The sequence below is a fragment of the Alteromonas macleodii ATCC 27126 genome, assembly GCF_000172635.2.
GTDB classification, from domain to species: domain Bacteria; phylum Pseudomonadota; class Gammaproteobacteria; order Enterobacterales; family Alteromonadaceae; genus Alteromonas; species Alteromonas macleodii.
This window is the reverse complement of the sequence record NC_018632.1, coordinates 57,672-115,342: the sequence shown is the minus strand read 5'-3', so window position 1 is coordinate 115,342 and position 57,671 is coordinate 57,672. Positions and strand designations below refer to the sequence as shown.

Annotated in this window: 55 protein-coding genes, 1 tRNA gene and 1 riboswitch (2 of these 57 cut by a window edge); of the genes, 22 read left to right on the top strand and 34 right to left on the bottom strand. The window is 45.6% G+C overall.

Annotation, left to right across the window (positions count from 1 at the left end):
• The 3 genes from spoT to gmk all read right to left on the bottom strand — a co-directional run.
• Positions 1-76, bottom strand: the start of a protein-coding gene (spoT, locus tag MASE_RS00525; RefSeq protein WP_014947806.1) for a bifunctional GTP diphosphokinase/guanosine-3',5'-bis pyrophosphate 3'-pyrophosphohydrolase. Its footprint begins 2,036 nt before the window's first position; the window shows 76 of its 2,112 coding nt (coding positions 1-76); its start codon is at positions 74-76; its stop codon lies beyond the left edge, outside the window.
• 142 nt (positions 77-218) lie between these two features.
• Complete coding sequence (gene rpoZ, locus MASE_RS00520; RefSeq protein ID WP_014947805.1) at positions 219-491, bottom strand: DNA-directed RNA polymerase subunit omega; 273 nt, start codon at positions 489-491, stop codon at positions 219-221.
• A 169-nt stretch (positions 492-660) separates the two neighbouring features.
• Complete coding sequence (gene gmk, locus MASE_RS00515; RefSeq protein WP_014947804.1) at positions 661-1,302, bottom strand: guanylate kinase; 642 nt, start codon at positions 1,300-1,302, stop codon at positions 661-663.
• Between the two features lie 207 nt (positions 1,303-1,509).
• Here gmk and MASE_RS00510 point away from each other — a divergent pair, with 207 nt between their 5' ends.
• On the top strand, positions 1,510-2,181 hold the full coding sequence (locus MASE_RS00510) for an alpha/beta hydrolase (RefSeq protein WP_014947803.1): 672 nt from the start codon (positions 1,510-1,512) through the stop codon (positions 2,179-2,181).
• A 194-nt stretch (positions 2,182-2,375) separates the two neighbouring features.
• Here MASE_RS00510 and MASE_RS00505 read toward each other — a convergent pair whose 3' ends face one another.
• A complete protein-coding gene (locus MASE_RS00505) occupies positions 2,376-3,437 on the bottom strand; it encodes a GGDEF domain-containing protein (protein WP_014947802.1) in 1,062 nt (353 codons plus the stop codon).
• Positions 3,438-3,633: 196 nt separating this feature from the next.
• Here MASE_RS00505 and hemC point away from each other — a divergent pair, with 196 nt between their 5' ends.
• From hemC to MASE_RS00450, 11 genes are all read left to right on the top strand, one after another.
• Complete coding sequence (hemC, locus tag MASE_RS00500; RefSeq protein WP_014947801.1) at positions 3,634-4,572, top strand: hydroxymethylbilane synthase; 939 nt, start codon at positions 3,634-3,636, stop codon at positions 4,570-4,572.
• Between the two features lie 63 nt (positions 4,573-4,635).
• Positions 4,636-5,367 (top strand): uroporphyrinogen-III synthase, encoded by a 732-nt coding sequence (locus tag MASE_RS00495; RefSeq protein ID WP_014947800.1) that lies wholly within the window; start codon positions 4,636-4,638, stop codon positions 5,365-5,367.
• Positions 5,368-6,540, top strand: coding sequence for a uroporphyrinogen-III C-methyltransferase (locus MASE_RS00490; protein WP_014947799.1), 1,173 nt, complete (start codon positions 5,368-5,370; stop codon positions 6,538-6,540).
• On the top strand, positions 6,537-7,712 hold the full coding sequence (locus tag MASE_RS00485) for a heme biosynthesis HemY N-terminal domain-containing protein (protein ID WP_014947798.1): 1,176 nt from the start codon (positions 6,537-6,539) through the stop codon (positions 7,710-7,712). Before MASE_RS00490 ends, MASE_RS00485 begins: the two co-directional genes overlap by 4 nt.
• A gap of 111 nt (positions 7,713-7,823) precedes the next feature.
• Positions 7,824-7,935, top strand: a riboswitch (TPP riboswitch).
• A gap of 274 nt (positions 7,936-8,209) precedes the next feature.
• Positions 8,210-10,120 (top strand): phosphomethylpyrimidine synthase ThiC, encoded by a 1,911-nt coding sequence (thiC, locus tag MASE_RS00480; protein ID WP_014947797.1) that lies wholly within the window; start codon positions 8,210-8,212, stop codon positions 10,118-10,120.
• Complete coding sequence (gene thiE / locus MASE_RS00475; RefSeq protein WP_014947796.1) at positions 10,117-11,718, top strand: thiamine phosphate synthase; 1,602 nt, start codon at positions 10,117-10,119, stop codon at positions 11,716-11,718. Before thiC ends, thiE begins: the two co-directional genes overlap by 4 nt.
• Positions 11,711-12,493: a HesA/MoeB/ThiF family protein gene (locus MASE_RS00470; protein WP_014947795.1), complete on the top strand. Its 783-nt coding sequence runs from the start codon at positions 11,711-11,713 to the stop codon at positions 12,491-12,493. Before thiE ends, MASE_RS00470 begins: the two co-directional genes overlap by 8 nt.
• Positions 12,490-12,699 (top strand): sulfur carrier protein ThiS, encoded by a 210-nt coding sequence (gene thiS / locus MASE_RS00465; RefSeq protein WP_014947794.1) that lies wholly within the window; start codon positions 12,490-12,492, stop codon positions 12,697-12,699. The genes MASE_RS00470 and thiS overlap by 4 nt, the downstream gene beginning before the upstream one ends.
• Position 12,700: 1 nt before the next feature.
• Positions 12,701-13,471, top strand: coding sequence for a thiazole synthase (locus MASE_RS00460; protein ID WP_014947793.1), 771 nt, complete (start codon positions 12,701-12,703; stop codon positions 13,469-13,471).
• Positions 13,468-14,601, top strand: coding sequence for a 2-iminoacetate synthase ThiH (thiH, locus tag MASE_RS00455; RefSeq protein ID WP_014947792.1), 1,134 nt, complete (start codon positions 13,468-13,470; stop codon positions 14,599-14,601). The genes MASE_RS00460 and thiH overlap by 4 nt, the downstream gene beginning before the upstream one ends.
• Positions 14,602-14,830: 229 nt before the next feature.
• On the top strand, positions 14,831-16,057 hold the full coding sequence (locus tag MASE_RS00450; protein WP_014947791.1) for a threonine/serine exporter family protein: 1,227 nt from the start codon (positions 14,831-14,833) through the stop codon (positions 16,055-16,057).
• A 98-nt stretch (positions 16,058-16,155) separates the two neighbouring features.
• Here MASE_RS00450 and MASE_RS00445 read toward each other — a convergent pair whose 3' ends face one another.
• The 4 genes from MASE_RS00445 to MASE_RS00430 form a co-directional block, all read right to left on the bottom strand.
• Entirely contained in the window at positions 16,156-17,268 is a 1,113-nt protein-coding gene (locus tag MASE_RS00445; protein WP_014947790.1) for a YcjF family protein, read from the bottom strand.
• Between the two features lie 2 nt (positions 17,269-17,270).
• The gene (locus MASE_RS00440) at positions 17,271-18,656 is read right to left on the bottom strand and encodes a YcjX family protein (protein WP_014947789.1); all 1,386 of its coding nucleotides are present in this window, start codon (positions 18,654-18,656) and stop codon (positions 17,271-17,273) included.
• Between the two features lie 213 nt (positions 18,657-18,869).
• Positions 18,870-19,631 carry an MBL fold metallo-hydrolase gene (locus tag MASE_RS00435; protein WP_014947788.1) on the bottom strand — a complete coding sequence of 254 codons (762 nt, stop codon included), beginning with the start codon at positions 19,629-19,631 and terminating at the stop codon, positions 18,870-18,872.
• A gap of 128 nt (positions 19,632-19,759) precedes the next feature.
• The gene (locus tag MASE_RS00430; protein WP_014947787.1) at positions 19,760-20,683 is read right to left on the bottom strand and encodes a LysR family transcriptional regulator; all 924 of its coding nucleotides are present in this window, start codon (positions 20,681-20,683) and stop codon (positions 19,760-19,762) included.
• Between the two features lie 213 nt (positions 20,684-20,896).
• On the opposite strand from MASE_RS00430, the gene MASE_RS00425 reads away from it, so the two are divergent.
• The gene (locus tag MASE_RS00425; RefSeq protein ID WP_014947786.1) at positions 20,897-22,117 is read left to right on the top strand and encodes an acyl-CoA dehydrogenase family protein; all 1,221 of its coding nucleotides are present in this window, start codon (positions 20,897-20,899) and stop codon (positions 22,115-22,117) included.
• A 73-nt stretch (positions 22,118-22,190) separates the two neighbouring features.
• Here MASE_RS00425 and MASE_RS00420 read toward each other — a convergent pair whose 3' ends face one another.
• The 3 genes from MASE_RS00420 to MASE_RS00410 form a co-directional block, all read right to left on the bottom strand.
• The gene (locus MASE_RS00420) at positions 22,191-22,739 is read right to left on the bottom strand and encodes a hypothetical protein (RefSeq protein ID WP_148275214.1); all 549 of its coding nucleotides are present in this window, start codon (positions 22,737-22,739) and stop codon (positions 22,191-22,193) included.
• Positions 22,740-22,742: 3 nt separating this feature from the next.
• Positions 22,743-23,273, bottom strand: a complete 531-nt coding sequence (locus MASE_RS00415; protein ID WP_014947784.1) for a hypothetical protein — start codon at positions 23,271-23,273, stop codon at positions 22,743-22,745.
• Positions 23,274-23,440: 167 nt separating this feature from the next.
• Positions 23,441-25,534 carry a TonB-dependent siderophore receptor gene (locus tag MASE_RS00410; RefSeq protein WP_014947783.1) on the bottom strand — a complete coding sequence of 698 codons (2,094 nt, stop codon included), beginning with the start codon at positions 25,532-25,534 and terminating at the stop codon, positions 23,441-23,443.
• Positions 25,535-25,769: 235 nt separating this feature from the next.
• On the opposite strand from MASE_RS00410, the gene MASE_RS20130 reads away from it, so the two are divergent.
• Both MASE_RS20130 and MASE_RS20125 read left to right on the top strand, forming a co-directional pair.
• On the top strand, positions 25,770-26,813 hold the full coding sequence (locus MASE_RS20130; protein WP_232362789.1) for a class I SAM-dependent methyltransferase: 1,044 nt from the start codon (positions 25,770-25,772) through the stop codon (positions 26,811-26,813).
• Positions 26,814-26,890: 77 nt separating this feature from the next.
• Positions 26,891-27,466 (top strand): HNH endonuclease domain-containing protein, encoded by a 576-nt coding sequence (locus tag MASE_RS20125; protein ID WP_232362788.1) that lies wholly within the window; start codon positions 26,891-26,893, stop codon positions 27,464-27,466.
• A gap of 14 nt (positions 27,467-27,480) precedes the next feature.
• On the opposite strand, the gene MASE_RS00400 is transcribed toward MASE_RS20125, so the two are convergent.
• Entirely contained in the window at positions 27,481-28,614 is a 1,134-nt protein-coding gene (locus MASE_RS00400; protein WP_014947782.1) for a DUF4124 domain-containing protein, read from the bottom strand.
• A gap of 821 nt (positions 28,615-29,435) precedes the next feature.
• Between MASE_RS00400 and MASE_RS00390 the strand changes: the two genes are divergently transcribed.
• Positions 29,436-29,684, top strand: a complete 249-nt coding sequence (locus tag MASE_RS00390; RefSeq protein ID WP_014947779.1) for a DUF2960 family protein — start codon at positions 29,436-29,438, stop codon at positions 29,682-29,684.
• Positions 29,685-29,819: 135 nt separating this feature from the next.
• Here the strand turns inward: MASE_RS00390 and MASE_RS00385 are convergent, their stop codons facing one another.
• The 4 genes from MASE_RS00385 to MASE_RS00370 all read right to left on the bottom strand — a co-directional run bounded on the left by MASE_RS00385 (position 29,820) and on the right by MASE_RS00370 (position 34,143).
• Positions 29,820-30,449: a hypothetical protein gene (locus tag MASE_RS00385; RefSeq protein ID WP_014947778.1), complete on the bottom strand. Its 630-nt coding sequence runs from the start codon at positions 30,447-30,449 to the stop codon at positions 29,820-29,822.
• A gap of 139 nt (positions 30,450-30,588) precedes the next feature.
• The gene (locus tag MASE_RS00380) at positions 30,589-32,358 is read right to left on the bottom strand and encodes a BCCT family transporter (RefSeq protein WP_014947777.1); all 1,770 of its coding nucleotides are present in this window, start codon (positions 32,356-32,358) and stop codon (positions 30,589-30,591) included.
• A gap of 103 nt (positions 32,359-32,461) precedes the next feature.
• On the bottom strand, positions 32,462-33,874 hold the full coding sequence (gene nhaC / locus MASE_RS00375; RefSeq protein ID WP_014947776.1) for a Na+/H+ antiporter NhaC: 1,413 nt from the start codon (positions 33,872-33,874) through the stop codon (positions 32,462-32,464).
• Positions 33,875-34,066: 192 nt separating this feature from the next.
• Positions 34,067-34,143 (bottom strand) — tRNA-Arg (locus MASE_RS00370).
• Between the two features lie 264 nt (positions 34,144-34,407).
• On the opposite strand from MASE_RS00370, the gene MASE_RS00365 reads away from it, so the two are divergent.
• Both MASE_RS00365 and MASE_RS00360 read left to right on the top strand, forming a co-directional pair.
• Positions 34,408-34,815 (top strand): c-type cytochrome, encoded by a 408-nt coding sequence (locus MASE_RS00365; RefSeq protein ID WP_014947775.1) that lies wholly within the window; start codon positions 34,408-34,410, stop codon positions 34,813-34,815.
• Positions 34,816-34,918: 103 nt separating this feature from the next.
• Positions 34,919-37,519, top strand: a complete 2,601-nt coding sequence (locus MASE_RS00360) for a sensor domain-containing phosphodiesterase (protein ID WP_014947774.1) — start codon at positions 34,919-34,921, stop codon at positions 37,517-37,519.
• A 44-nt stretch (positions 37,520-37,563) separates the two neighbouring features.
• On the opposite strand, the gene rep is transcribed toward MASE_RS00360, so the two are convergent.
• Positions 37,564-39,579 carry a DNA helicase Rep gene (gene rep / locus MASE_RS00355; RefSeq protein WP_014947773.1) on the bottom strand — a complete coding sequence of 672 codons (2,016 nt, stop codon included), beginning with the start codon at positions 39,577-39,579 and terminating at the stop codon, positions 37,564-37,566.
• Between the two features lie 112 nt (positions 39,580-39,691).
• Between rep and ubiK the strand changes: the two genes are divergently transcribed.
• The gene (gene ubiK, locus MASE_RS00350) at positions 39,692-39,943 is read left to right on the top strand and encodes a ubiquinone biosynthesis accessory factor UbiK (RefSeq protein WP_014947772.1); all 252 of its coding nucleotides are present in this window, start codon (positions 39,692-39,694) and stop codon (positions 39,941-39,943) included.
• Positions 39,944-40,044: 101 nt separating this feature from the next.
• Here the strand turns inward: ubiK and ubiA are convergent, their stop codons facing one another.
• Both ubiA and MASE_RS00340 read right to left on the bottom strand, forming a co-directional pair.
• Complete coding sequence (gene ubiA, locus MASE_RS00345) at positions 40,045-40,902, bottom strand: 4-hydroxybenzoate octaprenyltransferase (protein WP_014947771.1); 858 nt, start codon at positions 40,900-40,902, stop codon at positions 40,045-40,047.
• Complete coding sequence (locus tag MASE_RS00340) at positions 40,899-41,468, bottom strand: chorismate--pyruvate lyase family protein (protein WP_041693341.1); 570 nt, start codon at positions 41,466-41,468, stop codon at positions 40,899-40,901. The genes ubiA and MASE_RS00340 overlap by 4 nt, the downstream gene beginning before the upstream one ends.
• Positions 41,469-41,616: 148 nt before the next feature.
• On the opposite strand from MASE_RS00340, the gene MASE_RS00335 reads away from it, so the two are divergent.
• Positions 41,617-42,030, top strand: a complete 414-nt coding sequence (locus tag MASE_RS00335) for a flagellar basal body-associated protein FliL (RefSeq protein WP_014947769.1) — start codon at positions 41,617-41,619, stop codon at positions 42,028-42,030.
• Positions 42,031-42,085: 55 nt separating this feature from the next.
• Here the strand turns inward: MASE_RS00335 and glpG are convergent, their stop codons facing one another.
• The 7 genes from glpG to MASE_RS00300 form a co-directional block, all read right to left on the bottom strand.
• Positions 42,086-42,949, bottom strand: coding sequence for a rhomboid family intramembrane serine protease GlpG (gene glpG / locus MASE_RS00330; protein ID WP_014947768.1), 864 nt, complete (start codon positions 42,947-42,949; stop codon positions 42,086-42,088).
• A 140-nt stretch (positions 42,950-43,089) separates the two neighbouring features.
• Positions 43,090-43,401: a thiosulfate sulfurtransferase GlpE gene (glpE, locus tag MASE_RS00325; protein WP_014947767.1), complete on the bottom strand. Its 312-nt coding sequence runs from the start codon at positions 43,399-43,401 to the stop codon at positions 43,090-43,092.
• Positions 43,401-44,426 (bottom strand): L-threonine 3-dehydrogenase, encoded by a 1,026-nt coding sequence (gene tdh / locus MASE_RS00320; RefSeq protein WP_014947766.1) that lies wholly within the window; start codon positions 44,424-44,426, stop codon positions 43,401-43,403. The genes glpE and tdh overlap by 1 nt, the downstream gene beginning before the upstream one ends.
• Entirely contained in the window at positions 44,423-45,619 is a 1,197-nt protein-coding gene (locus MASE_RS00315) for a glycine C-acetyltransferase (RefSeq protein ID WP_014947765.1), read from the bottom strand. Before MASE_RS00315 ends, tdh begins: the two co-directional genes overlap by 4 nt.
• Before the next feature lie 163 nt (positions 45,620-45,782).
• Entirely contained in the window at positions 45,783-48,227 is a 2,445-nt protein-coding gene (locus MASE_RS00310; protein WP_014947764.1) for a putative bifunctional diguanylate cyclase/phosphodiesterase, read from the bottom strand.
• Between the two features lie 9 nt (positions 48,228-48,236).
• The gene (locus MASE_RS00305; protein ID WP_014947763.1) at positions 48,237-49,412 is read right to left on the bottom strand and encodes a hypothetical protein; all 1,176 of its coding nucleotides are present in this window, start codon (positions 49,410-49,412) and stop codon (positions 48,237-48,239) included.
• Positions 49,409-49,882: a hypothetical protein gene (locus tag MASE_RS00300; protein WP_014947762.1), complete on the bottom strand. Its 474-nt coding sequence runs from the start codon at positions 49,880-49,882 to the stop codon at positions 49,409-49,411. The genes MASE_RS00305 and MASE_RS00300 overlap by 4 nt, the downstream gene beginning before the upstream one ends.
• A gap of 488 nt (positions 49,883-50,370) precedes the next feature.
• On the opposite strand from MASE_RS00300, the gene MASE_RS00295 reads away from it, so the two are divergent.
• Both MASE_RS00295 and coaD read left to right on the top strand, forming a co-directional pair.
• Entirely contained in the window at positions 50,371-51,093 is a 723-nt protein-coding gene (locus MASE_RS00295; RefSeq protein ID WP_041693648.1) for a 3-deoxy-D-manno-octulosonic acid kinase, read from the top strand.
• Positions 51,094-51,191: 98 nt separating this feature from the next.
• Positions 51,192-51,680, top strand: a complete 489-nt coding sequence (gene coaD / locus MASE_RS00290) for a pantetheine-phosphate adenylyltransferase (protein WP_014947760.1) — start codon at positions 51,192-51,194, stop codon at positions 51,678-51,680.
• Between the two features lie 18 nt (positions 51,681-51,698).
• Here coaD and mutM read toward each other — a convergent pair whose 3' ends face one another.
• From mutM to MASE_RS00250, 8 genes are all read right to left on the bottom strand, one after another.
• Complete coding sequence (mutM, locus tag MASE_RS00285) at positions 51,699-52,508, bottom strand: bifunctional DNA-formamidopyrimidine glycosylase/DNA-(apurinic or apyrimidinic site) lyase (protein WP_014947759.1); 810 nt, start codon at positions 52,506-52,508, stop codon at positions 51,699-51,701.
• Positions 52,509-52,973 (bottom strand): hypothetical protein, encoded by a 465-nt coding sequence (locus MASE_RS00280; protein ID WP_014947758.1) that lies wholly within the window; start codon positions 52,971-52,973, stop codon positions 52,509-52,511.
• A 266-nt stretch (positions 52,974-53,239) separates the two neighbouring features.
• Positions 53,240-53,395, bottom strand: coding sequence for a 50S ribosomal protein L33 (rpmG, locus tag MASE_RS00275; protein WP_012516577.1), 156 nt, complete (start codon positions 53,393-53,395; stop codon positions 53,240-53,242).
• Positions 53,396-53,406: 11 nt separating this feature from the next.
• Positions 53,407-53,643 (bottom strand): 50S ribosomal protein L28, encoded by a 237-nt coding sequence (gene rpmB, locus MASE_RS00270; protein WP_014947757.1) that lies wholly within the window; start codon positions 53,641-53,643, stop codon positions 53,407-53,409.
• Positions 53,644-53,980: 337 nt separating this feature from the next.
• Positions 53,981-55,975 carry a YjbH domain-containing protein gene (locus MASE_RS00265; RefSeq protein WP_014947756.1) on the bottom strand — a complete coding sequence of 665 codons (1,995 nt, stop codon included), beginning with the start codon at positions 55,973-55,975 and terminating at the stop codon, positions 53,981-53,983.
• Between the two features lie 103 nt (positions 55,976-56,078).
• Positions 56,079-56,828 (bottom strand): capsule biosynthesis GfcC family protein, encoded by a 750-nt coding sequence (locus tag MASE_RS00260; RefSeq protein WP_014947755.1) that lies wholly within the window; start codon positions 56,826-56,828, stop codon positions 56,079-56,081.
• Complete coding sequence (locus tag MASE_RS00255) at positions 56,828-57,517, bottom strand: YjbF family lipoprotein (protein WP_014947754.1); 690 nt, start codon at positions 57,515-57,517, stop codon at positions 56,828-56,830. Before MASE_RS00255 ends, MASE_RS00260 begins: the two co-directional genes overlap by 1 nt.
• A gap of 94 nt (positions 57,518-57,611) precedes the next feature.
• On the bottom strand, positions 57,612-57,671 hold the end of the coding sequence (locus MASE_RS00250; RefSeq protein ID WP_014947753.1) for a hypothetical protein. Its footprint extends 294 nt past the window's final position; the window shows 60 of its 354 coding nt (coding positions 295-354); the start codon falls outside the window, past its right edge — the gene reads right to left on this strand; its stop codon occupies positions 57,612-57,614.

The following is a 57,671-nucleotide window of genomic DNA, read 5'->3' as shown; positions in this document are numbered from 1 at the left end:
ATTCTTGTACCAACTGAACGCGGTCGGCTGGTAAGTACTCTAAAACTTTCTGCTTTAAACCTTCAAACAAATACACAGTGAAGCGTGACCCTTATCTAACGTTACAACCCTAAGAATACGTTTAATTGTGCAAGAAGCCAATACGCCAAAAGTAAAGCGCCAGTGCTTTTTTCAAAGCACTGGCGCTAAAATACCGATAAAACCGTTAAAAAGAGGTTTTATTGATCAGATAGGATGTTTGCTACTGATGCAAATTCAGCATGTTCTTGCTGCTCTTGAGCTTGAAGTTCTGCTTGTTCAAGCGTAGCAGCCGTTACCAAACCTTCTTCAATTTCACGAAGTGCTGTAACAGTTGGCTTATCGTTTTGAACGTCAACCATAGGATCTTTGCCTTCAGTGGCAATTTGACGTGCACGGCGTGCAGCAACAAGCACTAGGTCAAAGCGGTTACCAATTTTATCTACGGCATCTTCTACAGTTACGCGAGCCATGTATTTCTCCGAAAATTAGGTTGAGCAAGTTATTCAAAAAACGGCCGCGTAGTATACACAGATACGTAGCGCGATCCTAGCGTTTTGTTTGAATTTGAAGCAGTCAGATCATGCAATTTATGCAGCGATCGTTCGATGCTAAAACAAAACACGTATTGTTAAGTTAAGCTTACGCGCTACCGAGCAGTTCGTCCAATAGCACTTGATGGCGCATTTGTTGTTTTCCCGTGCGAAGTCGCTGTGCTGTAACGATGGCTTCCAAATCGTTTAACGCAGTCGCAAAGTCGTCGTTGATAATTACACTATCGAATTCATTGAAATGAGACATTTCAGCTACGGCTTGCGCCATACGCCCTGCAATGACTTCTTCACTGTCTTGACCGCGATTATTTAAACGCTGCTCTAGCACGTCGAGTGAAGGCGGAAGAATGAAAATACCGCATGTGTCTGGCATAAGCTTTTTGACTTGGCGCGCGCCCTGCCAATCGATATCTAAAAATACGTCAATGCCACGGTGCAAAGTTTGTTCAATTGTCACGCGGGATGTGCCGTAATAATTGCCAAATACTTCTGCGTATTCAAAAAACACACCCTGTTCAATCAGCGCTTCAAACTGCTCTCGGCTCACAAAATGGTAGTGCACGCCGTCGACTTCACCCGGACGAGGTTGACGTGTTGTATGAGATACAGACACCTGCATTGGCGTAGCTGTATTGCTTTCATACTTTTCCATTAGCGCCTTAATAAGGCTTGATTTTCCTGCTCCAGAAGGAGCTGCAAGAATGAATAAGTTGCCGAGTAGTGAAGCCATAGGGTATTAAAATTCTTTCAAAATGTGGTGATTTCAAGTGGCAATGATAGCATATTAAGCGGTTGTGCCGTACCTTTCATTGCATAGTGAAAACTTGGTTCATTCTATCAAGCTTATGCCGATGGGTTACCACAGCAAAAATTAATGGGGTCAGAGTACTTTTTCTGGCCCTAAATGTACTCTGACCCCAAAACTAGGAAATAAAGCATGACTCAGCAACTTCTGCCGTGCGTAGAGATAAACCCATCCACTACGCCTGATGCCTGTGTTATCTGGCTTCACGGTCTTGGCGATTCAGGCCATGGTTTTGCGCCTATTGTGCCCGAGCTAAAACTACCCGAATCAATGGCGGTTAAATTTATCTTTCCTCACGCTCCAGAACGCCCTGTGACTATCAATGGCGGCATGAGAATGCGCGCTTGGTACGATATCAAATCGTTAGATTTTGAAAGCCGTGCGGACTTAGAAGGTGTAAAAGAGTCGGCTGCTCAGGTAGAAGCGCTTATCGAAGCACAAATTGAAAGTGGCATTCCTAGCGAACGTATTGTACTTGCAGGATTTTCTCAAGGCGGTGTTATTGCTCTGCACTTGGCACCTAGATATGCCAACAAATTTGCAGGTGTTATCGCTCTATCTACCTACATGTGCGAGCCATCACTTCTTGAAAGCGAAGCAAAAGACACAAACCGCGAAACGCCAATTATGATGGCACATGGTGAGCAAGACGAAGTGGTGCCGGTATTTATGGGCAATGCTGCGTTCAAAACGCTGAGCGAAAGTGGCTTTAATGCCACGTGGCAGACTTACACCATGCAGCACAATGTTTGTATGCAAGAGCTTAACGACATAAGTGCTTGGCTTCAAAAAGTTCTAGGGTAATGCCTTAAGAGCCTGTTGGCCCTTGCTGCAAATTACGTTCATATAATAAAGATCAACAGCCTCTGGTATTTAAACAAAAGAAAAAGCTGGTGAAGCAACAAAAGCCAGCTTTCTTCTTAGCGTGAGTGGGTACACGTCTGTCGATTAAAAAGTCGCGCCTTCCGTCTCTTCTTTATTTCACGTTTATTCCAAAACTATTCGACGACTCTGTTGCGCCCCGCATTTTTAGCTTTGTAAAGGTTGTCATCGGCCTGCTTCAAACAAGCGTGCAAGTTTGTATCAGTAAGCGCTGTGGCTACACCAAAGCTTGCGGTTATCGAGTGATTAACATCACCCTCTACAAACGGATTAGCTTCAATCACCTTCCTCATTTTTTCTGCTAATTTTACCGCTTGGCTCAACGTCGCATGAGGGAATAAGACCAAAAACTCTTCACCACCGGTTCTTGCCACCACGTCAGTAGTTCTTACTGCTTCTTTCATTAGGCGAGTGATATGTATAAGCACTTCGTCACCAATATCGTGGCCATAGGTATCGTTGATTGTTTTGAAATGGTCAATATCTACCACCACCGCACTTAAAGGGAAATGAGCTCCGGGATCTTGCATTGCGCGTTCAAAAAAAACAGCTTCAAGAAACCGCCGGTTAGGAAGTTTTGTAAGCGGATCGGTATTAGCCTGCCGCATGCGCTCTAGATTTTCACGCAGCATTTCTTTTCTGCTTTGATGCCAGAAATTTTCACCTATAAAAGCGACGCAAATGAAACAGAACGTAGCGATTAGGAAGCGGGAAACATGCTCTGCTGGGTACTCAGCCACTATTTTTTCTTGATTGTAGAGCATAAAAATAGCGATACCCATGGTTACTGCTACGTAAACCATGGCGGGCTTGAAACGCACAACAACTATCTGAATAAAAAGCAAGGGAAAAATAAAATAAAGCCCAGTGTTATTAAGCCCGCCGGTATAAACCAAGCCGTTTATGGTAAATGCTACCACTAAGCCTGCTAGATAATAGAAGACATCGACGCGAGGGAACATATGGGATAACGCCACATTGGCGTACACAAAAGCGGCTGACCCCGCCAGCGTTCCAACGAGCAATGGGTTGTTTGTACCCATGTTGATCCACGCCATAAACGCCATAATGGTGCCACCAACATAAGATATGAAATATAGCGTTAAGCGCCTTCGTTTTGCCTCCGCTTCATCTTGCTGTGCACTTCTAAGTAATTGACGCAACGACGAACTGTCCATAAAAAGACTTATCTCCGCATTTAAAACTAATTAACCATTATTCCTTTCAGCATAGACTGAATGTTCAATAATAACCAAGGAGAAAACTGCGCCTAATTTCAAACATTAATACAGAAAATGCGTATACTACGGGGTATATCGTATGACGTTATGTGATACATCGTTTTAGTTTCTTTTTATATAGTTTGGAATAGCCATGAGTCACCTCAACACTACACGCACCGTTCGAATTGCTACTAGAAAAAGTGCTTTAGCGCTTTGGCAAGCAGAGTATGTGAAGGCAAAATTGTTGGAGCATTATCCGTCAATGACCGTTGAGCTTGTACCTATGAGCACGCAGGGCGACAAAATTTTAGATACACCTCTGGCGAAAATTGGTGGTAAAGGACTTTTCATAAAAGAGCTTGAAATTGCCATGCTTGAAGGCCGTGCCGATATTGCCGTGCACTCTATGAAAGACGTACCGGTTGAATTTCCTGAAGGTTTTGGCCTTCACGCTATTTGTGAGCGAGAAAACCCGTTCGACGCTTTTGTTTCAAATAACCACGACAGTTTAGATGCCCTGCCCCAGGGAGCAGTAGTAGGTACGTCCAGCCTTCGCAGACAGTGCCAAATTCGCAAGTATCGCCCTGACCTTATCATCAAGGACCTGCGCGGAAACGTGAATACTCGTCTAGCCAAGCTAGACGCAGGTGAGTACGACGCCATTATCTTAGCTTCTGCTGGCCTGATTCGCCTTGAAATGGAATCTCGTATTCGCATGCCGTTACCTGCTGATATTTCACTACCCGCCGTTGGACAAGGTGCCGTAGGTATTGAGTGCCGTAACGACGATGAAGAGCTAATTAAGTTGCTACAGGCGCTGAACCATACAGACACTAATACACGCGTTACTGCGGAACGCGCCATGAACGAGAGATTGGAAGGCGGCTGCCAAGTGCCTATTGGTAGCTTTGCCACGCTTGATGGCGATGTGCTGACACTAACCGGTATGGTTGGTAAGCCAGATGGTTCAGAACTGCTCTTTGCTTCTGCTACAGCGTCGCGAGAAAAAGCCGCAGATATTGGTGTTGAAGTAGCGGAATCCCTTCTTGAGCAAGGTGCCGGTGAAATCTTAAAGGCGCTTTATAACTAAGTTATAGTTTGTCGAATGCGTGCAGGTTTACGCAGTAAAATAAAAGGATGGAAATTCGATAGTATGTTGCTGTTTACACGCCCACTGCCAAAGTTAAAAGCAAGTGCTTCTGCCTTTGAAAAAGCCGGAATTGACGCGGTAGGCGTTGCCACGTCTAACATCATTGATATTTCGTCTGAAAGAAAAGCTGCTGCAGAATTTTTAGCGTCAAATGCAGTAAACGCAATTGTTGTTACCAGCGTATATGCTGTAGACACCGTTATTGAAGGCTTACGCGAAACGGCTAACGAATTACCATTGATCATAGCTGTGGGCGATGCCACTGCACGAAAATTACAAGCGGGACTTCAGGCGTTTTCATCGGCGCAGGTTGCTATCCCCGAAGCCCATACATCCGAAGGTATACTGGCAATGCACCAACTTAATGAGGCAAACTGTCAGCATGTCGTTATCATTAAGGGTGAAGGTGGGCGCGACGCCATAGCCACAGGATTAGACGAAAAAGGTATTTTAGTTAATAGCTTTTGCGTTTATAAAAGAGAGCAACTTACAAGCCCAATTTACACAAAACGGTGGAAAATGGGCGAAGTTAGCGGCATTATCGCTACAAGCGAAGCAATGGCACTGCAACTAATTGCGCAATTTGGCCAAGCACTTAAATCTATTAAATGGTTAACAGTGAGCGATCGAATTGCCAAAACCCTCACTAGCCAAGGCATTAAAGAGGTAGCGGTTTGTCAGCGAGCCACCGATCAGGCACTCATCGCCTGGGTAAAGGATAACTGGGAGTATTGAATGGCCAACAACAATGAAAGTAGCCCACAAAAAGAGGAACTCGTGAAAGTGGAAGCTGAAAAAGACGTTATCGAATCTTCTGCCACGCACAGTGAATCAACACCATCGGGTGCTGCTAAAAAGAAATCGTCGGGAAATGGTCTACTGTGGTTTGTTGTAATCATCCTTTTCCTTATTGTGCTTGGTATGGCTGGCGCAGGTTACTGGTATTACATGCAGCAACAGTCGGCAAGCAAGGACTCTGAATCTGCACTTCAAACGACGACCTCTCAGCTAAACACTATTGAGCGTGAGCGCGCTGGTCTTGTTGCCTCTATCGACAAAGTAGCTCGTACCAACCAGACGTTAGAAAGCACGGTAGCCGAGTTAAAAGCGCAAAACGAAAAGCTGACGCTGCAAGCTGAATCGACCCTTGAACAACTAAACAATATGGAAGGTCGCCGCCCGGCAGACTGGCTCATTGCTGAAGCTGATTACTTAGTTCGCATGGCAGGCAGAAAGCTTTGGTTAGAAAACGACGTACGCACAGCAATTTTGCTGCTAGTTAACGCAGATAAACGCTTAAAGTCGTTGGCCGACCCATCGGTACTTCCGGTTCGCGCAAACCTTGCTGAAGACATTCAAACACTTCAACAGCTTAACCCTGTATCACAAAGCTCCGTAGCCCTTGCGCTTACAGGCATGATAGCGCAAATAGATAAGCTACCACTTGATACCTTTGAAAAACCACAAGACGCCAATGCAGAAGACACGACCTTATCGGAGTCAGCTGACGACTGGCAGGAGAACCTTGCAAAAGTGTGGCGTTCACTGGTGAACGATTTTCTTACCATAAAAACCATTGAAGGCCCGGTTGAACCAGTGCTTTCACTGGAAGCGCAGTTTTTAGCAAAAGAACAACTTCGCCTACAGCTTATGCACGCGCAAACCGCTGCGCTTCAGGGCGATGCAGGGCTTTATAGCCAGTCGCTTCAATACGCTCAAACGTTAATTATTGAAAAGTTCGACACAGAAAAAAGCCAAGTAACGGGTTTTGTAGATGCACTACAAAACCTCATTGCTACCGATATTTCGCGACCTATCCCAACTGAGCTAGCGTCACAAAAACCGCTAGAGCGTCTATTGGATAGCCGCGTTAAACAGGTGTTCGGACAAGGAGCAAGTGCACTATGAAATGGTTAGCTATTGCCCTTGCGGTATTAGCCGCATTTGTTGCTGCACTAATTGTTGGCCCAATGTTGTTGGGTGACCAAGGCTACGTTCTGTTCTCTTTAGGTAATACTGCCGTTGAGATGAATATAATCAGCTTTGGCATCTTACTGATAGGTGCCGTCATTGCCTGGTACGTACTATCTCGATTGGTATTGTGGGCGTTAAGCTTGATCACAGGTTCACATAAATGGTTCGGCACTTTGGGTGAGCGCAAACGTAAGCGTGCGTTTTACGACGGCTTACACGCAATGGCTGCAGGTGATTTTGATACAGCTCAAAAGGCGCTAAGCAAAACCACCAACGGCGATTTCGAAGGCGTTAACTATTTGGCGTCAGCGCAAATTGCTTTTGCCAACGACGATTTAGCCAAAGCCCGTTATTTCCTTGTTCAGGCAACTGACTTTCCAAAAGCGAAAGTAGCCGCAACGGTCATGCACGCGCGTATTGATATGGCTGAAGAAAAATACGATGCGGCACTAGAGAAACTTAACGAACTTGACGAGCAAGAGCGCGAGAACAAGCAGGTTGTGCAGTTAAAAGCGCAAATTCTTGCCAAGCTAGGTAAATGGCAAGTACTTCAAGAGAATTTGTCAGGCTGGCGTAAAGCATTGCCCAAAGCAGACTACACTGCGTGGAGTCAGCGCATCGCCAAAGGTAAGTTTGCCGAAATTGCCAGCAAACAAGGCGCTGTCGAGCTTAAATCGTATTGGGAAACCCTACCTCGTAAGCTTCGTCACGACGATGCTTACCGCGCGGCCTACATTCAACAGTTACTTGACCAAGGTATGCATGCCGACGCACAGAATTTGCTAGTTGAATGGCAAAAACGTGGCCCGAATAGCGCCCTGTTTCCGCTGTTCACGCAGCTTAATATTCCTGATGCATCGCCATCACTACGACTGCTTGAAAGCTGGATAAAGCAAGACGAAGAAAACGTATCGCTATACTCCACGCTAGGCCAAGTTGCATTTAACTCAGGCGATGATGTGTTGGCGGAAAAAGCCCTGCTTAAAGCCACCAAAATGAAGTCGCGCAAAGAAGACTTATTGCTGCTGTCTGCAATTAGCGAACGCAAGCACGACACAGCCACTGCACTTCAGCTTTACAAGGAAGGTCAGCAGCTAGCCAGCTAGATGAATATTCATTTAGCTTTCTGGTAGTACTTGTATTACCCGTAAAATTGAAGATATAGTAAAAAGGAATTCTCAACTCGGGTTGTTTCAACCACAACCCGAATTGACTTAAACAACTTGTCGGAGTGCTTCACTGGTAACCCAGTAAGCTGAGACCGCGAAAGTGGGATCCGTAGAACCTGATCAGGCTAATACCTGCGAAGGGAACAAGAAAATACAATGTGCACAATGTTAAACCGTGGTTTAGCGTTGTGAAGCGAAGTTGTTTTGCTGTTGATGATACAGACACACCCATTACGGTGCTGCTCGTCACTCAAGGTAAACTGTTCAAGTTTATCCCCAAGTCAACATCAACAGAGTAAAGGGCTGTAATCACCAAAACCTTTACCAACAATCTCGCTAAAGTAACGGGGTTATCCCCTTCAACACTTACACTTTGTATTCTCCTTCACTCCTGACAAGCATTTTTAGAACCTAAACTTAAAAGGTAAAATGCTATGTCGAACAGACGCGAACAGCGCCAACAAGCACAACAATTCATTAATGAACTTGCGGGCGAAGCTTACCCAAATTCAACACGCCACTACGAGTGTGGCAGCCGTGACGATATTCGTGTGGCCATGCGCCTTATTCACCAACACGACAGTTTAGTGGGTGGTACTGAAGACAATCCTATTTTAGAGCCAAATCCGCCAATTCCTGTTTACGACACTTCAGGCCCCTACGGCGACCCAAAAGAAAACATAGATGTGCACAAAGGCCTAGCTCCGCTTCGCCAAAAGTGGATTGAAGAGCGTAGCGATACCCTTGAATTAGAGGGCGTTTCGTCAAGCTTTGCAAAAGAGCGAGAAAACGACATATTTACCGAAGATTTCCGCTTTATTCGCAGCCGCAAACCACTAAAAGCAAAAGCAGGCAAAAACGTAACCCAGCTTCACTACGCAAGACAGGGCATTATTACTCCTGAAATGGAATACATTGCCATTCGCGAGAATATGGGTCGCCAGGCCATTAAAGATGCCGAACTGACGCAGCAGCACAAAGGCGAACACTTTGGTGCGAATTTACCCGATACCATCACGCCTGAATTTGTACGCCAGGAAGTGGCCGCAGGCCGCGCCATTATTCCATGCAACATCAATCACCCCGAGTTGGAACCAATGATTATAGGGCGTAACTTTCTAGTAAAGATTAACGCAAACATTGGTAATTCAGCAGTCACCTCGTCTATTGAAGAAGAGGTAGAAAAGCTGGTGTGGTCAACGCGCTGGGGCGCCGATACCATCATGGATTTATCTACCGGCAGAAACATTCACGAAACCCGAGAGTGGCTGCTGCGAAACAGTCCTGTTCCTCTTGGCACCGTCCCCATCTATCAAGCGCTAGAAAAAGTAAACGGTGTAGCCGAAGATTTAACGTGGGAGATGTTTAAAGACACCCTAATTGAGCAAGCTGAACAAGGCGTAGACTACTTCACCATTCACGCTGGCGTGCTGCTTGAGTACGTACACCTTACCGCAAAGCGGGTAACCGGCATTGTATCGCGCGGCGGTTCGATAATGGCAAAGTGGTGCTTAAGCCACCACCAACAAAGCTTTCTGTATGAGCACTTTCACGATATTTGCGAAATTTGCGCTAAGTACGATGTGGCGCTGTCGCTAGGTGATGGCCTGCGCCCTGGTAGCGTAGCTGACGCTAACGACGACGCGCAATTCTCTGAATTACGTACCCTTGGAGAGCTGACGAAAATTGCATGGGAGTACGATGTTCAGGTAATGATTGAAGGCCCGGGGCATGTGCCAATGCATATGATTAAAGCGAACATGGAAGAGCAGCTTAAGCATTGCCACGAAGCACCGTTTTATACCCTTGGCCCCCTCACCACCGATATCGCTCCTGGCTACGATCACTTCACTTCAGGTATAGGTGCCGCCATGATTGGTTGGTATGGCTGCGCAATGCTGTGCTATGTAACACCTAAAGAGCATTTGGGCCTACCTAACAAAGAAGACGTTAAACAGGGGCTGATCACCTACAAAATTGCAGCCCACGCTGCCGACTTGGCAAAAGGCCACCCAGGTGCACAAATTCGCGACAACGCCATGTCGAAAGCTCGCTTTGAATTCAGGTGGGAAGACCAGTTCAATTTAGCTCTCGACCCACATACCGCGCGCGCTTATCACGATGAAACCTTGCCGCAGGCGTCTGGCAAAGTTGCGCATTTCTGCTCTATGTGCGGCCCTAAATTTTGCAGCATGAAAATTTCTCAGGAAGTGCGCGATGTGGCTAAACAAGCGGAGCAGCAAGAGTTTGAGAAAGAAAAAGGTATGAAAGAGATGGCCCAGGCATTCAATCAGTCTGGCGCAGAGCTTTATCACACTGCAGATAGCAAGGTAGAGCTACTATGATGGCGAAAGCGTCCATAAGCCCTGCATCCAACAACCTCAACACTGCACTTCCTGTAGTGTGGTGTGTGGGAGGCGTTGACTGTAGCGGTGGTGCGGGCGTTACCCGCGACGCCATTACATTGGCCGATCTGAGCATCCACGCTTGTGTGCTCACTACACAGCTTACCGTGCAGTCCAACTCAATAATGCTTAGTAAGGAAAGCATGTGCGCGTCGGCATTAAATCAGCAGTGGCAGGTGTTGTTTGAAGATACCCCGCCACGCGCTATTAAAATTGGCGCCATTGCTAATGATGAGCAAGCGCTGTTGTTAAGTGCACGTATTCAAAAAACATCTAACCCTCGCCCCTTCGTTGTATGGGACCCTGTACTGTCTACTTCGTCAGGTGGTGTGCTGAGTGAGTTAAGCGAAAGCGTAGTTGACGAACTGTTGAATACGGTAGATATCGTTACGCCAAATATCGATGAGCTTACGTGGCTCACCCATTTGCCAGTTGTTGATGAAGCGAGCTTGTTAAATGCAATTAATCGGCTAAGGGGTAAAGGCGCAAAGAGCGTTTACGTTAAGGGCGGTCACGCCCACTGGCAAAAAAATGTAAGCGATATTTTTGTTTGTGCCTCTCACACTCTTCGTTTTAGCCAGCCGAAATACGCTAACGGCAACCTTCGCGGTACAGGCTGCATGTTAGCCAGCGCAGTAGCGGCATTCATTGTGCACGACTACTGCATTGAAGACGCACTTACGCTTGCTAACGCTTACGTCAGCGAAGTTCGCAACCATACACTACCAAAGCAAAGCGCAGCGGCTAACGCAAACGCCATAAGTAGCGAATTAACCGCCTACTTTGCACGAACCAACGGCTTTCCCACAAAACCAGAGAGCTTTCCGCTGGTGACCTTTCACCAACGTGGCGCCACTGCCAATGAAAAAGAGCGGGATAAGGATACCCTTCTTGAAGCCTCGTCTTGTAAAGAAGGCCACTTTCCTGCACTTACTCATACTCATTTAGGCATCTATCCTGTAGTAGATAGCGTGCAATGGATAGCACGCCTCTGGCCAACGGCGGTAAAAATCATGCAGCTGCGGGTTAAGCAAGGCTCCCAAGAAGACATTCGTCAGCAAATAAAAGAGGCAATAGAATTGGTGAAACACACCGACTGCCAATTATTCATTAATGACTATTGGGAGCTGGCCATAGAGCTCGGGGCTTACGGAGTGCACTTGGGGCAAGAGGATATCGACACCGCAGACCTAAACGCTATCCGCAATGCGGGTTTACGGCTTGGAATATCAACGCACGGCTTCGCTGAAATTCAGCGTGTTCGCGCTTTAAACCCGTCTTACATTGCCCTTGGTCATATCTTCCCCACCAATACCAAAGACATGCCTTCGAAGCCACAAGGTGTAGCACGTTTAGAAAAGTATGTGCAGCTTTGCGATGGCATTCCCACCGTTGCTATTGGTGGTATTAACTTATCGCGTATAGGCGATGTAGCTAAAACCGGCGTTAGCGGCATTGCTGTGGTAAGTGCAATCACTCAGGCAGAACACCCGCTAAAAGCCTACCAAGCATTGGTTGAGGAGGCTGGGTTTGCTTAGTCATTCACTTAGTCACTCAGTGGGTCAGCAGTTAGCGCATCAGGATATACGTCGCTACAGCAGACAACTTTTACTCGATTGCATTGATCACGACGGACAGCTTAATTTGGCGAGTGCACACGCTGTTATCGTTGGCTTAGGTGGATTAGGCAGCTTAACCGCCCGCTATTTAACAGGCGCAGGCGTGGGCAACATTACACTTATAGATGGTGACACCGTCGACATTAGTAATTTGCAGCGCCAGATAAGCTACAACGAAATGCACCTAGGCGAGCTTAAAGCCAAGTCGCTTTACAATGAACTGCGTAAAGTGAACTCGCATTTAAACATACAGTTTAAAAGCTTATTTGCTGATAGTAACAACTTACCAACCTTGATTGCATCAGCCACCTGCGTGCTGGATTGCACCGACAACGTAACGGTACGAAGACAGATAAACCTGGCCTCGCTTCGCGCCTCTATTCCGCTTTTTATTGCCGCAGCCAGTGGGCTTACCTGGCAGGCGCTGAACTTGCCTCAAAACTCAGCCACCTGCGGTTGCTACGAGTGTTTAGTGAATAATGTTGCCGTACGCGAGGATTGCTTTAGCAAAGGTGTACTAGGCCCAGTAGTAGGCATGGCAGCGTGCCACCAAGCTACCCAAGCTTTGTTATTTCTGGCAAGAGGCTTCGATGCCGATATTAAATGGGGCCATTACGTAAACGCGCATGCAGGCCAAGGTACGCTGCAAAGTTTCAAGCTTCCCCCGTCTTCTTCTTGTGAGGTATGCCAATGACCCAAATTAACATTAACGTGAACAATCAACCAATGAGCGTGATTTCTCCTATATCACTTAGTGAATTAATTGCCCTTAAACAATTGAAAGACGAAGGCACTGCCGTTGCCAAAAATGCCGCCATTATCAGCAAGAATGAATGGCCAACAACCTACCTAAGTAACAACGATACCGTGGATATATTTACCCTAGTGGCAGGAGGCTAAAATGCTAACGCTCGCAAATCACACCTTCCCTTCCCGCCTGTTAACTGGCACTGGCAAATTTAGTAACCCAGACACCATGAAAAGCGCGGTACAGGCAGCCAAAAGCAGCATGGTGACCTTGGCAATGAAGCGTGTCGCCAGCCATAGCTCACAAGATGAAACGCTTTCGGCATTAAAAGCATTGGGCGTTACTCTTTTGCCGAATACGTCGGGAGCGAAGAACGCAAAAGAAGCCATATTCGCCGCCGAACTTGCTTACGAAGCATTAGGTAGCCCTTGGGTGAAGCTGGAAATTCATCCAGACCAACGCTACTTGTTGCCCGACCCCATCGAAACCCTGCTTGCCGCAGAGGCACTGGTTAAAAAAGGGTTTCACGTTTTGCCTTACTGCGGAGCAGACCCCGTTTTATGTAAACGCTTAGAAGAGGTAGGCTGCGCTGCCGTTATGCCATTGGGCGCGCCTATTGGCAGTAATCAGGGCTTACAAACCAAACCCTTTTTGCAAATTATTGTTGAGCAAGCGTCGATACCCGTCATTGTAGATGCAGGCATTGGTAAGCCAAGCCAAGCCATGGCGGCCATGGAACTGGGAGTAGACGCGGTACTGGTAAATACGGCTATCGCCACGGCTAAGGACCCAGTTGCTATGGCAGCAGCTTTTGCAAGCGCCGTAGAAACGGGGCGAAAGGCCTTTGAAGCTGGACTTGGTGCTACCAGCAGTTTTGCCCAAGCCTCTAGCCCGCTTACCGCCTTTTTGGAGCCGGCGGTATGAAGGTAGCGCAGGCATTAATGCAGCAAGACTTGTCGCATGTGGCTATGTCGATAAACAGTAAAACAGCGGGCGACGTAGAACGAGCGCTAGGTAAAGATACACTTTCTTTAGACGACTTCATGGCACTGATCTCTCCCGCTGGCGCTAAGTACTTAGAAGCCATGGCCTATCGCGCTAAAGCAATGACTCGCCATCGCTTTGGCAATACCATGCAGCTGTTTGTACCTTTGTATTTATCAAACTTGTGTGCCAACGAATGTACCTATTGCGGCTTTACAATGAGCAACAGAATAAAGCGCAAAACCCTGTCTATAAGCGAAGTGTTGACCGAAATTGAAGCCATCAAAGATTTAGGCTTTTCACAGGTGTTACTGGTTACTGGCGAACATGAAACCAAAGTGGGGATGGAATATTTTGAGCAAACACTAAGCGCCATTCGCGAGAAGGTGAGCTACCTTATGATGGAGGTACAACCTTTAAAGCGCGAGCAATATGAAACCTTGAAGCAGCTGGGCTTAGACGCGGTGTTAGTGTATCAAGAAACCTACTCACCGCAGCATTACGCTAATTACCACACTCGAGGTAAAAAGCAGGACTTCCTATGGCGCTTGGAAGCAAGCGATCGCATAGGGAAAGCCGGCATTGATAAAATAGGCATTGGCGCACTACTGGGTTTAGGCGACTGGCGGGTTGATAGCGCCATGACCGCCCTTCACGGCAAGTTAATACAGCAACACTACTGGCAAAGCCGTGTATCTATTGCTTTTCCGCGCCTTCGTAGCTGTGAAGGTAACAGCACTGGCGGCAACGCCCTCACCAACCGTAAACTCCCTAACGAGCGAGATCTGCTGCAGCTAATATGCGCCCACCGCATTTTTAACCCACAAGCAGAACTCTCGCTGTCTACCCGAGAGTCGGCAGTATTTCGGGATGGCGTAATGCCGCTTGGCATAACCTCTATGAGTGCTGCCTCGCAAACACAGCCTGGCGGTTACAGCGCCCCATCGAAGGCACTAAATCAATTCGATATTGACGATAACCGATCTGTGTCAGATGTCGTGAGCGCACTTTCAATGAAAGGACTGGAACCCGTATGGAAAGACTGGATGCCGTTTACAGAACGTGTTTAAGCGCAAGAATATCTGTATTTTTCGTTTGAAAACTCGCGCTAAAAGAGCGTACTTTTAATGGATTAATCGATTAGTTTTTGTAAGGGAAAATAAGAGAAAATTTGTTTTGCTTTCGTGCAAAACCCTCCGTACAATCCGCCCAAATTTTAGCCAGACACTTTACCTATGCGTCTGGCTTTTTTGTCTCATTTATCTCATATTAGATTTATCAAAACTAAAGGGCAGTGCGTTGGATACCGTTGAATTTATTCAAATTCGTAGATTTATAGTGAAGCTAGGCAAAATGCTGCACAAGTACGGTACCCCTGCGTTCCGTCTTGAAGCTTACCTAGGTGAAGTCGCTAAATATTTAGGCGTACACGCTTCATTTATTTCAACGCCAACTTCACTGACTTTTGTTATCTGGAGCGACCGTCACGAAGACGAATATAACCATGCTGCGCGTTTGCTTCCTGGCGAATTAGACATGAACGCGTTGTCGCTTACCGATGAACTGGCCAGCGAACTGCTGTCGGGCAAATTAACCTTAAGTGAAGCTGACAAGCGCTTAAATGAAATAGATGCCATGGGCAGCCCTTATGGCAAATGGGTGACAGGTGTTGCCTTCGCTATGGCCACCGGCGCGTTTGCTATGCTAATGGGTGCAAGCTGGAGTGAAATTGGCTGGTCGGGTGCTCTGGGTATTGTGGCTTATCTTTGGACCTTATGGGCACAGCAGTCTAAACGCGTAAACTTGATGCTAGAGCCTGTCACCGCGTTCGTTGGCGGCATTCTTGCCTGTGCTATTGGTCAATACGTTGACCCTGGCATTAACATTCCGCTGGTTGTGCTTTCATCGGTCATTGTATTTGTACCCGGACTAGCGCTGACAATGGGCCTTGCCGAGCTTTCATCGCGCAACATGGTGTCGGGCACGGCTCGTACTATGGACGCCATCATGCAGCTGTTTAAGCTGTATTTCGGTGCTTTTTTGGGTGTGTCAGTGGGCTTTAGTGCATTTGGTGAAAACGTGTATACCCCTGCAGAATCGCTGCCTTACTGGGCTACTTGGCTAGCGGTATTCTTGCTGTGTATTGCCCTAGTTGCGATATTCAGAACGCGTATTAAACACATTCCATGGGCATTGGCAGCAGCATTTATTGCCTACAGTGCTACCGCATGGAGCTCTGACTACATGAGCCCTGGGCTGGGCGCGTTCGTGGGTGCGTTTGCATTAGGCATTTTTGCGAATGCGTTCACCCGCATTGCTAACCAACCCGCGACCATTGTGGCTATGCACGGACTTATAGTGCTGGTGCCGGGGTCTAAGACCTATATTGGCTTGAACTCGTTTATGACAGGCCAAGACTTTGTGAAGGCCGACCATTTGGGGCAGGAAGTATTTCTTATCTTTATGTCACTAGTGGCGGGATTAATCTTTGCTAACGTGGTGGTGCCCACTAAAAAGGCGCTATAACGTTGATACAGTAACCTAAGAGTTTCGTGCTAGAGCGCGGCTGGTGCCACTAGGCTGCGCAAAATCACTAGCGCAGCCTAACAAGCAGGCAAGACGCGCTATTTAAGTAACTTGATCAACGCTCGCCCTAAACGGGCGTTGAGCGCACCTGCAGCAATCGCTTCAGCAGAATTTTCCATAAACTTCGCCGACAAGCTGCCACCAATTTGATTGGCAACTTCGTCGGTAGCTAAGTCAAACACGCCTTGCGCCGCAATGTTTTGCGCCAACACTTTAAGCAACTTCCAGTTGCCTGCTGTACTTGGCCTTAGCCCATACACGCGGGCCATTCGACGAATGGTACGAAAGCTAATCCATACCACAGCAAAAGTTTGAATAAGATTATTGGGGCTTATAAAAGCAAGGCTTCCGGCGGTCACCGACTCTTTATTCAGCACCTTGTGCGCCTTTTCCTGAACAGGTTTTAGTACCGTGTCTTCGTACAGGCCTAATCGTTCTGGGCCTGACATATCGTCTTGAAGCTGCTGCTTATAACGGTCGAAACAATGCGCCGCGTAAGACCCTCGCGAAAAGCGTTTGCCGTGCTGGCTTAGCACGCGATCAATTTTCTGTGGCGATGCTTCTATTCCCGCTGATGGATTTTGTTTCGCTGAACTCTCTTTCTGCGCTGAAGGCTCTGTCCCATTACTAGCCAGCAAATCTCGGATAACGCTTGCATCTTCCATCGCCGTATTTACTTGCTTGTAGCCTCTCCACTCTTTAAAACTCAAAAAGCTAAAGCAGCTAACAAACGCAACTAATAGCGCGCCTAGTACACCTGTACCGATGGGGTGCTCGGAAACGTTTGCCGCAAGGGTGGTATAAGCTTCAAATACGAAAAACCCAATTAATGAAACCACGCCAAACCCTAATGTTGCCGCACCTAACGACAGGCCACCTTTTTTTGTATCCACTTCCCATACATCCTCAGTAACTTGTTGCGGAAGTTTGGTTTCAGGCTGCGCTATGTCTAAGGTTTGTGTTTTAACTTTGGTTTTGTACTGCGGTTTTGTTACCGCATCCCTTTCATGGTCATTATTAGGTTTACCATAACCAGTCACCGCATTATGCTGCTCTTCCTCACCGACACCGCCGTAAATTGCATCGCTTCTAAGCGTAGACTGGCTTGTTTCTTCTGGGCTTTCGTCAAATGTATAAGGTTTATCGCTCATTCTTACTCTCCTTTGCCCAGTAAAAACTGAAGCAATCTATCTACGCCCTTACCCGCTAAAATACGCGCCTTAAAATCGCTAGGTACACTCACATCAGGTACTGGAAAGTGGCTACCCTCTTCCATCTCTTTCAGAGTGCTGGGAATAGGTTCGAACGTAGACTCTACATAGCGGCCATCAGTGTCTTTATAACGAATAGCATCATCATTACTACCTTCGTCGGTTACTTGCATGCTAGACACTAAAAAATGCTCGAATTGTATGGGTTTACCGTCAAACCGTGCTCTCGCGCCTTCGGTTATCTGGGTAAGTAAATTAAGTAAGTTAGCGCGCTGACTTACAGGCACTAAATCAGACTTAGTGGCCACAAACGCCACTCTGCCTATTTGTTCTTTTTTCAGCACATTGCGTGAAAACCACGTGCTTTGCCCGTACACAAAGGTGTCGGCCAGATGACTAAGAGTTTCCTTTAACTGATACAAATGCTGTCTGCTGTGGTTAAGCCCTTCAAACAAATCGACAAGAATAATTTGCTTGTCGGTTTCTTTGAAAATGGACTGCTTCAGCGGCGTTAACCACCCACTTTGGAATTTAGCAAAGTGCTTGTCGAATATTTTAAACCAAGGATGTGATACATCGCTGGTGATGCTAGACGGAAGCGGCGTAAAACCAAAGGCCTGCCAATCGAAGTCGCTCGATTCCAATAAAAAACTGCCCGGTTGAAGAAGAGATATGCCGTTGGCCTTCGCGTCTACTAAATAATCGCGATAGGCATTAACCAGCAGCTGAATACGTTGTTCGGTTGGCTCTTGCTCAAAATCAAACTGATTAACAAACGCTTTCCACTGGTTGGCAAAATACTGCTGCGGCCCACTGCTAAGCTGAGCCCACGCAGAGTCTGACCAATGAGCATAGGTTTTACTTAGCATGGGAATGTCGGTCACCCATTCTCCAGGGTAATCGATAAACTCAAACACCACATCGCTATGAGGCAGTACATGACGCTTCAATGAGGCGGTTTCTTTTAAACGCACCACCAGCTTAAAACCGAATGCTTCTTCGGTGGCTTTAGGCCATTGGCCGTTTTCAAGATCAGCAATGTTCTGTATATGCGGGAACGGTTTGTAGCCTTCAATGGGCTCTATGCGCATATCAAGCACTTGGGATGGCGGCAAATAACGTAGCAAAGGCAAACACGCATAGCCCTCTTCACTACGGCTTTTCAGCATAGTGATAAGGCTGGTGAACAGCATAGATTTACCGCTTCGACTTAGCCCGGTAATGGTGAATCTGTGAGTTTCTTTGTTAAACACACTGCTAAGTTTGTCGCCAGTTAGCGACGCCATTGCCCGAGTTTTGTCAAAAAGCGTAGCGATATTTTTTTGCATTATTTTGTTTGTATTCTGCCTTTGCAGTTCCTATTCCCTTAAACCTAAACCTTTAAAAATAATATCCAGAGAGTGCGGCCGATACATTATTGCCCTCTCGTTATTATAGATATGCCTATAGGATTAATGTGGTTATTAAGGGGGAAAAGCAAGGGCAGTGCCAGCTAAACACGACGCTGCGTAAAATAAATAACGCTAACGACGGCTAATAAACTAATGCTCGCGAGTCTTATTGAATAGCTTTTTCTTTATGCGATTTTTACTGGAGTGCCAGTGATTCTTAGGTTTGCGCGGCGCGTTTTCAATAACGTGTTCAAAATCGATATCCGACTTTTTGGTGGGCGGAACGTGAGCACAAAAGAATGTATCAATATGTGACTGGGCCAGCTTCTTTAAGCTTTCGCGATATTGGTTTGGGTGACATAACGGATATGGCGGTACTAGTTCACCTTTCACCTGTACCAATACATCGGCAATGTAAGCCTGCTGCGTGGGAATGTGCTTAAGCGTTAAATCGTGGTCGGTATGACCCGGCGTGTACATAACCTGCCAGTCAGGAAAACCGGGCAGTAACTGATTGTCGGCAAGCGTCATGTCTGGCGCTAGTATTGGGTTGTACCAAATGGGCATTCTTGGCTTGCCAATACGATTGGCCACCCACCAGGTTAGCAACAAATCTATGCCGTGAGCAGTACGCCCAGCAAACCCAGCATACCAATTAATGGCTTTGGGGTGAGATGCCACCTGCGCACCAGTACGTTCACGCAGTTTAATGGCGCCTCCGGCGTGATCTGGATGCATATGTGTAACCACAATCAGCTTTAAGTCACTTAACGGACGACCTAAGGTTTGCGTAATGTATCGACACACGTTGTCTACATCGGCGCGGCTACAGCCATCAAGCAATAGCAACCCCTTGCTGTCTTCAACAAGATAAATATGCTGTATGTAGCCTGCAAGTGTGTGAATATTCATTACTGCTTCCTTTTCACCAGAACACGTGCTATCTGACATAACTCATGCACGCTAGCACTAAACCCCGCTAATCGCTGGCAAAGTGTGGGCTGCGTGATAATGCCTATAGCGCTGAATCCTATCAGAACCTATCTTGTAAGACCAGATTCAGCGAACAAGTGTAGCATTAAATTGCGTAACCACATTAGCCCGGGCTCACCTTCCTGCTGGCTATGCCAGTAAAGGTGTGTTTCCAACGCGGGTAGCTGATACGGCAATTTGGTGCTAATCAGGTTATCATCGCTTACCGCATCGGCCACAGAGCCTGGCAAAGTTAACAAAGCGTTAGTGCTAGCCACCACATCTGCCGCGGCGCGATAGTTTTGGCAACGCCATAATGAAGGACGGCTTATACCTAGTTGCTGCAGCGCAATTTCTTCTACCGACGCCCCTTTTGCTCGATTCGACACCGTTATATGGCGTGCCGCCACATACTTCTTCTTATCTATATTTTGTGCCAACGGGTTTTGCTTATTCATAAGCACCTTGTAGGTGTCGCGGCGCAATAGTGAGTGAGAGATGGGCGCAGCAACAGCGCGACCAATATCAATAACAAGGTGGAGGTTTCGATTTGTTAAGTCTGCCAGCATTGTATCTCGATGTAAGCGAGTGCTTACTATTTCGACATTAGGTGCTTGTTTTTCAAGGGTTGAAAGCAGGACAGGTAAAACGCCTAATTCAAGAGACTCTTGCATGGCAATAACAAAGCGCTGATGGCTGTGTAACGGGTCGAAGTCGGCAAACTCCCCCAATGCTTTTCGAATATCGCTTAAGGCTTTTAGAATAGCGGGCGCTAACCGTTCGCAGGCCGCAGTAGGCAACATGCTTTGTTTTTCTTTAACAAAAAGTGGGTCGCCCAAAATATGCCTAAACCTGCGCATGGCATGGCTAACGGCCGATGGCGTAATGTGAAGCGCTTCAGCTACGCGGGTCATATTCCTATGCTGCCAAAGCGCTTCAAAAACCTTTAGCAGGTTTAGATCCAACTTCTCGAATTGTCTATTTTCAAACATTGTCAACACCATGAATGAGATTCACACCATTTAAGGATTATATTTCATTTCATTCACTTAACAACTTTCTCTACTATGCGTTTAACGAACAGTTATCGCACGCTTTAGAGACAGCCCCTACATTTTAACTTGCGGCGACCCAAGTGCGAGATGCGAAGCAAATACTCTCTATATTTAATTAGTACAATTTCAACGAATGTAAAAAGGTGCCCTATGGATTTTTCACATAACGACAAAACCAAAGCCTTACTAGAGAAGCTCGATAATTTTATAGCCGAGCATATAGCGCCAATTGAAGATGAAGTTTACGACTTTCACCACAAAGAGAATAATCACGGCGACTGGAAAAGCTGGAAGCTGCACCCTGGTACTGAAGCGCTTAAAGCTAAAGCGCGTGAAGCAGGGTTAGCCAACCTGTTTTTGCCCGATGCCGAGCTAGGCCAAGGCCTTACCACACTTGAATATGCACCTATGGCAGAGCGCATGGGAAAATACCTCTTTGCACCAGAGATTTTTAACTGTAATGCGCCTGATACCGGCAATATGGAAGTGCTGTATCACTTCGGCAGCGACGCCCAAAAAGAGAAATGGCTTAAACCATTGCTAGCAGGTGAAATACGCTCAGTGTTTGGTATGACAGAGCCTGATGTTGCTTCGTCTGACGCCACCAATATGGCCGCAACCATTATTGAAGATGGCGATGACGTAGTCATTAACGGTAAAAAGTGGTGGTCGACAGGGTTAGGCCATCCTAATGCTGCTATAACCATATTCATGGGCTTATCTAACCCCGATAACGACAAGCACAGTCGCCACAGTATGGTCGTAGTGCCGCTTGATACGCCTGGAATTACCATTAAGCGCATGCTAGATGCCTACGGCGATTACGATGCGCCTTACGGCCACGGGGAGATGCATTTCGATAATGTGCGCGTGAGCAAAGACAACCTAATTATGGGTTTAGGCAAAGGCTTTGCTATTGCACAAGGGCGTTTGGGCCCAGGCCGTATTCACCACTGCATGCGCGCTATCGGCATGGCAGAAAAAGCGCTAGAGCTTGCACTTAAACGCGGTCACGAACGGGTTGCGTTTGGTAAACCAATCATACGCTTAGGTGGCAACTTAGAACGCGTAGCCGATGCTCGCATGGCTATTGAGCAAGCGCGTTTGCTCACGCTCCACGCCGCTTGGAAAATTGACAACTTAGGCGTAAAGCACGCTATGACCGAAATCTCAGCCATTAAAGTGGTGGTGCCGAATATGCTACAAAGCGTGGTGGATATGGCACTACAAATTCACGGCGGTGCGGGTATGTGTAGCGACTTCCCACTGGCGCGATTTGCCGCTGGTGCAAGAGCCCTTCGGTTAGCTGATGGCCCTGACGAAGTGCATAAAGGCATGGTGTCACGACTAGAGCTTAAGAAATATCAGTAGTCATAATTGATACAAAAAATGCGGCTTCATTAAGCCGCATTTTTTATAGGTTAAACAGCTGAACTGGACAGCGCTAGTTGCCTTCTTCCCGTTGCTTTATTTTACGGTGAATAGCATCAAGCTTTTTGAAGCTTTCCCATAACTCTGGGTGTGTTGCGATTAATGCTGCAACATGGTCGTGATTTTCTTCACGAGTATTTTTGGTAAGAAATTTAATGTCGTCATCATGAGGTAATAGACCAAAGTTGATGTACGTATTATCGCTAGTCGACGTGTTGCTGGCTTTTTGTATCATCATGGACCTGTAAGACTTCAAGTACCTAGGCTCGCAATGCTTACGCACAATTTGGCTGCCGGTGGGCTTACTGCGATGACATATCATGTCAAACTTAGCTACGTTGTTAATTTCGTTGTAGAGCTCCAAAAAAGCAAAGCGCTCTTGCTCAAAAGCTGTTACGAGTTGAGGCGTTGTTTTCTGCCCCACAACATCGATTCGCTCAACTTTCTGCTTATCTAACTGGGCCATTGCGTGGCCACTGGTTAGCGAAAAAAGCGCTAAAGCAGCGCTTAGTGCGAAATGTTTTTTAAGAATACGGTTCATCTTAATTCCTGTGATTGTCATGAATTAATCTTCGTAAACTTCTTCTTTACGCTGCTCAATGCGCTGGTGAATAGCGTCTAGTTTAGTAAAGCTATCAAATAGTTCTGGATGTGTGGCAATCAACGCTGCTACGTGCTCGAATGCCTCTTCTCTCGTGTCGTTAGTAAGAAAGCGAATATGATCATCACTGGGTAAGCGGTTAAAATCGATTCCCGGTTTAGTCGACGAGACTTGCATCATCATTGAACGAAAGTCTTTCACATAGCGCGGTTCGCAATTTTTACGGGCAATTTGGCTTCCAATTGGCTTGTGGTATTTACAGATTACGTCGAACTTTGCGACCTCATTAATGCTGTTATACAACTCTAGGAACTCGAAACGCTGCTTGTCGAATGCACGCTTCAGTTGGGGAGAAGTTTTCTCACCCACTACGTCGATTGTTTCGTAGTTTTGTTTATCGGTATGTGCGGCGAGGTGGCCGCCAAGAAAAACACCTAACGTTAGTACTGACAACTTAACGGCATTTGGGAACACTTTGTTTAAGTGTTTATTCATTTGAAACTCCATCTTCTGAACGTTTTAAAACAATAGCAACTGGTCTAATTTTAATCAATTAATAAAAATTTAAATTAAGAGTCTAAGCAAACTGTTCCATTAGTGATGAATCACAAACAAAAAATGCGGCCTAAGCCGCATTTTAATTATTCATGTTTTGGTTCATATTAGAACGTATATGATGCACTCAACTGAGCGTTGATCCCCGCACCGTAGTAACCAACCGTATGTAGACTGTTAATGTACTTCTTGTCGAAGATATTGTTGATGTTCATGCGAACGGTGAAATCTTCTGTAAACGCATGTGAAGCATAAACGTTGCCTAAGAAGTAAGCGCCCTGCTTAACATTGTAGTCTACGTTGCTAATTTCAGACTGCCATCTACCGCCAAAACCTACTTCAATTTCTGGCGCTTGCGGTACGGTGTAACCTAGTTGGAACGTCACTACATCACGTGGTGCCCATAGGTTAGCGTCGTTACCTTGCTCGTCTTCTACATCAATGTTGGTGTAAGACGCGTTAATGCGTAGATCATCAGTTAACTGACCCGCTAGCTCAATTTCAAAACCGTCAGACTCTACTGATACACCTTTGTAGTAGTACTGAAGAGTTTCAGGGTTAGTACCTGCATATGCTGCCAAGTTATCTTGTTCAGCGGTGAAGTAAGCGAAAGTTGTTAGTAGTCTGTCGTCGAACCACTGTGCCTTGAAGCCCGCTTCAAAGTTCTTACCTTTAGTTGGGTCAAGGTATTGGCCGTTTACGTCATACTGTTCTTGTGGCTGATACACGTCAGAGTAGCTCACGTAAGCATTAACATCTTCTGTTACCGCGTAAGTCGCACCAACATAAGGGCTGGCTTCGCTTTCTGAGTTATCGATAACCGCGCCTGCGTTTTGGCCCGTACGCTCGAAGTCGATCGCGTTAAAACCAGCAATGATGTGCATTGCGTCTGTTACGCTGAATCGAGCAGAGCCGAAGTAACGCGTTAGTGTTTGCTCAATATTTGAGTACTCAGACACACCTAACCACTCTGGCTCAGCAATCGCATCCAAGCCGTAAGGGAATGCTGGTGTTGGGCCGTATGCAGGAGTAGTAGCGTAGTCAAACGCATGAACAAAAGACACGTCGTCGCTAGTAGCGTGACTTACACCAAAGTTAACTTCATGGCTGCGACCAAACAGCTCGAAATCACCGAATACACGGCCTTCTAACAGGTGAGAGTCAATTTCAGAATCGTAACGACCTGGCCAGCCAACTAAACCAAGGCCAGTCTCTTTATCAATGGCACCGTAAGCATAAAACAGCTTACTTTCATCTTCGTAACCACGGAAGTTATAGCTAAGTAGCAATTGCCAATCGTTGTCGAACTCATAGTCTAGCTCAACAAAGGCGTTAGTGGTTTCAGTATCCCACTTGGTCCATTCTTGCGTAGTGGTGTCATTAATATCCCACTCGGCTTGCGTACCGTCGGTATAGTTGAATACTAGCCCGCCCCACGTGTTGCCGTCGGTATTAGCATCTTGGTATGACAAACCGAAGGTTATCGTTGCGTTATCCGTTAGCTGACCGTCAATAACGCCGTATACAAAGCCGCGATCGTTTTCTAAACCATCTAGGTGAGACTCTTTATCTTCAAAGCTACCTACTACACGCGCCGCCCAGCTGCCGTCTTCTGTAAGCAGCATAGAGTAATCGCCTTGAACGCGCTTGAAGTTGTAAGAGCCAATGCTTGCACCCACTTCGCCGCCTTCTTCGTTAGTAGGACGCTTGCGCACATAGTTGATGGTGCCTGACGCGTTACCTACACCAGTAAGCAGGCCGTTCGCACCACGAATAACTTCAATTTCTTCGTAGCCGTAAGCTTCAACCGAACCGGTAACAATACCCCAGTCGTTAGGCAGGCCTACACCATCAATTTGGGTGTTTTTAATTTCAAAACCACGTGCGGTGTAGTTAGTACGGTTAGTTTCCCACTCTTCTACGTTGATACCTGGTGCTAGCTTTAGTGCGTCGTTAATGTTGAACGCACCGAACGACTGCATAAGGTCTTCAGAAAGAATACTGATAGACTGAGGCGTTTCACTGATTTCCATGGTTAAGCCAGTTGCACCGCGACTAACACGGTTTTGGCGAACACCTACAATACGAATTTTTTCTACGTCTGCTTCTTTAACTTCTACTGTATCGCTTTGAGTTGTTTGCGCATTTACCGACAAAGCAAACGCGATAGGCGTTAGTGCAAATAAACTGCTTAGTTTCATGGTTTTCTCTGTTATTTGGTTATGAAGGGTTAAGAACTTTACGGCGGGGGAGTATAAGATAAATTAAAGCTAATTTAAATGATAATTATTGCTATTTAAGTTTCTAAAAAGAGATTTTACAAAATGGTAAAGGTCGTCTTTCCAATACACTTGAGCTGAAAAGGTTAGCTTGTGTTTGCTATACAAATGAATTAGAAGTAGAGGTTCTTAATGGACTTGCGAATAAGTTAAAGGTTTGACGACTAATATAACGTACTACTCGGCCAATGCATCAGCATTAGTGAAACAATACGACAGTGTTCCTTTTGAGACTGTTCACAAAGACTGGCTAAAGGCTATACCTAAAGAAGGAATGGTACTTGATGTGGGTGCAGGCTCCGGTCGGGATGCTCGCTATCTAGCTGCGAAAGGCCTTAGTGTAGTTGCTGTGGAACCAGCTGTAGGTATTCGAGAAATTGCACAAGAATATACTGTTGCAAACCCTATTCACTGGCTATCCGATTCATTACCTGAACTGACCGAAGTTTTTCGCTTACAAACAAAGTTTGACCTGATCCTGCTAAGTGCAGTTTGGATGCATATCACGCCGTCGGAGCGAGAGCGCTCTTTTAGAAAGCTATCCTCTTTACTGAAACCCAGCGGTAAACTAGTTATATCTTTACGCCATGGCAGTTGCGCTGACGAACGCACTATGTACCCTGTTTCAGCAGATGAACTGGCTAAGTTTGCAAGTCAATTCGGGCTTTCCTATCGACTGCTTACTCCTGAAAAGTCAAACGATGAGCTAGGCCGCGCTGACGTTCAATGGCAAACGGTTTTGCTTACACTTCCCGATAACGGTACAGGCGCATTTCCTTTAATTAGAAACATCGTAATAAACGACAGTAAATCCTCAACATACAAGGTTGCACTTTTACGGACACTACTCAGAATAGCCGAAGGCCATCCGGGCGCGGTTATAGAACAAACTAACGAACACGTTATTCTGCCTGTTGGATTAGTAGCTCTTTATTGGTTGAAGCTTTATAAACCGTTAATTGATAAGTTCGAAATGCAACAAAGCAGCAACTCTAGTAGAGGGTTGGGGTTTATTAAAACTGACGGTTGGCAGCAAATTACAGCATTTTCTAGTAATGATTTTTATATTGGTGCGCACTATTCAGATAGTGCAACGGTGCAAGCGATTTACCGAACTCTAAAAGACATCGCTTCTACTGTAAAAAACATGCCCGCTAAGCACACCACGTTGCCTGGCACTGATATAGGTGTTTTCATGTAGAGCTTAATCTAACTCGAAAACCTAAAAACGATTTGTTACTAGACTTCGAGTTTTTGTCTTCGTTAGGAAAGTTCTATGTGCCCGTGCATATTTGGGATTCATTAACTCAGTTTAGCGTGTGGATAGAGCCGACTTTGATTAACGAGTGGTCGTCTTTAATGGCAGGTTATGGTTTAAACAAACAAAGGCCGTTTACTAAAGTCGATTATCTTAATGCCCTTCGGTGGGAAGACCCAGAACGCTCTACTTCTAAAATTCGAAAACGGGTTAATGAGTTACTTACTAATGAAGGCGTTGCATGCTGCTGGTCTGGAAAGCGGCTAAAACTTTCTGGCTACGCTATCGATCATGCATTTCCTTTTGCGAGATGGCCCAATAACGACCTATGGAATTTACTACCCACTAAATCAACTATAAACGCTAGGAAATCCGATAAATTGCCCACAGGATTGAAGCTTGCCAACTCTCGCGACCTAATTATTTCGTGGTGGAAACAAGGCTGGCAAAACAATAAAACTGAGTTTTTCAGTCAAGCAAACTTGGCCCTACCTAACCTTAAGCCAAATAACGCAAACTTTGATGACGTGTTTGAAGCGCTCGCTCTGCAACGTGACCGTATTAAGGCGTTGCAGCAGTTGGAGGATTGGAGATAACATTGGAAGATAGTTTATTGAAACTTAATTCTAAACCAGCGTCGAAAATCACCGTTCAGCGCTCCGATATTTCTACCGTATAATCGCTGAATATCGCTCATAGAAATCTCTTCACAGCCATTTTCGCTTTCTAACAGCAAAAGTCGGCTCATAAAATCTTGGTTGTCGCTCATTAGAAAAGCAACGAAAGCCCAACTAGAAGCATAGAATTGATGCGGATCTTTGCGCCAACTGCTCTCCGTCCCTTCAAAGAGTGTCGTCAATGCTAGCGGCTGATTACTTTTGAAATGATTAACCCATGCGCTGTTAGTCAAACTTCCCGGGGTCTCTGAATATTCCGCCATTCCTTCATTCAACCATTTCGCCACTTGGCCATACCAGTATCGATTAATGGTATGCATTACCTCATGCGTTATAGTTCGGAGTGTTTCCTTATTGTCCCGAATTAAAATGGCAGATTCATTTCTGCCCGAAGAGTAAAAGCCTGTGCTTGTGGATTTAGAAAGATTAAAACGCTTACTGTATTTTTCATACTCACCTTTATCACTGAAACTCCTTATGTTAGCTACAACAGGAACCATTGATTCTGTAGGTGTAACTGGCGCAAAAGCATCTAATGCTTCTTGTACTCTTCCTCGTACCGCGCGCTGAACGTCAAACGGTAAATTATGCGAGAGAAAGTTAAGCGAAATAGCCTCTGGGTTAATTATTTTGGCTACTTGTACTGAAGTATTACTGTTCAGCTTCCTAGGAGAGTCACTTATATGCTTAACGCCTTTCCCATCTGTCCATGTATAAATGATCTTTCTCTCGGGTGGTTTTATCTTGTCTAAACATTTATGAGTGTGTGGAGCTGCATGCTCATCAAACCCTGTATTGCTTAGCTTAGATTTGACTTCAGAATATGTTTCAATTTCTAAGCCCCTCTGTGCTTGAGAAACATCTGTGGAAGAATGTGGCGTACGACGTAATAGACTTTTATGATCGCTTTTGTCATAAAGTTTGGCTTCTACAAACTCAAAGGCAATGTTAAGAAACTGAGGTAGTTCAAAGTTGTCTCTCGCGAAATACAAAACCCCTAAACTATTAATAGTTAGCACACTTGTGACTATAAAAAACTTTGAGCCAATTCCATTTTTGCTTGCCATGCTATCCCTTCAACACCTTTACATAACTTGATTTACTATCACAGTACAACGCCTCGCAAGAATCAAAAATTTACCAATCTAAATAGGTGTGAATTTCTATACATAGTTATTAATCGAAAACACTGATAATTCCGAAACAACCTTAAACTGCCTAACAGACGCTATGTTTATGTCAAAGTAACCACGAAGCCTCTTAAGTACAATTTACTAAGCTGACTTAGCAACATTGTGAGGCTAGATAAATTCTCAAGGATGAAAATGAAGAAGACGATCGCCTTAGCTCTATTTATGCTTGCCGCTACAAATTCAGTTGCCAACTCTCAATTTATACCTTCCAAATACCAATGCTCCGGTATAGAAAAGCGTATAGACACAATTAACTCCAGGATGCGTGCTGGTTACAGTATGAGGGAAGGCGAACAATTGAAGGAACAACTGCGAAGCCTTAAAAAGCAGCGATATGAATGCAAAAAGAAGGGGTTTTCAGTTGACTGAGAGTATAACCGACTTTGAACTTGAACCTATGACCTTTGCCTCCGGAGTGAAAAGCCATTGCTCAGCTTTTCATGGGTTAACCCTCAATCGCCCTATCAAGGCTTTCATCATTGTCGAAATAAAGCTGGCTCAGCCGGCTTTTCTTTATTTGGTATGTCGCTCTGGCAAAAGGCTCGCGCTTCTTTAAAGCGACTAAATTCTTCATCGGACACCTCACGCTGTGGTTTTGCCACCCGCTTTTTTTAATACGCTAATTATTAGCGCTAATTGAGTTTATAATAGCGTTTAAACAGTTTTTGAATTACATCGACCAACTTGAGTAGAACATGGCCCATAAAGTACGTTATAAGTTTAAAGGTGTGGCAAAAGAGATAAACTTTTCTTACAGCCGCCATCAAAATATGCATGAAGCCGTGGCCGAAGCTGAGGGAATAGACCTTTCCCAGTTCCTGCAAACTGAACAGCAACTTGCCGCTATCAGTAAAGACAAAAAAACCGTAAGAAACTTCAGAGATACCGAATTTGCAAAAATGGGGTTTTCTGATTTGTATTTTTTAAAAAACGGGCAAGAATGATGGTTGCGCCCTTTCAACACATACTAGACCTTTGAACTACTTTGCTTTTGGGGATTAACGGCCAAGTCTTAAAAATGGAGGGCTCGATAGTGTTCGAACCTCTGACTCCGGAGTGCAAAGCTACCAATCAATGCTTTATGGGTTACCCTCAACTAGCCCATGAAAAGCCTCAATCGCCCTGTCAAAGCTTTCATCATTATCGAAATAAAGCTGACTTAGTCGGCTTTTCTTTATTTTGTAGGTAGCGCTGGCAAAGGCTAGTGCTTCTCTAAAGCTGCTAAACTCTTCGTCGAACACTTTAAACACCTCGCGCTGAGGTTTTACCACCCGCGTAATACTCCCATTCACTTCATAATCAAACCCTGCAAATTGAAGGCGGGAAAGGGTTTCTTTGCCTAATCGCATGCCGCCTTTTAGGCTTATTTGAAATGCCGCGTCCATTTCTTCAATTTCTTCCATACTCCAGTGGTTAAACACCCGAATTGCCTTTTTGTACTTTTCCGCCAACCGCTTTTTTAACACGGTTATTCTGGGTTCTAGCGTGGCGTTGTTTTCATTTTTTAAAAGATCAGTGCATTCGTTGCATGCAGGCACGGAAATAAAATCGGCCTGTAGGTGTCCGTCTTGCCAGTCGTGAATGAATTTTATGGGTGGAATAAAGTCTTGCCGTGCAGCTTCGCAGCCGCAGTAAATGCAGCGATTAAAATCAGCCGAATGTACCGCGTTTAGTGGCTGATAGAATCTCTGATAATTCTTAACTGACATTCTGCTACATACGTAAAGTTGAAAGGGTGCAAACCATCATTACTGTACCACAGTCTCTTTTTTAGGGTACGCTAATTGTGCTCAGCTAATACAAACGCCGCCCTTGTGCGGCGTTTGTTTCATTCAGATACGATAAAAGCTACAACCGCGACGGTCTACTGTGCGGGTCGCCCTCCACGTGGCCTTTTGGCGGTCTTTGTTTAGGCTTTGCAGCAATAGGTGTTTCGCCATCACTCTCTTCGCCTTCTTCATCAATATCCCATGTACCTTCTTCGCTCCACGGGTCGTCGTCGGGGAATTCCCCTATATTGATTTCTTTTACCGAGTAATCGGGCTGGTAACGCATGTCGTAATTGGCCGCCCGCACTATGGCAATACATAACATTAAGGCCACAGCTAATAGCGGAACGCCCCCTATTATCGACGCCGTTTGAAGCGTTTCTAACCCACCTACAAACATAAGCACTATAGGCATAAACGATAGCGCGAATGCCCAGAACAAACGATTCCATCGCAATGGCTCTTCGTCTACTTCTTTTTGCACTACAGCTGCCAGAATGTAAGAAATGGAGTCGAAGGTAGTTGCGGTAAAGATTAGCGCTAACAAGGTGAATACAAAAATGACTATGTAGTCCAATGGCAGCGTGTGTAGCATGGCGAAAATCGCGGCCGTAGGGCTTTCTTGGTTAAGAATACTCACCACGTCTAGTTCACCCGAAAGCTGCAAATACAAGCCATAATTCCCCATTACCATGAAGAACAAAAAGCAGCCCATGGTGCCGAAGAACATGGAGCCCGCGACCATAGTGCGAATGGTGCGCCCCCTTGAAATGCGCGCGATAAAAAGCCCTACGCTCGGTGCAAATACCAGCCACCATGCCCAATAGAATATGGTCCAGTCTTGAGGGAAATGCGTGTTTTGAAAGCCATTAAATTCAGCAAAAGGCTCTAGCCAGGTAGCCATTTTAATGATGTTGCTAAGTACTCTGCCCAAAGCATCTAGGCCGGTATTGGCCATAAACAACGTAGGCCCCACAACAAATATAAATAGTAGCAACCCTATGGCCAGCCAAAAGTTAATGTCTGACAGCAGCTTAATGCCCTTCTTTAAACCTACATACGCGCTGTAGCCAAAGATAGCTGTACAGGTTACAAGCACCAGAACTTGGGTGGTAAGCGATTTAGGTACGCCGAATAGTTCGTGCACCCCTTCGTTGATCATAGGCGCAGCCAAACCTAACGTGGTCGCCCCGCCGCCTAACATTCCGAAGATAAAGCTGATGTCGATGATTTTACCCAGCCAGCCGTGAGCCATTTTCTCGCCAATAACCGGCATGAGTGCTTCAGATATTTTAAGTACGCTGTGATTGCGCACATAGTAGAAGTACGCAATAGGTACGGCAGGAATGAGGTAAATTGCCCAGGCAAGCGGGCCCCAATGAAAGATACCGTAGGCTGCAGCCCATTTTGCGGCTTCTGGAGTTTCACCTTCTATATGAAACGGTGGCGCTTGGTAGTAGTACACCCATTCAATCATGGACCAATACAAAATAGACGCGCCAATGCCTGCACAAAACAGCATGGCAGCCCATGATACTGGCGAGAACTCGGGCTTCTCTTCCGGGTCGCCTAGTTTTATTTGCCCGATGTCGCTGAACATGATGTAAACCATGAACCCACCAGCGCCAACACCAAGCAAGAGATATAAAACACCAAGTTTACTGGTTACGAAGTCTTTTGCAGCTGCCACCCACTGTGCGCCTTGGTCCGGCCAAATAATTAGAGGAATGGTGACAGAGAGAAGAAGAATTAGAGAGCCAAAAAAAGTGGGCTTGTCGATTACGCTAAACGCGCCTTCCTGTTTAATAATGGCCTTGGAGGAGGCCGCATCTCGGGTATTACTACTCATACACGATCCTTTGTTTTGTTTTTATAGATGCCTTATACGTTTGGCTTTAAACGGGCGATCTTAAAAAACAGTTTATCAGAATTGTGTTAGCTATTGGGCTGCTTCAAATCGATGTGCGTTTATTCATTCGTGCTTTGGTTGTTAGCATGCCCATGCCCAATGCGGCCATGGTTACCGCAACAACGCCGTTTAGATAGTTGAAGAACGCATAGGGCACGTAATCGAGCACGTCAACGCCCAGTGTGGCAGAGTAAAACGCACCAGCCGTTGTCCACGGAATAAGGCCTGTGGTCATAGTGGCACCTTCTTCTACCGACCGAGATAGCACAGCGGGGTCAAGGTTCTGCTGTTCATATTTCGGTTTAAACAGCTGGCAATTCAAAATGATAGAGATATAGGCCTCGCCCATGGCCACATTGCCTAGAAAACCAGACGCAATGGTCACGGCAATTAGGGTTGCTGTGCGTTTTACCCGTTCAATAATGCCTGTCAGTAACGCAGCTAGAAAGCCTGCACCGTGCAGTATGCCGCCCAATGCGATTGCCATTAAGGCGAGGAGCAACGTCCAGCTCATACTGCTGATGCCGCCTCGTCCTAGTAAGGCATCTAAATTTGCGATACCCGTATTTTGAGGGGTGTTTTCCCACAATGCGTTAAGCACGCTGATGGTATTAGTATCTTGATAGAAAATGGCGATGATAACGGCCAGCAAAACACTGCACGACATGGTTACTTCAGCCGGCACTTTCTTGATACTCATTACCGTAAGCAACACCAGCGGCAACAGTGTTATATAGGGTGCAAGGTTATAATGACTGGCGAGTGCAGCTTTTATTTTGATTATTTCGTCAACATTTAAGCTTTGGTTTGCGTAGCTAAAGCCAATTACCAAGAAAATGACAAAAGTTAGAAGAAAGCTAGGCAGTGTAGTTAGCAGCATGGCGTACATATGCCGATACAGATTGGTACCCGCGCTCATGGATGCGAGGTTGGTGGTATCAGACACCGGGGACATTTTATCGCCAAACGTCGCACCACATACCACCATGCCTGCCACAATGGGGAGTGGTATGTTCATGGCAGCGCCAATACCCATCAGCACTACACCCATAGTGCCCACCGTACCCCACGATGTGCCTGTAGCTACCGACATTACCGCACACAAAATCAATCCCACCGCAAGGAAGATACTGGGGTTTAGCCAACTTAAACCGTAAAAAATTAGCGTTGAGATAGTGCCGCTTTGCATAAAGCTGGCGATAACCATACCAATGAGAATAAAAATATAGATTGCAGGCATGGCCCGGGTTAATGCGCTGGTCATTAAATCGCGGATTTGCAGGTACTTGTAACCCAAGCTAAAGGCATTGATACCAGCCCATAGCAAACACAGAAATAGTAATGCATGCAGGCTAATGCCCAGGCCAAATAATCCGCCTGCTATCAGTGCGACAATAACACCAAAACAAAGTAGTGACTGAGTAAAGCTTGGGCGTTGAATAGACTGAGGTGACATTATAGGCACGTTGATACGCTTAAAAATGAACTAGTGAAAAACAGTATAACGACTTTGCTATGCGTTGGAATGACTTTGATGTTGCATTGGATTGGACGTTAGAGTTGCAGCCACGTCTAAGGTAGGCGTGCTCGATTCTGATATAGAAAGGCTGAAGGAGATTATTCCTTCATAGGTCACTAGAAAAGGAAATGGCCCGCCCTAGAGGATTCGAACCTCTGACCTCGGCCTCCGGAGGGCCGCGCTCTATCCAGCTGAGCTAAGGGCGGATCGTGCTACGGTTGTAATAACTATGTACGTTCGCAAAGGAAAAATACGCAGTTAAATGTACGCTGCAAACGGGGCGTAATAATACTTACGCGGTGGGTTAGCTTCAACTCATTTATTAAAATCTCTTTAGGTGGCTTGGAACAAGTGTTAAAAATCCTTACTTTTTATGGGTAATTGGCTTCAAATAGTTGTTCAACCCCAATTAACCGTTATAATCTGGCCAGTTATATTTTAAACAAATTCATCATTGCCTGGAGACAGATGTGAAATTAAAGACTTGGTTAACTGTTGCTGCTACTGCGCTAACTGTTTTTGCAGCACAAGCACAAGAAATGAGTAACGATGAAATTGCCGATCGCATTAAGCCGGTAGGTCAGGTACACGTTGCAGGCGCAGCGGCTGAAGGAAGTGCTGGCGCAGCTGGCGGTGCAAAGTCTGGTGAAGACGTTTACAACTCTGCATGTGTTGCATGTCACTCAGCAGGCGTTTTAGGAGCTCCTAAAGTTCACGTTGCAGCAGACTGGCAACCGCGTCTAGATGAGCGCGGTCTTGATGGCGTATGGCAAAACGCATTGAACGGTATTAACGCTATGCCTCCTCGTGGTACATGCGGTAACTGTTCTGATGACGAAATTAAAGCTGCAATCGAGTATATGATTGAAGGTATCTAATACCCGCTAAATCGTAACAACTTGATGGAAAAAGTAGCGTTTTACCCTCTAATCGGGTAATTTAACTCTTTGGGGAAACGTTACTTTTTTACTGGCGAGCGGAATGTCACAAGATTCGACGCAACATGAGTTGACGGAAGAAGAACTGCGCGAACTTATACCGCAGCTTCAGCAACTCACTGACAAGTACAAGCGCGCTGAACGTGTTCAGAAGGCGCTTTTCGACATTTCTGAACTTGCCAGTTCTGTAAGTCACCTTAATCGCCTTTATTCCGCTATTCATGAAATCATTGCCGATTTTATGAATGCCGATAACTTCTTTGTCGCCTTTTACGAACCCGATAGTAACGTTGTCGATTTCGCTTACTTCATTGACGAATTCGACGAACAAACCGTTCGCCAGCTCCCCGCTGAATCGTTAATGGACGGCATGACCGGTTACATTCTAAAAACCGGCGATCATCTATTTTACAAACGTGACGACGAAGAAAACTTTGCCTCTCAGCATGATATAAAGCTAGTTGGCTCGCAGCCGTTTGAGCTGCTGGGCGTGCCCCTTAAACGGGGAAGCCAAGTCATAGGTGCCATGGTAGTGCAAACTTATGATGAAGGTGTGCACTATACGCAAGAAGATTTAGAAGTACTGCTGTTCGTTTCTCAACACATTGTTACCACGGTTGATAGAGTAAAAAACCGTGAGCTCACTGAACGCACCATCCGCGAACGCACCCGCCAACTGCGAAAAATTAACGACGACCTTCAAGAAGAAATATTAGAGCGCCAAAAAGTAGAGTCGCTACAGCAGGCTTTATTCGAGATATCTGAACTGGCGGCTAACCTTGAAGGCGATATGGATGTGTTTTATTCCAGTCTGCACGAAATTTTAGCCAGGCTAATTAGCGCACCTAACTGTTACATTGCCATTCTTGATAAGGAAAAAGAGCTACTCGCATTCCCGTATTTTAGTGACGCACAAGAAAAGAACATAAGTTCAAGGCCTTTGGGGCTTGGTCTAACTGAATTCGTATTGCGAACGGGGCAAGCTGAGCTGGTCAACCCGCCCAGAGTATTGGAGCTTGCAGAGTCTGGCGATTTGGATGTGTCGGTTGCGCAAACCATGCTAAACAGTGCGAACTCGTGGTTAGGTTCGCCGCTTGTTGTAGATGGAGAAATAGCAGGTGTTATTGCCGTACAAACCTACGGTAAGCACGCTAAATACAATTCTCGTGACCAAGAGCTTTTACGCTTTGTATCGCACCATATTGCGGTAGCCATTGAGCGTAAGCGCAATACCGAGTCGATGCAGCGCTATAACGTTGAGCTTGAGGAGCGCGTTAAAGAACGCACAGCCGAGCTAAACCGTGCTAATAAGTTCTTAAAGCAACAAATTGAAGAGCGTAAAGAGATTGAGCTTAAGCTTATTCACGATGCGCATCACGACTCGTTAACTGATTTGCCTAACCGCGCCATGTTCACTAGTCGCCTAGAGCTGGCTATTGCCAGTAAGCAGCGTTACAGCGAAAACATGTTTGCGGTGCTGTTTATCGACCTAGACCGTTTTAAAGTTATTAACGATACCCTAGGTCATCATGCCGGCGATGAGTTCTTAATTGAAGTAGCTAGACGTATTGCGCTGTGTATTCGTGGTCACGACCTGTTAGCGCGCTTAGGCGGCGATGAGTTTGTTGTACTGCTTGATAACTTTGAAGATGAAGCAGACGTAGAAGAAGTGGCTAGCCGTATAATTTCATCTATTTCCGAGCCGTTCTTGCTTGATGGTCGGGAGATGTATTCAGGTGCAAGTATTGGTATTGCGCACTTAGAAACCTACTATCGCGCCGCAGATGAAGTGCTTCGTGATGCCGATGCAGCCATGTATCAAGCGAAAACGCTAGGCCGCGGACGCTTTGTTATGTTCGACAAGAGCATGCGCGACAGGCTTATTGAAGAGCTTGAGCTTGAAAATGAATTCAGACGTGCACTGCGTGAAGAAGAGTTCGATTACTTCCTACAGCCCGTTATAAAGCTTAATGACGACAGCACGCTGTATAAAGAGATGTACATTCGCTGGTCGCACCCTGCCTACGGCAAGATTGCCAGAGAGCAGTTTAGACAAGTGGCAGAACATAGTGGCCTTACGCTAGATTTAGACCTGTTCCAGCTAACCAAAGCCTGCGAGCTGTTAAACCATTATAAAAACACCGACGACCCGATAAATAAAATAGCGGTTAACGTTTCGATTAATCATCTGCTACAGGCTTCTATGGTAAACCAGATGATTAATGTGATTGAAACATCTGGCATAACGCCCAGTCAGTTGGTATTTGAGTTTGATGAAAACGACTTAAATCGCCGTTCTCAGTTCATTCTTCCTGCTATTAAGAAGTTAAAACGTGCGGGCGTAACTTTGGTGCTGGATAACTTTGGAAGCGGATTAGCTTCATTGAGTTATTTGTTTGCCTACCCCTTCGACTTCATCAAAATTGATCATCGCTTTGTTAAGTCACTGCCTCGCTCTCAACGAAACTTAAAGCTTATTCAGTCTGTCATGCTTATTTCAGAACATTTGAAGTTTCAGGTTATTGCTGAAGGCGTAGACTCACAGGCCCAGCTAGATGCACTTAACGAAATTGAATGCATTTATGGTCAAGGCAAAGTATTGAAGCACGCCAAAGTGCTGGATATGACGTCGCTAGCAAGCTAGAAGTAAATACTCACTTACTATTAGCGCCCCATTATAAAAGTAGGTTATTTTTTACCTAAGATATCTCTTAGGTTAGCAATCCCCACTTGTGCCTTTTGCTGGCGCTCTTCTTTTGTCGCCTTCGGCTTTTGATTTTCCCACTGTACATCGTCAGGCGGCAGTTCGAACAGAAAGCGGCTTGGCTCTGGGTTGATAACTTCACCAAATTGTCGACGCTCTTTAGCAAGGCTGAATATAAGCTCGCGCTGGGCGCGAGTAATTCCCACATAAGCAAGTCGGCGCTCTTCTTCTACGTTGTCTTCGTCAATGCTGCTTTGGTGCGGCAATAAGCCTTCTTCCATACCCACTAAAAATACAATAGGAAATTCCAAACCTTTTGATGCGTGCAGCGTCATTAACTGAACTTGATCCCCTTCCCCGTCGTCTTCGCCGCGCTCCATCATGTCGCGCAATATCAGACGGTTCACTACTTCGGTTAAGGTCATGGGTTGGTCTAGGTCATTGCCTTCCAGCATATCGTTAACCCAACCGAATAAGGTACTTACGTTGGCCATGGCCATTTCGGCGGCTTTGGGGCTGGCGCTGGTTTCATATAGCCATTCTTCGTAGCCCATAGTGCGGATCATGGTGCGCACTGCGTCAGCGGTGTTGCCCCGTTCCGCGTTGTCCGATAGCTCTACTATCCAGCGGGCAAAGGTAGAAACCGAATGAAAGGCTTTATCGGGCAACACGCTATTTAAGTTAGGGTGCGTCGCCGCTTCGAACATAGATACGCCCAAGCTATTTGCAAAGTTACCCAGTTTTTCTAGCGTAGCGCGGCCTATACCGCGCCCAGGCGTGTTAATAATGCGAAGCAAAGCGTTATCGTCGTCCTGGTTCACTAACAACCGTAAATACGCCATGATGTCCTTCACTTCGGCACGACCAAAGAACGACATACCGCCGCTTATTTTGTACGGAATGCGGTTACTCATTAACAGCTTTTCAAAAATGCGGCTTTGGTGATTCCCGCGATACAAAATGGCGTAATCTTTAAACTGGGTGCGGTTCATGAACTTATGCGCCAGCAGTTCGGCCACCACGCGCTCACCTTCATGCTCTTCGTTCTTCGCCTCTATCACTTTTAGCGGCTCGCCGTACTGCAGCTCTGAGAACAGGGTTTTATCGAACAAATGCGGATTGTTCTGAATAAGAATATTCGCGCAATGCAGAATACGACCTGACGAGCGGTAATTTTGTTGTAGCTTAATGACGTTTAAGCGCGGAAAGTCTTGCTGTAATAGGTGCAAATTCTGTGGCTTAGCGCCACGCCATGAATAGATAGACTGGTCATCGTCGCCCACCACGGTAAAGCGCGCACGCTCACCTACTAATAGCTTTACCAACTCGTACTGACTGGTATTGGTATCTTGGTACTCATCCACCAGCAAGTAGCGAATCTTGCTCTGCCATTTGGCTCTTATTGCTTCGCTACTTTTTAAAAGCAATGTAGGTAATAAAATTAGGTCGTCGAAGTCTAGCGCGTTATATGCCTTAAGGTTGTCTTGGTAACGCTTGTAGGCTTCTGCAAACTCTCTCTCGCCCGTGCTGGTTGCTGATTTTAATAAAGCATCAGGCAAGATAAGATCGTTTTTCCAGTTCGATATGCAGCTTTGTAAAAGCTGAAGCTGATCTTTATCGCCATCGAGGGTGTCGGATGTCAAATCGTTAAGCAACGCGAACGAGTCTTTATCGTCGAATAACGAGAAACCTGGCTTTAAGCCAAGATCTTTCACATGCGCTTTAATAATGGTTAAGCCCATGGTGTGGAAGGTCGACACTTTTAGCCCGCGCGCCTCCGGCTTGCCCAAGGTCTGCGCTACACGTTCTTTCATTTCACGTGCTGCTTTGTTGGTAAAGGTTACCGCTGCAATGTAGCGAGCTGGCATATCGCAGTTTCTAACTAAATGAGCAATCTTATTGGTAATTACGCGCGTTTTACCACTACCCGCCCCCGCCAGCACCAAACATGGGCCAGACACAAAGGTTACGGCAGACTCTTGAGCTTCATTTAGTTTCATTTAATACCTAGAACAACGTACATTTTTGGCGCGACACAGTTTTCATTGCATGTCGTGTCGATACCGATAGAATAGCTTTCATAATTTGAGCTGCGCATTATAAGGGAATTCCATGTTGGATCCGAAGAAACTCGAAGATTTAGCGAAACAAATTGCTGATGCCGTTCCACCTGGCGTTAAAAACATGGCTGAAGAAGCCGAAGGTCGAGTAAAGGCGGTATTGCAGTCGCAGCTGTCTAAGCTTGATTTAGTGACTCGTGAAGAGTTCGATATTCAAAGCCAAGTGCTTATTCGCACTCGTGAAAAGCTAGACGCTATGGAAAGCCGCATTGCTGAACTTGAAGTGAAGCTAGCGGAAAAGTAGGCGTTCAAAGCTTACAGAAACTCAAAAAGCGCCTTTATGGCGCTTTTTTTGTGGCTGAATACCATAAACAATGGTTTGTATTGGGCTAGTTACTTTTACTGTTACACCAAATAAAAATGCAGTGCCGTTCCTAGCGTGATGGCTAAACCAATATAGTGATTTTCAATAAACGCGGTGAAGCAGCCTTCACGCTGACGGCGTTTAATAAGCTGATACTGGCGCACGCATAGCAGAGCCGAAAACAGCACGGCTATGTAGTATGGCCAAGTTGCGTTAATAGCACAGCCTATACACCACAAAATGGCAAGGGCAGCGGCCTGTAGCAGCATGACTATGAGTACGTCGTTTTTTCCAAACAATATGGCCGTAGACTTAATGCCTATTTGTAAGTCGTCATCGCGGTCTACCATGGCGTACATGGTGTCGTAAGCTACCGTCCATAATAAGTTAGCAATAAACAACCACCAGCCGTAAGCTGGAACTGTTTCTATCACAGCCATAAATGCCATAGGAATGGCCCAACCGAACGCGGCACCCAATACCACCTGCGGTAAATTGGTGTAACGCTTCATAAAGGGGTAGCTTGCTGCCAGGAGTAAGGCTACCACCGACAACGCTATGGTTTGCCAGTTGAGAAATAACACTAAGACAAATGCTAAAGCGATAAGCGCAGCAAAAAGTTGTAGTGCTTGTTTGGCCGACACTTCTCCGGTTGCAAGAGGACGCTGGGCAGTGCGCTTTACGCTACCGTCTACTTTTCTGTCTGCATAATCGTTAATCACACACCCGGCTGAGCGCATGACAACTACGCCTGCCACAAAAATGAGCGTAATGCCTAAAGGCGGTAAACCTTGTGCAGCCATAAGAAGCGCCCACAACGTAGGCCACAGCAGCAAGTAAATACCGACTGGTTTATCAAGGCGCATCAGTCGCGCATAGGCGTTCCAATTGTGCTTCATAATTGTTTTTCGCTTTCTTTTTCGTTTTTAGCAGAGCGGCTATACGCCGGTGAGGAAGGAAGAAACACCTCTGCTACTATCATGCTGTAGTTGCCTAACGTAAACAACGAGCGCCTGCCCCACAAGGTTTGATTACTGTTAATACCAAACTGCGAAGCTGGCACTGTACACAGTTGAAACGCTGAGCGTGTAAAGCGCTTATCGTTAAACAAACGTTTTCCTAAAGGCTCCCGACCAAGGTCTGAAAGTTCGCTGTCAACAAAGGCTTGAGGGATGATAGAACGTGCAAACACCCACGGCTTATGATCGCCACATAGGAGAATTTCTCGCGCTTGATAATGGGTTTCACCGTTGTCGAGTAACAACGACAGTTCATTGTCGTGAGGAATCTGCTCGTGCTGGCCAATAAGCTCTAGAGAAAAGTGGTTGCTTAAAGACTGTACTCGCTCGGTTAACGACCCAGTGTCTAACAGCCAGTTTTTTAGCTGTGCATTAGGAATTGTGATGCCAGAAGGTGCTTGCCAGTCAACCGCCAAACCCACTGGAAAAGTGGCATTAAAACTCACACGAAAAGCCCGAATAATGAATCTGTTAGTATGATAACACGTCATGTTCAATTATTTTCATTCGGTTAAACTTTTGCAGTAGTGTGTTTAATCAGAGTTTTGCTACACTACCAAGTGAATTTATTACTTTGGTGTTTCGGACTTCACTATGCTTAAGTCTTTAGTTTTACGCGTATTTGCGGTTAGTTTTTTCGTTCTTGGTTGTAACACAGCAGTGGCGCAAGACAAGGCCAACTATGCTTATTTGGGCTTAGAGCCAGAGATTGTTACCAACTACATTAGCGATAGCGCACAAAAGCTAGGCTATGTACGCGTGTCAGTTGAATTGATGATCCACGATGTTAATCAGCTTGAAATTGCTGAACACCATATGCCGTTACTTCGCTCTACTGCCATTGAAATATTCGGCCAGCAACCGGCAGAGAAGGTTAAATCACTAACTGGTCGTGAAGACATTCGCCGCGCTATTCTTAAAGCGTTGCAAGAGCACATGAAGCAAGAGACAGGCGGCGAAGTGGTGAAGAACGTTATCTTCACCAAATACTTATACCAAGGCGGTTAAAAGTAGATAACGGGCTAAAAGGCTAACGTACGCCTTTTAGCTACATAAAACGCCACTAGCGTTTACCCGACCCAAGACTTAAGGCCCCGGCGAGCAAACATCCAGAAATAAGTCCCGCTGTATGTGCAGCATTTGCCATGTTTACCCACAAAATATCGGCATAACCTAGTACCAACCACACCAACATAAAGCCTACAATTGAATTTGGCAGCGACAAGCCCCAACTTGGTCGCAACCAGCCTAGCCACCACACAAAGCCCATTACGGCATACACCACACCAGACAAGCCGCCAAACAAGAACAGGTTGCCTTGCACAGGGTCACTAAACAGCGCTTGTGCGGCGTTCGAAATAGTGGCCGACACTAAGAACACAATAAGCAGCATGCTCATGCCAAGGGTGCGTTCAATTTTAGCTCCCAACATGCCCCACCACAGTAGGTTAAATATAATGTGCAGCGCCGAAAAATGAATGAACGCAGGGCCTAGTAATCGCCACCATTCGTGATTTTGCGACAAAATGGAAAATGGCTGCATCAATAAATGCTGTGCGATAGGGGCAAACAGTCCAAACAATGACAGTAAATAAACCGCAACACACAGAATAAATACCACCGAGGTAAAAGGCGCTTTCACGGCATCGGCAATGATATTACCCACGGAAAAGCCACTCCCCGAAGGCGCCAGCCGTACGTTCTTGCCATTATCCCATGCGGCTTGCTGGTACTTCGGATCGGTAGGGTTTGCCAAAAAGCCATCCGCAATAATTTTTGCACGGTCGAGATGGTCGTGATTATCTAATACCACCACGAACTCTTTATCGTGCTGTATTACAGCGGCCTGAATGTGCTGACTGGTTAAATAATTGGCGAGAAGATGTGCAGGACTTTGCTGATTGAACGCAATTAAAGGATGAGCCATAAGCTAGTTGTTACCCCGAAGCAGAAGAATATGAATGCGATATGACATATACCAAGGGCGCGGTATATAACCTCTTTATACTGAAATACTTCAGTAGCTGCAAAAAATAAAGGTGCACATTGTGCACCTTTATCAAATCGCTATGCCGTGACTACCGGATTTGCCAGCCGCCATGCTTCGAAGCCACCGTCCATACTATAAACGGTTTCAAAGCCTTGCTGTGCAATGACTTGGGCCGCCTGCTGGCTGCTTACGCCGTGGTAGCACACTACAACCACTGGGATATCTTTGGGCGTTTGGTCGATAAACGCTGCAAAGTTGTCGTTGTTCAGCTGCGCTGCGTTAGGCATGTGTCCATTAGCAAACGATTGAGGATCGCGAATATCCACAATGGTTACGTCACCTTGAAAGTTTGCAACGTCGTTTACGCTAATGTGTGAGAATGTTGTCATTATTGCCAGTCCAGAATAACTTTACCTGAGTGTCCAGACCCCATGGTATCAAACCCTTTCTGAAAGTCATCAATAGAAAAGGTGTGTGTGATGATAGGCGATAGATCTAAGCCACTCTGCAGCAAGCTCGCCATTTTGTACCATGTTTCAAACATTTCACGGCCGTAGATACCTTTTATCACCAAGCCTTTGAAAATAACCTGGTTCCAATCGATGGCAACATCTTGTGGAGGTATTCCCAGCATGGCAATTTTGCCGCCATGGTTCATTTTGTTCAGCATGTCTCTGAAAGCCACCGGCACACCAGACATTTCCAGACCCACATCGAAGCCCTCTGTCATACCAAGTTCGTTCATTACGTCTTTCAAGTCTTCCTTGCTTACGTCAACGGCGCGGGTTGCACCCATTTTTTTAGCAAGCTCAAGACGGTAAGGATTAATATCGGTAACCACGACATGACGAGCACCTACATGCTTTGCAACTGCAGCAGCCATAATACCTATTGGGCCGGCACCTGTTATCAGCACGTCTTCACCCACCAAGTCGAAACTTAGTGCAGTGTGAACAGCGTTGCCAAACGGGTCAAAGATAGACGCAAGGTCGTCACTAATGTTGTCTGGAATTTTAAACGCGTTAAATGCAGGAATTACCAAGTATTCAGCAAAAGCGCCCGGGCGGTTTACGCCTACGCCTTCAGTGTTGCGACACAAATGTACGCGACCTGCACGACAGTTACGGCAATGGCCACAGGTAATATGGCCTTCGCCCGAAACACGGTCGCCAACCTTAAACCCTTTCACTTCTTGACCCATACCAACGACTTCACCCACATACTCGTGGCCTACAACCATAGGTACCGGAATGGTTTTCTGTGACCATTCGTCCCAGTTGTAAATGTGCATGTCGGTGCCGCAAATGGCGGTTTTGCGAATTTTAATCAGTAGGTCATTGTGTCCTACTTCAGGCTCTGGCGTGTCTTGTAGCCAAATGCCTTTTTCTGCTTTCGCTTTAACTAGCGACTTCATGAAATTACTCCCAATTCACGGCCGACTTCAATAAATGCATCTACCGCTTTATCAACATGTTCAAGGCTATGACCTGCTGACATTTGCGTACGGATACGGGCCTGACCTTTCGGCACAACAGGGTAAGAGAAACCGATAACATAGATGCCTTTCTCAAGCATCTTGTCTGCCATTTCGCTAGCTAAACGGGCATCGCCTAGCATAACAGGAATAATAGCGTGATCTTTACCAGCTAATGTGAAGCCCGCTTCTTCCATACGCGTACGGAAGTGATTGGCGTTGCGCCATAGATTAGCGCGAAGCTCGTCGCCTTCTTTCATCATTTCAAACACTTTGAGCGATGCTGAAACGATAGGTGGCGCAACCGAGTTTGAGAAAAGATAAGGACGCGAGCGTTGACGCAACCACTCTACGACTTCTTTTTTACCCGAGGTGTAACCGCCAGACGCGCCGCCTAGTGCTTTACCTAGAGTACCGGTGATGATGTCTACACGACCCATAACGCCACAATACTCATGGCTGCCTTTGCCGTTTTCGCCAAGGAAGCCCGTTGCGTGACAATCGTCTACCATTACCATGGCGTCATACTTGTCGGCCAGGTCGCAAATAGAGGCTAAGTCGGCAATCACGCCGTCCATCGAAAACACACCGTCGGTGGCAATAATTTTGAAACGTGCGCCATCGGCATCAGCTTGCTTTAACTGCTCTTCTAATGCTGCTATATCGTTATTGGCGTAGCGATAACGCTTAGCTTTACACAGGCGCACACCGTCAATGATACTGGCGTGGTTTAACGCATCAGAAATAATGGCATCTTCAGGGCCTAATAGCGTTTCAAATAAACCGCCGTTCGCGTCGAAGCACGATGGGTACAAAATGGTGTCTTCTGTACCGAGGAAGTCGCTGATAGAGGCTTCCAGCTGCTTGTGAATGTCTTGTGTACCGCAAATGAATCGTACAGATGCTACACCAAAACCATGGCTATCCAGGCCTTTCTTTGCTGCTTCAATCAAGCTTTCATTGTTTGCAAGACCAAGGTAGTTGTTGGCACAAAAGTTAATTACGTGCTCGCCGTTAGCAACACCGATATCCGCTTGTTGTTGCGACGTGATAACACGCTCTTTTTTGTACAAACCATCTTCTTTCGTGGCTTCAATTTGCGATTGCAAATGAGAAATAAATGCCGCAGACATGCCATTCTCCGAGTGTAGGTATATTAAAACCGTTAGTTTAATGAAAGCGCGGTAAAGGGTACACACCCTTGCGCTGTATTTAATGGGTTTGTCGACTAAGTTTGTAAATTATTCAGCACACTACATTGATGAAGCGTGCCCCTTTTGAAACGGTAAAGTAGCCCTAAGCGGATTCTTTCCAAAAACCAAACTCTACTTTGTCGCTTAACACGTCCCAAATGTTAACCTCAGGAATAGGTCTGCTGATAAGGTAGCCTTGACCCAGGTTGCAGTCGAAATGACACAGCAACTCGTACTGTTCACTGGTTTCAATTCCTTCTGCCACCACTTGCATTCCCATGTTGCGCACCATAGAAATCGTAGAGTGAACAATATTTCTATCATCAGCACTGCTGGCGATATTTGCCACAAACGAGCGGTCAATTTTGATGTAGTCGGCGGGTAACGATTTAAGATAACTCAACGACGAATAGCCCGTGCCGAAATCGTCGATAGCCAGCATGCACCCCATGTCGCGAATATTTTGCATGATGGTAGTTGCACGCTTGATATCTGATACCAATACCGTTTCGGTTAACTCTAAGCAAACTTGGTCGGGCGCTATGTCATTTTTGATAATTTGCTGCTGCAAGAATTCAGGCAAACTCGGGTCTAAGAACTGACCCGCTGACAAATTAATCGCCATCTTCACGTCGGGGTAGCCGCTATTTTTAAGCTCTCTGATTAAATAAGTTGAGCGCGTAATTACCCAGTAATCAAGCTCAAGCATGAATGACGTGTTTTCAAGAAGCGGTATAAAATCGGCCGGGGAAATATTACCCTTTTTAGGGTGTTGCCAACGCAATAGCGCTTCAAAGCCCACCAGCCTTCCCGTGTGCATCTCAATTTGGGGCTGAAGCGCTAAGCTAAACTGGTTGTCTCTAAGGGCTTCACGCGCCTCTGACTCCAGCTCAACCTTCTGCATTACTTTAAGGTTCATGGTGGCATCATACACGCGATATTCCGCCCCTTTTTTGGCTTTGGCTTCGTACATCGCAATATCAGCATGACGCAGCAGTTCTACTGGCGTGGCGCGAGAGTGGTTGGTAATAGCAATACCGATACTAATAGAAACGTAAAAGGTTACGCCATCTACAATGATTGGCTCTTTAAACTCTTCTATCAGCTTTTTGGCTACCGTATCTACGTGCTTTTTGCTTTCGATATTTGAAAGTAAAATAACAAACTCATCACCGCCAAATCGAGATGCAATATCCGACTCTCTGATCGGCTTAGAAATACGCATAGCAGCAGCTTTTAAGAGTTTATCGCCAACGTCATGACCGTGACTGTCGTTAACCTTTTTAAAGTCATCAAGGTCCATGAACATCAGTGCCACTAACCTATCGTCGCGAATTGAACCAGCTAGCTGCTTTTCTATTTGAAACGTCAGCATATTACGGTTGGGAAGTCCGGTTAACACATCGAACATCGCCATTTTTTCAAGCTTCGCGGTGTTAATAGCCATTTGTCCGTCAAAACTTTCTAGCTGGCGCGCCAGATTATTTGCCGCGTCTTCAACAACGTCCAATTCATCTGTGAATTTGAAAATAGGCGACTTCCTTCGTTTAGCTGCAATGGTGTAAAACTCGCTAAACTTGTGTTCGGCCAGCATAGGCAAACGTTCGCTTACATCTAACAAGCGTATTCTGTATTGATTTAGAAAAAGGTAAAGCAGCGAAGAGAAGATAAAAAATAGCGCAACAGCGCTAGAAATAACTATGTACTGGTATTGTTCGTTTTGACGCACCATGGCCGACACGTCTTGTACAATAAGCAAGTAAGGATGATCACCTGATGCGTGATTAAAAGGCAATAAACTAACCAGCAACTGCTGATTTTCCAGCGCAACGTTCATGCCTCTAATAACTAAATCGTCAATTCGCCAATTATCGGGTAACGCATCAAATAGAGATTGAAAGTACTGTCGATTAGCCGCAGACACTTGGCTTGCCACCCTTAATTCTGACAACTCAGATGAGGTTTCTTTGTGCTGGACGACAGCAACTTTGTGCACATCGGTAGCGCGACTAAACAGGTATAGCAGTTCTCTCATCGACGTGGACACAACGATGACAGGCAAGGTTTCACCGTTTGCCATAATTGGAATTGAAATGTAGTGCGTGCATACCGAGTCACAGGACAATAGTGAGCGGCTTTCAAACGACGCCCGAGTGGTATTCACTAGCTTTTCAATGGTTTTATTTACTGGCTGTAGCGGGTTGCCAACAACGCCGTGTTCGTCAAACAAATACAGCGATTCAACTTGAAAGTTAAGGGTCAGGTATTCACTAAGACCGCTAAGCGTTTGTTGTAGCGATTCAAGGCTATCTGCGTTGCCTCCACTCTTATGGCTGATGATATCAATAAGCGTGATCATTCTGCCGTGCAGAATGTCTTCAAAAAGCTGAACCCGTCGTTGATTACTGACTTGGTTTTCCCGTTGCTGGAGCAGAATTCGAGCGTCAGACTCCTGAATAAGAACCGTTGATATAACCACAGCCACAGTTAATACCATAGCCAATAGAATTGTGATGGTTTTAGTGGTGAAAGATACCTGAACCTTCATCTAATGCCCTTAAAACCAATACATCAATTGCACTGACCACATTTCCCAATGCTTATCGGCATGAGACGCTACATCTAAGTTCAGTAAGCTCACTACCCTTGTCGCACCTTCAACCCAATGATACTCACCTTGAAGTCGCCACTTCGGTGCAATGTCCCAACGCAAGCCTAGGGTATATGTATCTTGGTAGCCAAAGTAGGCGGGGATCACGCCGCCTGTCATAGCCTCTAACTGCCTTCCGTCTCGATCTGACCTGTCGTTAATGTATGTGTCGTAGCCAATAAGACCACTTACATTGTTATTAAACAAATACCTAAACTGAACAAAACCGCCCTCGCCCGTGCGTTTAAAGGCAAAACCAGGGAAGAATAGCCCTTTGCTATCCTGGACTTCTCGAATTAGCTCAGCCGACACTTCCCAGTTTTCTGCAAAGTATTGCGCAGACAACATAATACGCTCTATGTCTGCATTACCTGCAACACGGTTGTCATCCTGAGAAGGTGTGTATCTGAAATCAGAATTCAACCAACTGGCACCTAGTTTCCATGTCATGGTAGCCGGTTGCCAGAATACGCTGGCTTGATGAACAAAGTCTTGCTTGATGTCGCCTTTTGCTTCGTCACCGAGTAAAAAATCTCGCTGGGAGTCGTTAATATTAGAGCGACCGTAACTCCAGTTTAGTTCCCAGATATTCTGAGCACCATAGTGTGAGAAACTGGTTTGGATACCGTTGCTTCCTAAAGCAACGTCACGAAACCCGTCAAAGTACACAGACTGGGGAAGAACAGACGTGTAACGTGTTTGTGGCACATCTCTGGTCACTGAATACAGCCAGTGGCGATTTTTGAAGCGACCAATGTGGACTTGTCCTTGCCATTTACCGGGCAAGTCAGGCAATTTCCAGTCAATAAACAAATAATCTAAACGAGCGCCCTGCTCAAAACGATTCCCGCCGTCTAAATAATTAATTTGCCCGGCAACAGAGATGTTTTCCGCTATTCGATAGTAACCATTTAGCCCAACTTCGGTGAGCTCACCTGTTATTGCGTTATCGTCAGTTATAAAGTTACTTCCATGTGACTGAGTTACACCTTGAGAGACATAACCGTGCCACGAAAAATCTCCCTGTGAAGCAAGGACAGGCATGCTTATCATGCCAAACGCGAGAGCGATGTATTTATTCATTCTGTTCCTACCTCTACGCGTCTTAATTTCACAATTTCGGTATGTTCAACATAGCCGATAGCGCCTGTGGTACTTTCTAACGCCTCTATCAACGCTTGGTAAGACGTGACCCTAACGGGTGTAACGCCCTGCCCAGAATAGGTGATTTGATCCCATAAGCGAGATAATTGATAAGGGAACATCTGAAGTACTTCACGACAAAACTGCTTGTGGAGCTCATCGTTATCCTGCAATACAAATACCGTGATTTTAGTACCATCGCTCCAATATTGACGATGGCCGGTAAATATCTGACGAAGCTCAGAGCGGTTTAGCTCTGAAACCATGACACTCTCATTAACCATGACGTTTAGTTCTGCTGCGTGTGCGGCAGGCACGCCTGAAAACAGTGCAATATTCAGTAATAGCACCAGTCTAAATTGAGTATGAGCAAGAACAGTGGATAGCCATCGCAAAGCGGGCTTTTTCATTCAGTAACGACTCCCTGTTATTTCAAAGGAACACTTCGCAACGCTAAGTGTAGATAATAGTTGATAGTTTTACCTTACAATTAAGTAAATTAAGCGACAATTAGCTTGTGATGGTGCCCTGGTCTATCAACAGTATTTTTTCCTATTGTTCGTATCTTTTGGCATGCGCTAGGTGAAGCCTATTTGCTCGAGTATTACCTATTCGCGCCAAATAAATGCTTATTTTTCAGATAGAACTCTCCGGGCCGCCGCAATTTAACATGCTCATTCTAAAATGATGAATATGGTCAACGATACTCGCGTATGAGCATAACGACTTAGTTTTTTATACTTAAGACGTTGAATTAGATTCATTATTTCAACAAATAATCTTAGTACGTAAAAACTATGAGCGCGTAAACAGACTTTTTTACCTCTGAAACGCGGTCGTTGCTGAAAAACCAAAATAAATCATTAGAATAAAGAATTTACCATAAGTTGTGGGCGACATGGCGACAATACGACGAGACATAGGTGCTGGGCACCACTTTATTTTCGACGACACTTTAGTCAGTCATCCCAACGCGGAGATGTTTACCCCCGACTTTTGGCAGCTTCAAGACAAAATAACAGGTCAAGCCAAGGGACGTGGTACAACCATTTTCATTGAGCATGAGGGTCAGCGCTGGGTTTTACGCCATTTCAAACGTGGTGGCTTGGTGGGCAAAGTACTGAGCGACCAATATATGTTTATTGGTGTTGAGCGTTCTCGCCCGTTTGAAGAGTTCAGGCTGCTCGAATATATGCGAGCACAAGGTCTTCTTGTGCCTGTTCCTGTTGCGGCGCGTATACACCGCCGAGGCCTGATTTACCGCGGCGATTTATTTACTTTAAGTATTCCAAATAGCAAAGATTTACACCACGCACTGTGCGATAAACCACTGGATAAAGATGAGTGGTATGAGGTTGGCCGAGCGCTGGCAGCTATGCACAATTGTCAGGTGTACCATCATGATGCCAACGTTCGAAACATCATGATTGATAGCGATAAGCAAATATGGCTTATTGATTTCGATCGCTGCGAGCAGCGTCAAGGTAACAGCTGGAAACAAGGTAATTTAGACCGTCTGCTGCGTTCTTTACATAAAGAGAAAGCGAAGAACCCTGTCTTTCACTGGCAAGAGAGCGACTGGTCAGCGTGTATGAATGGTTACCGCGAGGCAGTGAAGTAATAAAAGCACATGTGGTAAGCGGATTGGTATAAGCTAATAATGTGTTACATTAGCCACGTTGAACACATAAACCCTCTACAACGAAAAGATTCGACTTTATGCACACTAGAGCACTTTACCCTGGTACTTTCGACCCGATCACTAACGGTCATGCCGACCTTATTGAACGCGCATCTCAGTTATTTTCTCATGTGATTGTAGCGATTGCTTCTAACCCAAGTAAAAAGCCACTGTTTACGTTAGAAGAGCGCGTAGAAATGATAAAAAAAGTCACTGCTGACTTACCAAATGTTGAAGTAGTGGGGTTTACTGGTTTATTGGCTGATTTTGCTGACGAACAAAATGCCACAATTCTCATTCGTGGTTTACGCGCAGTTTCTGATTTCGAATACGAGTTTCAACTCGCAAATATGAATCGCCGTTTAAACCCAAAGCTAGAAAGTGTCTTTCTTACTCCTGCTGAGGAGAATTCATTTATCTCGTCCACCCTAGTAAAAGAAGTCGCTCTTCACCGCGGTGCAGTGAGTGGCTTTTGCCACCCAGTAGTTGAGAAAGCTTTAAAAGACCGGCTGAGCAAGAAAGATTAAGCACCAATAGTAAGTGTATTAGCGTTGGCAGTGAGTACAGAAAAAGGTATTTCGCTGCCCAATAACCTTACTTTCGATGGCTTTTCCACACACTTCACAAGGCTCGCCTTTTCTCCCATACACATTCAAGTGCTGTGCAAAATACCCAGGCTTACCGTCGGTCTGCGCAAAGTCTTTTAATGTTGTGCCGCCTTGTTCAATGGCTTTGGCCAATACTTGCTTAATGGTTGCAGTTAACGACTGATAGCGAGCAGCGCTGATGTTGCCTGCGGCTCTTCGCGGGTCTATACCAGCTAAAAACAGTGCTTCGTTCGCGTAGATGTTTCCTACACCTACCACAATGGCGTTATCCATAATGAAGTTTTTAACGGGGCCTTTTCGATTGCGCGATAGTTTAAATAAGCGCTTATCGTCAAAGTCGTCTGTAAGCGGCTCTGGGCCCAAGTTATCAAGCATGGCTATTTGCATATCAGGGGCCTGAAATAACACTGCACCAAAGCGCCTTGGGTCGTTAAAACGTAAGCACTTACCGGTGTTTAAAACAATGTCTACGTGGTCATGCTTAATAATTGGTGTCGATGCATCGATAACGCGTAATTTACCCGACATACCTAAATGTAAAATTAACGTGCCTTTGGCTGTTTCAATAAGTAGATATTTAGCGCGGCGTTTTACAGCAATAACGCTCTGCCCTTCAACGTTCGCTACCTCTTGTGGAATGGGCCAGCGCATTCTTCGCTCACGCACCACCACCTGCGTAATGGTATTGCCAATAAGGTGTGGAGAAACGCCCAAACGGCTTACTTCAACTTCTGGTAGTTCAGGCATTTACAGTATCCAAGGTAAAAGATTATCAAGTTCGGTGTTGGTTAATGTGTACCAATTATTTTCAAATTTGATCACAACAGGTGATGTATTCGGATAGATGGCGTAAACATTGCCGTTATTATTGCCTGCGAGCCATACTACGACGATGTAAGGCTGTACGTTGGTAATCGCTTCGGGTATGTCAGTGGCCGGCTCAAGCCTTGCCCGTTGCCAATGTGAAAACTGAACATCCGGCTTGATGGCGAGGACTGTATTTTGACCTGACTGGCGCCACTGCTGCCCAACTCGCTCTAAGCTATGGCCATCGTGCTCTATTTTTAACACATAAGCGTCTTCAGGTAACAGGCTGCGAGATTGAACAACGTCCTTCTTAGGTACAAGACTGTCTAAGTTGAACAGTGCAATCATGATAAGCATGGCAATAATGACCACGTTATTCATTGCTCGCTGAGAAATTCTAGCCACCTGACTTTCCGTTAAATATGAGTCCTGAAATTAGGAATATAGTAATACCTAGCCAATATATAAGCTAATTCAATTCAAAGAAAACCTAGGACCTGCTGGAAAAAAGTAAGTGGGAGAAAGCAGTGATCGCAAGACAAACTCAAGGGATCGTGGACAGTCGAATATGGGATCCGGTGGGATCGTGACGTGATGAAGTAGAAATATCTTCTTCAGAAAGCAAAAAACCCAGCAAGGGCTGGGTTTTCGTGGAGACAAAAGCAAGCTAATTACTTGATTTTGGCCTCTTTGAACATAACGTGCTTACGCACAACGGGATCATACTTTTTGATCTCCATTTTGCCAGGCATGTTACGCTTGTTTTTATCAGTAGTGTAGAAGAAACCTGTACCTGCTGAAGAAACTAGTTTAATTTTATCACGCATTGTCGGCTTCCTTAGATTTTCTCACCACGGGTACGGATGTCAGTAAGTACTGAATCAATACCTTTCTTGTCGATGATACGCATGCCTTTTGCAGACAAACGTAGTTTTACAAAACGGTTTTCGCTCTCAACCCAAAAACGGTGTGTTTGAAGGTTTGGCAAAAAGCGACGACGAGTCGCATTTCTTGCGTGTGAACGGTTATTACCAACCGTTGGACGCTTACCTGTTACTTGGCATACTCTTGACATTGTATTTGTCTCCAGAACAACGATAACTGTCGCGTCAGTTAATCCCAAGCGCTCAAACAGTGGTTGGGTCAAATGACGTATTACTATAAATTAGAGGGCGCATTTTATACAGCAAAGGCAGGATCATTTCAATAAGAAAGTACAAAAAGGTTACTTTTTGGCTTTTTTTTGCTCGAAAAACTACCAGCTCTCATTTTTCACGGTCCGTATTGTACTTTTCCCTAAGCGGTTAGGCTATGAATAAATACGCAATCTACGCTTTAATTTTATATTCACATTGCAGCATCTAAGATATCCGCACGAGAATAATCGCCACGCGAACGCGGCGTATTTCTATTTAATCAAAAAATGGTGACCTTATTTCAGTCATGTCAATCAAACGAGTGGGTCGACGCAGCATTTGACCGCCATCACGAGAAATCGGCACCCATGGGAATAATCCGCGACCTTTGGTAGGTTCTAACAAGAACAGATCTGTAGGTATGGAAATGTAGAAGCCTTTGGTGAAGCTTCCCTCGCCGTATTCTTCTGACGATACATCAGTGAATGCCGCATATGCACCAACAATGATACCGCTATCGAAACGCTTCGCATAATCGATATTCACGCCTTTATCTTTGGCTAAGAATTGTCCAGCACTTACGGTAATTTGCGTGTCGTCTAAGAATTCTGGCTGCCAATAGACACTGGCGTGTCCAGTGACCGCTGTGTAGTCTTCCAGACCTGTTTGACTGTAAGGATCGCGCTGTTTTACGTAAGCGATATCAAGTCCGTAAGCTAGATTACTATCAACGGGACGATACAGTATTTCACCGCCTACACCAGCAAACATGGTTTCTAGATAACCCGCGTACGCTTGAGCATAGAGGTCTTCTGCAATGGTGTCTTTGTAATGTAAGAATGTTGTATCTAGCCATACATCGTTTGCTGACACATATTCACGAACTCGAGTACGCACGCGAGGTAGCGACACTTCTTCGTTATCTACCAAGTAGTTAAACTTGTCGAAGTTATCTAGAAGCGTAACCCTGGCACTGCTCATGATTGCAAAGTTTTCGTTAAAAGCATAACCGCCGTTTAGCAATAATCCGGTTTGATACAGATAGAAATCTTCTGGGTTACCGAATGATTGAGTAAAGAAGAAATCTGCGCTGTAGTAGAAGCCAGATGTATTGGCAGGATCATAGGCGTCGAGCACTTCTTTTGAGGGTGATGTTCTGACGTAGGTTTCAGTGATATCTGCGTCAACAGATTCGTAACGCGCTGCAGCAATAAAGGCCTCGGCATCCACCTGCGTGTCTACTAAAGGAAGACCTGCGCGATTGTCTACTACATGATAGGTTTTTACGGAATCTGGAAGCTCTGAGGCCGCCACGCGACCAATTCGCTCAATGGCTTCATCCTGGTCACGATAGGCAACCTGTGTACCGTAAAACGTAGCGCTGTCCTCTTTAATTTCAGCATCAGACAGTACAAAGCCCCCCGACCGGTAAAGGTCATTGTAAAGACGGGATTTATCAACATCTTTCACGTCTTGTGGCACCTTTCTACCCATCAGGTTCTTAGGTGGTTCATCGAACTTTATTTGCGAAGCCGTATTCATATTAAAGCGATACGTAACGCCGAAGCCAACAGTATTACCTCGTTGATAGTTCAACGTGAAATCGAAGTCTTTATAACGATACACTGCACCAACATTCCAGCGAGAATCTTGCTCTAGCTGTCCAGCTCTGTCACGAGAATAGTCATTCCCTTCGAACTCAAGCTTTAGCGTTAGCGGCTCCCATGGTGTTTGGTATTCCACACCACCGAAAAATGCGGTTGTTCCTTTAAAAAACTGGTCGTAGTCTACCTTACCACCGCGGCCAGAGAAGCCCCCTGGGCGTTCACAGAAGCTGTCTTTAAGCTCGCAAAACGGGTTGCTGATGTCATCGGCTGTACCAAGATATCCCCAGCCTAAGCCAAGGTGAAAGTCGAATGGACCGATAGACTTACTGGCGTTGACGTATTCACTTTCAAAAAAGCCTGTTCCACCAAAGTCTCTGAAGCCGACACTGATATCTGGCAAATAGTAGCTTTCTTTCCATAATCTGAATTTAACGTCTAAGCCTTTATCTTTCAGCGTTTGATCACCACTGAATGATTCAACTTGACTGTAAAGTCTTGTGCGCACGTCAGTATACCGGGCAGTTGCTTCCATCCAATCATAAAGCTGAATGTTAACTGACCAGAAGCGATATTCGCCGTTGTCGGTATAGTTAATGGCCATTCCACCTTCGTCTCGCATACGAGCCGTTGGTGTTTGAATAAGACCATTTCCGCCCTGCACCATCTGCGAGGGAGTAACGCGAACTTGAGTATCAGCAAAAGCGGTAGAAGAAAGCGCGCTGCCAATTACAAGCGCGAGTGTTTTTTCTTAGAAAGTAGTGGCGCACTCATTGAGGTAAAACCCTATGTACTGCTAAAGCGGCTACGCGCTCATTTAATTGCTTAAGTTTATTGCTAAAGAGTTCTGATGAGATAGGAACATAGACTTGGCTGCCCGGCATAAGCTGCCCAAAATCTAAATTCCAATAAGCAATACCCTTTTCTTCAATATTTCCCATTGGATCAATTACGTAGACATGACTTCTGTCGGCATCAACCGCTTTTTTCACCGTGTGAACAGCCGTATAAACCGACGTATCGCTTTGATGCTTGTACGCACCAGGCTTTACAACAGCGCCAGAGAAATGCACAACGTCAGGTCTTCCATTTAGTCGAATCCAGTATTTACCTGGCTGAAACATAGGGTTGTCTTCAAAAAACAACCTTGCTCGATTGTAGGAAATTGGCATGTCTATGCGTGTAGACACCGTCCATGAGCTTACCTGATCATAGAGATTTTGAAGGGCTTTATGTGTTTCAGAATCGGCATCAAATTGATTGAGCAGTCCGCTAATTTGAGATAGCGCTATCTCTTTCTCTTCTTCAGCTTTAGGGTTAGCTAAATCAAAAGCTGAAGCTGAAGGCCAGTACCAATCACCATTATCAGCAACAATGGACAGTACGCTTGATAGTCGTATCGGCCTGTCGAACTGATAGGTTTGCTTGTTTATCATGACACTAACAAGGTTATCATTTGCATATAACTTGGTAGATGCAGTAAGGCCTAGGGCAATAAAAAGCGTATAGATATACTTCATTATTGCGTTGCTCCTTGTGTCTTCATCTCACGTACTACTCGGCTTAAATAAACCATATCGTAAACGTCTCCTTCAGGGCTGAACTGCTGCTTTGAGGCCAGAAGTTCTTTCGAGTATTTGTGCAAGAAATACGTGTTTTCCCACGACAACCCTACGTCGATAAATGGCGTGTACTCAGAAAATTCTACGGTTTCGATAACCTTAATTACCGGAACAGAAAAACCTAAATATTCGCGAGTTTCTTCCCCTTCTATTCGCCAAGAAGAGTCAACCGGCACACCGTAACCGATGGAAGCAATATCAACTTTGCGTTTCCAATTGAATGGCAGAACATTGTTGGTGGCAAGCGGGTTGTGCTGAAGATTTCCCGTGTAGTATAGGTCGTGATCCAAACCTTCAGTTTTAACGATAATACCGTGGTGCATGGTGAAGATGACTTTATCACCAGATACCCACCGGTACTTTTCACCATCGATATACGCAAGGGCAAGCGAGGCTGCATCTCTTCCGCCCGCTTTAATTTGCATAAGATCAGCTTTACTAGCAGCAATCTCTTCAACGGTATAACTAACTGTTCTATCTTTTAGCGCGAGCTTCAGCGTGTTGTAATACGCTAGTGACGTGGTGGAACATCCGGAAAGAAAAAGGCAAACAACACCCGAAAGGGCAAATAAAGTGTGTAGTTTCATTAAAATGCGCCGACAAAAACTAAAAACAAATGAACTTTGCTATAAAAATAAAAAAAGCCGCTAAAAAAAGCGGCTTTTTCGAATACTCTTAAATTTACTGTACGGTCGGTGCGTAAGTAAATGTAACAGGTACGGTGATGGTTTTTGTTACAGA

Bases quoted from the DNA above. Each gene is read 5' to 3' on its own strand.
- rpoZ (WP_014947805.1), bottom strand. From the start codon at position 491: ATGGCTCGCGTAACTGTAGAAGATGCCGTAGATAAAATTGGTAACCGC.
- gmk (WP_014947804.1), bottom strand. From the start codon at position 1,302: ATGGCTTCACTACTCGGCAACTTATTCATTCTTGCAGCTCCTTCTGGA.
- MASE_RS00510 (WP_014947803.1), top strand. From the start codon at position 1,510: ATGACTCAGCAACTTCTGCCGTGCGTAGAGATAAACCCATCCACTACG.
- MASE_RS00505 (WP_014947802.1), bottom strand. From the start codon at position 3,437: ATGGACAGTTCGTCGTTGCGTCAATTACTTAGAAGTGCACAGCAAGAT.
- hemC (WP_014947801.1), top strand. From the start codon at position 3,634: ATGAGTCACCTCAACACTACACGCACCGTTCGAATTGCTACTAGAAAA.
- MASE_RS00495 (WP_014947800.1), top strand. From the start codon at position 4,636: ATGTTGCTGTTTACACGCCCACTGCCAAAGTTAAAAGCAAGTGCTTCT.
- MASE_RS00490 (WP_014947799.1), top strand. From the start codon at position 5,368: ATGGCCAACAACAATGAAAGTAGCCCACAAAAAGAGGAACTCGTGAAA.
- MASE_RS00485 (WP_014947798.1), top strand. From the start codon at position 6,537: ATGAAATGGTTAGCTATTGCCCTTGCGGTATTAGCCGCATTTGTTGCT.
- thiC (WP_014947797.1), top strand. From the start codon at position 8,210: ATGTCGAACAGACGCGAACAGCGCCAACAAGCACAACAATTCATTAAT.
- thiE (WP_014947796.1), top strand. From the start codon at position 10,117: ATGATGGCGAAAGCGTCCATAAGCCCTGCATCCAACAACCTCAACACT.
- thiS (WP_014947794.1), top strand. From the start codon at position 12,490: ATGACCCAAATTAACATTAACGTGAACAATCAACCAATGAGCGTGATT.
- MASE_RS00460 (WP_014947793.1), top strand. From the start codon at position 12,701: ATGCTAACGCTCGCAAATCACACCTTCCCTTCCCGCCTGTTAACTGGC.
- thiH (WP_014947792.1), top strand. From the start codon at position 13,468: ATGAAGGTAGCGCAGGCATTAATGCAGCAAGACTTGTCGCATGTGGCT.
- MASE_RS00445 (WP_014947790.1), bottom strand. From the start codon at position 17,268: ATGAGCGATAAACCTTATACATTTGACGAAAGCCCAGAAGAAACAAGC.
- MASE_RS00440 (WP_014947789.1), bottom strand. From the start codon at position 18,656: ATGCAAAAAAATATCGCTACGCTTTTTGACAAAACTCGGGCAATGGCG.
- MASE_RS00435 (WP_014947788.1), bottom strand. From the start codon at position 19,631: ATGAATATTCACACACTTGCAGGCTACATACAGCATATTTATCTTGTT.
- MASE_RS00430 (WP_014947787.1), bottom strand. From the start codon at position 20,683: ATGTTTGAAAATAGACAATTCGAGAAGTTGGATCTAAACCTGCTAAAG.
- MASE_RS00425 (WP_014947786.1), top strand. From the start codon at position 20,897: ATGGATTTTTCACATAACGACAAAACCAAAGCCTTACTAGAGAAGCTC.
- MASE_RS00420 (WP_148275214.1), bottom strand. From the start codon at position 22,739: ATGACAATCACAGGAATTAAGATGAACCGTATTCTTAAAAAACATTTC.
- MASE_RS00415 (WP_014947784.1), bottom strand. From the start codon at position 23,273: ATGAATAAACACTTAAACAAAGTGTTCCCAAATGCCGTTAAGTTGTCA.
- MASE_RS00410 (WP_014947783.1), bottom strand. From the start codon at position 25,534: ATGAAACTAAGCAGTTTATTTGCACTAACGCCTATCGCGTTTGCTTTG.
- MASE_RS00400 (WP_014947782.1), bottom strand. From the start codon at position 28,614: ATGGCAAGCAAAAATGGAATTGGCTCAAAGTTTTTTATAGTCACAAGT.
- MASE_RS00390 (WP_014947779.1), top strand. From the start codon at position 29,436: ATGGCCCATAAAGTACGTTATAAGTTTAAAGGTGTGGCAAAAGAGATA.
- MASE_RS00385 (WP_014947778.1), bottom strand. From the start codon at position 30,449: ATGTCAGTTAAGAATTATCAGAGATTCTATCAGCCACTAAACGCGGTA.
- MASE_RS00380 (WP_014947777.1), bottom strand. From the start codon at position 32,358: ATGAGTAGTAATACCCGAGATGCGGCCTCCTCCAAGGCCATTATTAAA.
- nhaC (WP_014947776.1), bottom strand. From the start codon at position 33,874: ATGTCACCTCAGTCTATTCAACGCCCAAGCTTTACTCAGTCACTACTT.
- MASE_RS00360 (WP_014947774.1), top strand. From the start codon at position 34,919: ATGTCACAAGATTCGACGCAACATGAGTTGACGGAAGAAGAACTGCGC.
- rep (WP_014947773.1), bottom strand. From the start codon at position 39,579: ATGAAACTAAATGAAGCTCAAGAGTCTGCCGTAACCTTTGTGTCTGGC.
- ubiK (WP_014947772.1), top strand. From the start codon at position 39,692: ATGTTGGATCCGAAGAAACTCGAAGATTTAGCGAAACAAATTGCTGAT.
- ubiA (WP_014947771.1), bottom strand. From the start codon at position 40,902: ATGAAGCACAATTGGAACGCCTATGCGCGACTGATGCGCCTTGATAAA.
- MASE_RS00335 (WP_014947769.1), top strand. From the start codon at position 41,617: ATGCTTAAGTCTTTAGTTTTACGCGTATTTGCGGTTAGTTTTTTCGTT.
- glpG (WP_014947768.1), bottom strand. From the start codon at position 42,949: ATGGCTCATCCTTTAATTGCGTTCAATCAGCAAAGTCCTGCACATCTT.
- glpE (WP_014947767.1), bottom strand. From the start codon at position 43,401: ATGACAACATTCTCACACATTAGCGTAAACGACGTTGCAAACTTTCAA.
- tdh (WP_014947766.1), bottom strand. From the start codon at position 44,426: ATGAAGTCGCTAGTTAAAGCGAAAGCAGAAAAAGGCATTTGGCTACAA.
- MASE_RS00315 (WP_014947765.1), bottom strand. From the start codon at position 45,619: ATGTCTGCGGCATTTATTTCTCATTTGCAATCGCAAATTGAAGCCACG.
- MASE_RS00310 (WP_014947764.1), bottom strand. From the start codon at position 48,227: ATGAAGGTTCAGGTATCTTTCACCACTAAAACCATCACAATTCTATTG.
- MASE_RS00305 (WP_014947763.1), bottom strand. From the start codon at position 49,412: ATGAATAAATACATCGCTCTCGCGTTTGGCATGATAAGCATGCCTGTC.
- MASE_RS00300 (WP_014947762.1), bottom strand. From the start codon at position 49,882: ATGAAAAAGCCCGCTTTGCGATGGCTATCCACTGTTCTTGCTCATACT.
- MASE_RS00295 (WP_041693648.1), top strand. From the start codon at position 50,371: ATGGCGACAATACGACGAGACATAGGTGCTGGGCACCACTTTATTTTC.
- coaD (WP_014947760.1), top strand. From the start codon at position 51,192: ATGCACACTAGAGCACTTTACCCTGGTACTTTCGACCCGATCACTAAC.
- mutM (WP_014947759.1), bottom strand. From the start codon at position 52,508: ATGCCTGAACTACCAGAAGTTGAAGTAAGCCGTTTGGGCGTTTCTCCA.
- rpmG (WP_012516577.1), bottom strand. From the start codon at position 53,395: ATGCGTGATAAAATTAAACTAGTTTCTTCAGCAGGTACAGGTTTCTTC.
- rpmB (WP_014947757.1), bottom strand. From the start codon at position 53,643: ATGTCAAGAGTATGCCAAGTAACAGGTAAGCGTCCAACGGTTGGTAAT.
- MASE_RS00265 (WP_014947756.1), bottom strand. From the start codon at position 55,975: ATGGTGCAGGGCGGAAATGGTCTTATTCAAACACCAACGGCTCGTATG.
- MASE_RS00260 (WP_014947755.1), bottom strand. From the start codon at position 56,828: ATGAAGTATATCTATACGCTTTTTATTGCCCTAGGCCTTACTGCATCT.
- MASE_RS00255 (WP_014947754.1), bottom strand. From the start codon at position 57,517: ATGAAACTACACACTTTATTTGCCCTTTCGGGTGTTGTTTGCCTTTTT.